This is a genomic window from Pseudoalteromonas aquimarina (genome assembly GCF_049257255.1).
GTDB lineage: Bacteria > Pseudomonadota > Gammaproteobacteria > Enterobacterales > Alteromonadaceae > Pseudoalteromonas.
Window position 1 is genome coordinate 8805 of record NZ_JBMMUG010000009.1, and the last position, 57671, is coordinate 66475.

59 protein-coding genes (1 of these 59 only partly in view) are annotated in these 57671 nt (G+C 40.7%); 48 read left to right on the plus strand and 11 right to left on the minus strand.

The genetic code is table 11. The features are described from left to right. Positions 1-373: 373 nt before the first annotated feature. From rpsJ to AAEU29_RS19005, 13 genes are all read left to right on the plus strand, one after another. The gene (rpsJ, locus tag AAEU29_RS18945) at positions 374-685 is read left to right on the plus strand and encodes a 30S ribosomal protein S10 (protein ID WP_421974776.1); all 312 of its coding nucleotides are present in this window, start codon (positions 374-376) and stop codon (positions 683-685) included. Between the two features lie 27 nt (positions 686-712). Then, positions 713-1348, plus strand: a complete 636-nt coding sequence (gene rplC, locus AAEU29_RS18950) for a 50S ribosomal protein L3 (RefSeq protein ID WP_421974777.1) — start codon at positions 713-715, stop codon at positions 1346-1348. Between the two features lie 17 nt (positions 1349-1365). Further along, on the plus strand, positions 1366-1971 hold the full coding sequence (gene rplD / locus AAEU29_RS18955; RefSeq protein ID WP_421974778.1) for a 50S ribosomal protein L4: 606 nt from the start codon (positions 1366-1368) through the stop codon (positions 1969-1971). Continuing rightward, positions 1968-2270 (plus strand): 50S ribosomal protein L23, encoded by a 303-nt coding sequence (rplW, locus tag AAEU29_RS18960; protein WP_421974779.1) that lies wholly within the window; start codon positions 1968-1970, stop codon positions 2268-2270. The genes rplD and rplW overlap by 4 nt, the downstream gene beginning before the upstream one ends. A gap of 17 nt (positions 2271-2287) precedes the next feature. Continuing rightward, positions 2288-3112 carry a 50S ribosomal protein L2 gene (gene rplB / locus AAEU29_RS18965; protein ID WP_421974780.1) on the plus strand — a complete coding sequence of 275 codons (825 nt, stop codon included), beginning with the start codon at positions 2288-2290 and terminating at the stop codon, positions 3110-3112. Positions 3113-3128: 16 nt separating this feature from the next. Then, positions 3129-3407: a 30S ribosomal protein S19 gene (gene rpsS / locus AAEU29_RS18970; RefSeq protein ID WP_010367084.1), complete on the plus strand. Its 279-nt coding sequence runs from the start codon at positions 3129-3131 to the stop codon at positions 3405-3407. Between the two features lie 12 nt (positions 3408-3419). Then, entirely contained in the window at positions 3420-3752 is a 333-nt protein-coding gene (gene rplV / locus AAEU29_RS18975) for a 50S ribosomal protein L22 (RefSeq protein ID WP_421974781.1), read from the plus strand. An 11-nt stretch (positions 3753-3763) separates the two neighbouring features. Beyond that, a complete protein-coding gene (gene rpsC, locus AAEU29_RS18980) occupies positions 3764-4462 on the plus strand; it encodes a 30S ribosomal protein S3 (protein WP_038639200.1) in 699 nt (232 codons plus the stop codon). A 13-nt stretch (positions 4463-4475) separates the two neighbouring features. Further along, positions 4476-4889, plus strand: coding sequence for a 50S ribosomal protein L16 (gene rplP, locus AAEU29_RS18985; RefSeq protein WP_010561266.1), 414 nt, complete (start codon positions 4476-4478; stop codon positions 4887-4889). Then, complete coding sequence (gene rpmC / locus AAEU29_RS18990) at positions 4889-5080, plus strand: 50S ribosomal protein L29 (protein ID WP_421974782.1); 192 nt, start codon at positions 4889-4891, stop codon at positions 5078-5080. The genes rplP and rpmC overlap by 1 nt, the downstream gene beginning before the upstream one ends. Continuing rightward, entirely contained in the window at positions 5080-5325 is a 246-nt protein-coding gene (rpsQ, locus tag AAEU29_RS18995; protein WP_421974783.1) for a 30S ribosomal protein S17, read from the plus strand. The genes rpmC and rpsQ overlap by 1 nt, the downstream gene beginning before the upstream one ends. A 399-nt stretch (positions 5326-5724) precedes the next feature. After that, positions 5725-6426 carry a hypothetical protein gene (locus AAEU29_RS19000; RefSeq protein ID WP_421974784.1) on the plus strand — a complete coding sequence of 234 codons (702 nt, stop codon included), beginning with the start codon at positions 5725-5727 and terminating at the stop codon, positions 6424-6426. Positions 6427-6435: 9 nt separating this feature from the next. Then, positions 6436-6690 carry a hypothetical protein gene (locus AAEU29_RS19005; protein ID WP_421974785.1) on the plus strand — a complete coding sequence of 85 codons (255 nt, stop codon included), beginning with the start codon at positions 6436-6438 and terminating at the stop codon, positions 6688-6690. A gap of 135 nt (positions 6691-6825) precedes the next feature. On the opposite strand, the gene pckA is transcribed toward AAEU29_RS19005, so the two are convergent. The 3 genes from pckA to hslR form a co-directional block, all read right to left on the minus strand. Continuing rightward, positions 6826-8436 (minus strand): phosphoenolpyruvate carboxykinase (ATP), encoded by a 1611-nt coding sequence (gene pckA / locus AAEU29_RS19010; RefSeq protein ID WP_010561255.1) that lies wholly within the window; start codon positions 8434-8436, stop codon positions 6826-6828. Positions 8437-8779: 343 nt separating this feature from the next. Further along, positions 8780-9616, minus strand: a complete 837-nt coding sequence (hslO, locus tag AAEU29_RS19015; protein WP_421974786.1) for an Hsp33 family molecular chaperone HslO — start codon at positions 9614-9616, stop codon at positions 8780-8782. Between the two features lie 40 nt (positions 9617-9656). Continuing rightward, on the minus strand, positions 9657-10079 hold the full coding sequence (hslR, locus tag AAEU29_RS19020) for a ribosome-associated heat shock protein Hsp15 (RefSeq protein WP_421974903.1): 423 nt from the start codon (positions 10077-10079) through the stop codon (positions 9657-9659). A 232-nt stretch (positions 10080-10311) separates the two neighbouring features. Here hslR and gspC point away from each other — a divergent pair, with 232 nt between their 5' ends. The 13 genes from gspC to AAEU29_RS19085 are packed head-to-tail and all read left to right on the plus strand — an operon-like array spanning position 10312 to position 22100. Beyond that, complete coding sequence (gene gspC / locus AAEU29_RS19025) at positions 10312-11241, plus strand: type II secretion system protein GspC (protein WP_421974787.1); 930 nt, start codon at positions 10312-10314, stop codon at positions 11239-11241. Between the two features lie 22 nt (positions 11242-11263). Further along, positions 11264-13330, plus strand: coding sequence for a type II secretion system secretin GspD (gspD, locus tag AAEU29_RS19030; RefSeq protein WP_421974788.1), 2067 nt, complete (start codon positions 11264-11266; stop codon positions 13328-13330). Continuing rightward, the gene (gene gspE, locus AAEU29_RS19035; RefSeq protein WP_421974789.1) at positions 13323-14831 is read left to right on the plus strand and encodes a type II secretion system ATPase GspE; all 1509 of its coding nucleotides are present in this window, start codon (positions 13323-13325) and stop codon (positions 14829-14831) included. The genes gspD and gspE overlap by 8 nt, the downstream gene beginning before the upstream one ends. Next, positions 14831-16051, plus strand: coding sequence for a type II secretion system inner membrane protein GspF (gene gspF / locus AAEU29_RS19040; RefSeq protein WP_421974790.1), 1221 nt, complete (start codon positions 14831-14833; stop codon positions 16049-16051). Before gspE ends, gspF begins: the two co-directional genes overlap by 1 nt. Before the next feature lie 24 nt (positions 16052-16075). Beyond that, positions 16076-16501, plus strand: a complete 426-nt coding sequence (gene gspG, locus AAEU29_RS19045) for a type II secretion system major pseudopilin GspG (protein ID WP_372768955.1) — start codon at positions 16076-16078, stop codon at positions 16499-16501. Between the two features lie 21 nt (positions 16502-16522). After that, positions 16523-17107 (plus strand): type II secretion system minor pseudopilin GspH, encoded by a 585-nt coding sequence (gene gspH / locus AAEU29_RS19050; protein ID WP_274761830.1) that lies wholly within the window; start codon positions 16523-16525, stop codon positions 17105-17107. Then, positions 17097-17474 carry a type II secretion system minor pseudopilin GspI gene (gene gspI, locus AAEU29_RS19055; protein WP_421974791.1) on the plus strand — a complete coding sequence of 126 codons (378 nt, stop codon included), beginning with the start codon at positions 17097-17099 and terminating at the stop codon, positions 17472-17474. Before gspH ends, gspI begins: the two co-directional genes overlap by 11 nt. A gap of 6 nt (positions 17475-17480) precedes the next feature. Next, on the plus strand, positions 17481-18098 hold the full coding sequence (gspJ, locus tag AAEU29_RS19060; RefSeq protein WP_421974792.1) for a type II secretion system minor pseudopilin GspJ: 618 nt from the start codon (positions 17481-17483) through the stop codon (positions 18096-18098). After that, positions 18095-19078, plus strand: a complete 984-nt coding sequence (gspK, locus tag AAEU29_RS19065) for a type II secretion system minor pseudopilin GspK (RefSeq protein ID WP_421974793.1) — start codon at positions 18095-18097, stop codon at positions 19076-19078. The genes gspJ and gspK overlap by 4 nt, the downstream gene beginning before the upstream one ends. Continuing rightward, positions 19075-20271 (plus strand): type II secretion system protein GspL, encoded by a 1197-nt coding sequence (gspL, locus tag AAEU29_RS19070; protein WP_421974794.1) that lies wholly within the window; start codon positions 19075-19077, stop codon positions 20269-20271. Before gspK ends, gspL begins: the two co-directional genes overlap by 4 nt. Beyond that, the gene (locus tag AAEU29_RS19075; RefSeq protein WP_421974795.1) at positions 20268-20738 is read left to right on the plus strand and encodes a type II secretion system protein M; all 471 of its coding nucleotides are present in this window, start codon (positions 20268-20270) and stop codon (positions 20736-20738) included. The genes gspL and AAEU29_RS19075 overlap by 4 nt, the downstream gene beginning before the upstream one ends. 1 nt (position 20739) lies before the next feature. Then, complete coding sequence (locus tag AAEU29_RS19080) at positions 20740-21507, plus strand: type II secretion system protein N (protein ID WP_421974796.1); 768 nt, start codon at positions 20740-20742, stop codon at positions 21505-21507. Between the two features lie 2 nt (positions 21508-21509). Next, positions 21510-22100, plus strand: a complete 591-nt coding sequence (locus tag AAEU29_RS19085; RefSeq protein ID WP_421974797.1) for a UPF0149 family protein — start codon at positions 21510-21512, stop codon at positions 22098-22100. Between the two features lie 51 nt (positions 22101-22151). Here the strand turns inward: AAEU29_RS19085 and AAEU29_RS19090 are convergent, their stop codons facing one another. Together AAEU29_RS19090 and AAEU29_RS19095 are read right to left on the minus strand one after the other, a co-directional pair. Then, the gene (locus tag AAEU29_RS19090) at positions 22152-22355 is read right to left on the minus strand and encodes a hypothetical protein (protein ID WP_421974798.1); all 204 of its coding nucleotides are present in this window, start codon (positions 22353-22355) and stop codon (positions 22152-22154) included. Then, on the minus strand, positions 22355-22702 hold the full coding sequence (locus AAEU29_RS19095) for a hypothetical protein (protein WP_421974799.1): 348 nt from the start codon (positions 22700-22702) through the stop codon (positions 22355-22357). The genes AAEU29_RS19090 and AAEU29_RS19095 overlap by 1 nt, the downstream gene beginning before the upstream one ends. 126 nt (positions 22703-22828) lie before the next feature. Here AAEU29_RS19095 and ccoG point away from each other — a divergent pair, with 126 nt between their 5' ends. The 13 genes from ccoG (at position 22829) to AAEU29_RS19160 (ending at position 37283) form a co-directional block, all read left to right on the plus strand. Then, on the plus strand, positions 22829-24253 hold the full coding sequence (gene ccoG, locus AAEU29_RS19100; RefSeq protein WP_421974800.1) for a cytochrome c oxidase accessory protein CcoG: 1425 nt from the start codon (positions 22829-22831) through the stop codon (positions 24251-24253). Next, the gene (locus tag AAEU29_RS19105) at positions 24254-25228 is read left to right on the plus strand and encodes a serine/threonine protein kinase (protein WP_421974801.1); all 975 of its coding nucleotides are present in this window, start codon (positions 24254-24256) and stop codon (positions 25226-25228) included. A 9-nt stretch (positions 25229-25237) separates the two neighbouring features. Beyond that, positions 25238-25864 carry a thiol:disulfide interchange protein DsbA/DsbL gene (locus AAEU29_RS19110; protein WP_274761841.1) on the plus strand — a complete coding sequence of 209 codons (627 nt, stop codon included), beginning with the start codon at positions 25238-25240 and terminating at the stop codon, positions 25862-25864. Positions 25865-25875: 11 nt separating this feature from the next. After that, on the plus strand, positions 25876-26508 hold the full coding sequence (locus AAEU29_RS19115; protein WP_421974802.1) for a thiol:disulfide interchange protein DsbA/DsbL: 633 nt from the start codon (positions 25876-25878) through the stop codon (positions 26506-26508). 145 nt (positions 26509-26653) lie between these two features. Next, the gene (locus AAEU29_RS19120; RefSeq protein ID WP_421974803.1) at positions 26654-27763 is read left to right on the plus strand and encodes an EAL domain-containing protein; all 1110 of its coding nucleotides are present in this window, start codon (positions 26654-26656) and stop codon (positions 27761-27763) included. 361 nt (positions 27764-28124) lie between these two features. Continuing rightward, a complete protein-coding gene (gene leuA, locus AAEU29_RS19125) occupies positions 28125-29672 on the plus strand; it encodes a 2-isopropylmalate synthase (RefSeq protein WP_421974804.1) in 1548 nt (515 codons plus the stop codon). Beyond that, complete coding sequence (leuB, locus tag AAEU29_RS19130; protein WP_372768923.1) at positions 29669-30748, plus strand: 3-isopropylmalate dehydrogenase; 1080 nt, start codon at positions 29669-29671, stop codon at positions 30746-30748. Before leuA ends, leuB begins: the two co-directional genes overlap by 4 nt. A gap of 56 nt (positions 30749-30804) precedes the next feature. Next, on the plus strand, positions 30805-32205 hold the full coding sequence (gene leuC / locus AAEU29_RS19135; protein WP_421974805.1) for a 3-isopropylmalate dehydratase large subunit: 1401 nt from the start codon (positions 30805-30807) through the stop codon (positions 32203-32205). After that, positions 32205-32804, plus strand: a complete 600-nt coding sequence (gene leuD, locus AAEU29_RS19140) for a 3-isopropylmalate dehydratase small subunit (protein WP_421974806.1) — start codon at positions 32205-32207, stop codon at positions 32802-32804. The genes leuC and leuD overlap by 1 nt, the downstream gene beginning before the upstream one ends. A 67-nt stretch (positions 32805-32871) precedes the next feature. After that, positions 32872-33267 (plus strand): ACT domain-containing protein, encoded by a 396-nt coding sequence (locus tag AAEU29_RS19145; RefSeq protein WP_421974807.1) that lies wholly within the window; start codon positions 32872-32874, stop codon positions 33265-33267. Between the two features lie 8 nt (positions 33268-33275). Continuing rightward, entirely contained in the window at positions 33276-33899 is a 624-nt protein-coding gene (locus tag AAEU29_RS19150; protein ID WP_421974808.1) for a trimeric intracellular cation channel family protein, read from the plus strand. Positions 33900-33957: 58 nt separating this feature from the next. Then, a complete protein-coding gene (locus AAEU29_RS19155) occupies positions 33958-35472 on the plus strand; it encodes a YifB family Mg chelatase-like AAA ATPase (protein WP_421974809.1) in 1515 nt (504 codons plus the stop codon). Between the two features lie 98 nt (positions 35473-35570). Beyond that, on the plus strand, positions 35571-37283 hold the full coding sequence (locus AAEU29_RS19160) for an energy transducer TonB (protein ID WP_421974810.1): 1713 nt from the start codon (positions 35571-35573) through the stop codon (positions 37281-37283). A gap of 101 nt (positions 37284-37384) precedes the next feature. Here AAEU29_RS19160 and AAEU29_RS19165 read toward each other — a convergent pair whose 3' ends face one another. Both AAEU29_RS19165 and AAEU29_RS19170 read right to left on the minus strand, forming a co-directional pair. Further along, positions 37385-38071, minus strand: coding sequence for a response regulator transcription factor (locus tag AAEU29_RS19165; protein ID WP_421974811.1), 687 nt, complete (start codon positions 38069-38071; stop codon positions 37385-37387). Between the two features lie 148 nt (positions 38072-38219). Next, positions 38220-40685 carry an alpha/beta hydrolase family protein gene (locus tag AAEU29_RS19170; protein WP_421974812.1) on the minus strand — a complete coding sequence of 822 codons (2466 nt, stop codon included), beginning with the start codon at positions 40683-40685 and terminating at the stop codon, positions 38220-38222. 255 nt (positions 40686-40940) lie between these two features. Between AAEU29_RS19170 and AAEU29_RS19175 the strand changes: the two genes are divergently transcribed. The 6 genes from AAEU29_RS19175 (at position 40941) to AAEU29_RS19200 (ending at position 47881) form a co-directional block, all read left to right on the plus strand. Next, positions 40941-42056 carry a CNNM domain-containing protein gene (locus AAEU29_RS19175; protein ID WP_421974813.1) on the plus strand — a complete coding sequence of 372 codons (1116 nt, stop codon included), beginning with the start codon at positions 40941-40943 and terminating at the stop codon, positions 42054-42056. Positions 42057-42564: 508 nt separating this feature from the next. After that, positions 42565-43197 carry a 2OG-Fe dioxygenase family protein gene (locus AAEU29_RS19180; protein ID WP_421974814.1) on the plus strand — a complete coding sequence of 211 codons (633 nt, stop codon included), beginning with the start codon at positions 42565-42567 and terminating at the stop codon, positions 43195-43197. Between the two features lie 9 nt (positions 43198-43206). Then, positions 43207-44442 (plus strand): cysteine desulfurase-like protein, encoded by a 1236-nt coding sequence (locus tag AAEU29_RS19185; RefSeq protein WP_421974815.1) that lies wholly within the window; start codon positions 43207-43209, stop codon positions 44440-44442. A gap of 89 nt (positions 44443-44531) precedes the next feature. Further along, positions 44532-45323, plus strand: a complete 792-nt coding sequence (locus tag AAEU29_RS19190; RefSeq protein WP_421974816.1) for a CLCA_X family protein — start codon at positions 44532-44534, stop codon at positions 45321-45323. Between the two features lie 990 nt (positions 45324-46313). After that, positions 46314-46901 carry a hypothetical protein gene (locus AAEU29_RS19195; RefSeq protein WP_421974817.1) on the plus strand — a complete coding sequence of 196 codons (588 nt, stop codon included), beginning with the start codon at positions 46314-46316 and terminating at the stop codon, positions 46899-46901. 8 nt (positions 46902-46909) lie between these two features. Continuing rightward, positions 46910-47881 (plus strand): hypothetical protein, encoded by a 972-nt coding sequence (locus tag AAEU29_RS19200; protein WP_421974818.1) that lies wholly within the window; start codon positions 46910-46912, stop codon positions 47879-47881. A 383-nt stretch (positions 47882-48264) separates the two neighbouring features. On the opposite strand, the gene AAEU29_RS19205 is transcribed toward AAEU29_RS19200, so the two are convergent. The 3 genes from AAEU29_RS19205 to sbcD are packed head-to-tail and all read right to left on the minus strand — an operon-like array spanning position 48265 to position 53611. Beyond that, complete coding sequence (locus tag AAEU29_RS19205) at positions 48265-48720, minus strand: RNA-binding S4 domain-containing protein (RefSeq protein WP_421974819.1); 456 nt, start codon at positions 48718-48720, stop codon at positions 48265-48267. 11 nt (positions 48721-48731) lie between these two features. Further along, positions 48732-52403, minus strand: a complete 3672-nt coding sequence (locus AAEU29_RS19210) for an AAA family ATPase (RefSeq protein WP_421974820.1) — start codon at positions 52401-52403, stop codon at positions 48732-48734. Next, positions 52400-53611 carry an exonuclease subunit SbcD gene (gene sbcD, locus AAEU29_RS19215; RefSeq protein WP_421974821.1) on the minus strand — a complete coding sequence of 404 codons (1212 nt, stop codon included), beginning with the start codon at positions 53609-53611 and terminating at the stop codon, positions 52400-52402. The genes AAEU29_RS19210 and sbcD overlap by 4 nt, the downstream gene beginning before the upstream one ends. A 206-nt stretch (positions 53612-53817) precedes the next feature. Here sbcD and AAEU29_RS19220 point away from each other — a divergent pair, with 206 nt between their 5' ends. Then, positions 53818-54627 carry an ion transporter gene (locus tag AAEU29_RS19220; RefSeq protein ID WP_421974822.1) on the plus strand — a complete coding sequence of 270 codons (810 nt, stop codon included), beginning with the start codon at positions 53818-53820 and terminating at the stop codon, positions 54625-54627. Positions 54628-54702: 75 nt separating this feature from the next. After that, entirely contained in the window at positions 54703-56025 is a 1323-nt protein-coding gene (locus AAEU29_RS19225) for an EAL domain-containing protein (RefSeq protein ID WP_421974823.1), read from the plus strand. Between the two features lie 15 nt (positions 56026-56040). On the opposite strand, the gene AAEU29_RS19230 is transcribed toward AAEU29_RS19225, so the two are convergent. Beyond that, positions 56041-56946, minus strand: coding sequence for a 1-aminocyclopropane-1-carboxylate deaminase/D-cysteine desulfhydrase (locus tag AAEU29_RS19230; protein WP_421974824.1), 906 nt, complete (start codon positions 56944-56946; stop codon positions 56041-56043). Positions 56947-57034: 88 nt separating this feature from the next. Here AAEU29_RS19230 and AAEU29_RS19235 point away from each other — a divergent pair, with 88 nt between their 5' ends. Further along, positions 57035-57671: the 5' portion of a hypothetical protein gene (locus AAEU29_RS19235; protein WP_421974825.1), read on the plus strand. 305 nt of this gene lie beyond the right edge of the window; the window shows 637 of its 942 coding nt (coding positions 1-637); it begins with the start codon at positions 57035-57037; its stop codon lies off the right edge, out of view.

Below are 57671 nucleotides of genomic sequence, written 5' to 3' on the forward strand. Positions count from 1 at the left end.
TAAACCCTAAACCCTAAACCCTAAACCCTAAACCCTAAACCCTAAACCCTAAACCCTAAACCCTAAACCCTAAACCCTAAACCCTAAACCCTAAACCCTAAACCCTAAACCCTAAACCCTAAACCCTAAATCGGTATCTAAAAAAACTGTTGCATTTATCACCAGTATCACTATAATACGCAAACTTTCAAAATTGTAAGTTCGCTTACACGCTTTGAAAGACTATAGAGGCTTGGATTTCAAGCCCATGAACAGGAACTCCGATTTGGAGTTCAAAGGTAAGATATAAGAAGATTGTCGCTCTCCAATTTGGATGGGTTGACGGTTTTTTTATGCTCTTTTTAAAATGCTCTTTTTATTGAGGTTTAATTGAATGTCTAATCAACGCATTCGTATTCGCCTAAAAGCTTTTGACCATCGTTTGATTGACCAATCAACGTTGGAAATCGTGGAAACTGCTAAGCGCACTGGTGCTCAGGTTCGTGGTCCAATCCCACTACCTACACGCAAAGAGCGTTTCACTGTACTTATTTCTCCGCACGTTAACAAAGACGCGCGTGATCAGTACGAAATCCGCACCCACAAACGTCTGATCGACATCGTAGAGCCAACTGACAAGACTGTAGACGCACTTATGCGTTTAGACCTTGCTGCTGGTGTTGATGTTCAAATCAGCCTGGGTTAATCGGAAGATTAGAGAGGTTTTAGGAAAATGGCATTAGGTCTAATCGGTCGTAAAGTGGGCATGACTCGCATCTTCACTGAAGATGGCGTTTCAATCCCAGTAACCGTAATCGAAGCGACGCCAAACCGTGTAACTCAGGTTAAAACTGAAGCTACTGACGGTTATAACGCGCTTCAAGTGACTGCAGGCGAGAAAAAAGCTAGCCGTGTAAACAAACCAGAAGCGGGTCACTTCGCTAAAGCTGGTGTTGAGGCTGGTCGTGGTCTGTGGGAATTCCGTCTATCTGGCGACGAAGGTGACTTCGAAGTTGGTAACGAAATTACTGTTGAAGTATTCAACGACGTTGCAAAAGTTGACGTAACTGGTACTTCTAAAGGTAAAGGCTTCCAAGGTGGTGTTAAGCGCTGGAACTTCAGCATGCAAGACGCTACTCACGGTAACTCATTATCTCACCGTGCTCCTGGTTCAATTGGTCAAAACCAATCACCTGGTAAAGTATTTAAAGGTAAGAAAATGGCCGGTCACATGGGTGCTGAGCGTGTAACGACTCAAAACCTAGAAGTTGTTCGTGTTGACGCTGAACGTGGTCTATTACTTGTTAAAGGTGCAGTACCTGGCGCAGTAAACGGCGACGTAATCGTTAAACCAGCTGTTAAAGCTTAAGTCCTGGAGATTTAGTGATGGAATTAACGTTAAAAGACGCATCAGGCGCTCTTGAGGTTTCCGAAGCTACTTTTGGTCGTGAGTTTAACGAAGCATTAGTACACCAAGTAGTTGTTGCTTACGCAGCAGGTGCTCGTCAAGGTACTCGTGCTCAGAAGACACGTTCTGAAGTAAGTGGTGGCGGTAAGAAACCATTTCGTCAAAAAGGTACTGGCCGTGCACGTGCTGGTACAATCCGTAGCCCAATTTGGCGCTCGGGTGGTGTGAGCTTTGCTGCTAAGCCGCAAGATCACAGCCAAAAAGTAAACCGTAAGATGTATCGCGGTGCGATTCAAAGCATCCTTTCTGAACTAGTTCGTCAAGAGCGTCTAGTAGTTGTTGAAAACTTTGGTCTTGAAGCACCAAAGACTAAAGAACTAGTAGCTAAGCTTAAAGAACTTGAGCTTAAAGATGTTCTAATCGTAACTGAAGAAGTTGATGAGAACCTATTCTTATCTGCACGTAACCTATACAAAGTAGACGTACGTGACGTTGCGGGCATTGACCCAGTAAGCTTAATTGCTTTCGATAAGGTTCTTATTACAGCTGCTGCTGTTAAGCAACTTGAGGAGTCGTTAGCATGATCCGTGAAGAACGTTTATTAAAAGTTCTACGTGCTCCGCACATTTCTGAGAAAAGTACTATCAATGCTGAAGCGAACAACACTATCGTGTTCAAAGTAGCTAAAGATGCAACTAAAGCTGAAATTAAAGCAGCTGTAGAAAAACTTTTCGAAGTAGAAGTAACGGGTGTTCGTTCGCTTGTTGTTAAGGGTAAGAAAAAACGTACAGGTATGCGTTTCGGTCAGCGTTCTGATTGGAAAAAAGCGTACGTTACTCTTAAAGAAGGCAGCGAATTAGACTTTGTCGGCGGCGCCGAGTAATTTAAGGAGTTAGCATTATGGCACTTCAAAAGTGTAAACCAACTTCTGCGGGTCGTCGTCACGTCGTTAAAGTGGTTAACCCTGATCTACACAAGGGTAAGCCGTACGCTCCGCTACTAGAGAAAAACTCTAAATCAGGTGGTCGTAACAACAACGGTCGTATCACGGTTCGTCACATCGGTGGTGGTCATAAGCATCATTACCGTGTAATCGATTTCAAACGCACTAAAGACGGTATTCCGGCTAAAGTTGAGCGTTTAGAATACGATCCAAACCGTAGCGCAAACATCGCTCTTGTATTATATGCAGACGGTGAGCGTCGTTACATCATCGCACCTAAAGGCCTTAAAGCTGGTGATGCAATCCAATCTGGTGTTGATGCACCAATCAAGGTTGGTAACACATTACCGATGCGTAACATGCCTGTAGGTTCTACTGTTCACAACGTTGAGCTTAAGCCTGGTAAAGGTGCTCAAATCGCTCGTTCAGCGGGTGCATACGTTCAGATCCTTGCTCGCGATGGTCAGTACGTAACACTTCGTCTACGTTCTGGCGAGATGCGTAAAGTTGAAGCGGATTGTCGCGCAACTTTAGGTGAAGTAGGTAACGCAGAACACATGCTTCGTTCACTAGGTAAAGCTGGTGCTAACCGTTGGCGTGGTGTTCGTCCTACAGTTCGTGGTGTTGCCATGAACCCAGTAGACCACCCACACGGTGGTGGTGAAGGTCGTACTTCTGGTGGTCGTCATCCTGTGTCTCCATGGGGTAAGCCTACCAAAGGTGCTAAGACACGTAAGAACAAGCGTACTGATAAATTTATCGTACGTCGTCGTACTAAGTAATAGTTGAGGAATTGCCATGCCACGTTCTCTCAAGAAGGGTCCATTCATTGACCTACACTTGCTGAAGAAGGTAGAGAAGGCGTTGGAAAGCGGTGACAAGAAGCCTATCAAGACTTGGAGCCGTCGTTCAATGATCATCCCTAACATGATCGGATTGACCATCGCTGTCCATAATGGTCGTCAGCACGTACCTGTATTCGTTACAGACGAAATGATCGGTCACAAACTAGGTGAATTTGCACCTACACGTACTTACCGCGGTCACGCTGCGGATAAGAAAGCTAAGAAACGCTAATTGGAGGTTATGATGGAAGCTATTGCTAAACACAAATTCGCCTCTGGTTCTGCGCAAAAAGCACGTTTAGTTGCAGATCAAGTCCGTGGACTACCAGTTGATCGCGCGTTAGAAATCCTGGCGTACAGCCCTAAATCAGCGGCTGTTTTAGTTAAGAAAGTACTTGAGTCTGCTATTGCGAATGCAGAGCATAACGAAGGTGCTGACATTGATGAGCTTAAAGTGGCGAAAGTTTTTGTAGACGAAGGTCCTACAATGAAACGTATTCGTCCACGTGCTAAAGGTCGTGCGGATCGCATCCTTAAGCGTACTAGCCACATCACTGTTGTGGTTTCAGATAACTAGGAGATTAACTAATGGGACAAAAAGTACATCCTACTGGTATTCGCCTAGGTATCTCAAAACCTTGGGTATCTACTTGGTACGCGAATACTAAAGACTACTCTGAGACGCTATTTGGCGATCACAAAGTTCGCGCTTTCCTTACTAAGGAATTAAAAGCAGCTTCTGTGTCTAAAATCGTTATTGAACGTCCAGCAAAATCAATCCGTGTAACAATTCACACAGCTCGTCCTGGTGTTGTTATCGGTAAGAAAGGCGAAGACGTTGAGAAGCTACGTCAAGAAGTGACTAAACTTGCAGGTGTTCCGGCTCAGATCAATATTTCTGAAGTTCGTAAGCCTGAGTTAGATGCACAACTTGTAGCTGACAGCATCTCTTCACAGCTTGAGCGCCGTGTAATGTTCCGTCGTGCTATGAAGCGCGCGGTACAAAACGCAATGCGTCTAGGCGCTAAAGGTATTAAGGTTGAAGTTAGCGGTCGTTTAGGCGGCGCTGAAATCGCACGTTCTGAGTGGTACCGTGAAGGTCGTGTACCTCTACACACTCTACGTGCTGATATCGATTACGCAACTTCAGAAGCTTTAACTACTTACGGCATCATCGGTGTTAAAGTTTGGATCTTCAAAGGCGAAGTTATCGGTGGTCTTCCACTGAAACAAGAAGCTGAGAAGCCAGCTAAACGTGCACCGAAAAAAGCTCGTAAAGCTAAGTAAGGGGTAGCGATTAATGTTACAGCCAAAACGTACAAAATTCCGTAAAATGCACAAAGGCCGCAACCGCGGTTTAGCGCAAAACGGTAACAAAGTTAGCTTCGGCTCATTCGGCCTTAAAGCGACTGGCCGTGGCCGTATGACTGCTCGTCAAATCGAAGCAGCTCGTCGTGCTATGACTCGTCACATCAAGCGTCAAGGTAAAATCTGGATCCGTGTGTTCCCAGATAAGCCAATTACAAACAAGCCGCTTGAAGTTCGTATGGGTAAAGGTAAAGGTAGCGTAGAATACTGGGTTGCTGAAATCCAACCTGGTAAAGTACTTTACGAAATGGAAGGTGTTTCTGAAGAGCTTGCTCGTGAAGCATTCGACCTTGCTGCTCGTAAACTACCATTCAAGACAACATTCGTAACTCGGACGGTAATGTAATGAAAGCTAGCGAATTAAAAGACAAGAGCACAGAAGAGCTAAACACTGAACTTCTAGAGCTTCTTCGTGAGCAGTTTAACCTGCGCATGCAAGCGAGCACTGGTCAGCTAGCTCAGTCTCATTTACTACGTAAAGTACGTCGCGATATCGCGCGTGTTAAAACGGTTATCAACCAGAAGGCAGGTGCATAATGAGCGATAAAATCCGTACTCTACAAGGTCGTGTTGTTAGTGACAAAATGGATAAAACCATTGTTGTTGCGATTGAACGTCAGGTGAAGCACCCAATCTACGGTAAATTCATCAAGCGTACTACTAAGCTACACGCACACGATGAGAACAACACTGCTAAAGAAGGCAACACAGTTACTATTCGTGAATGTGCTCCTATCTCTAAGAACAAATCTTGGACTTTAGTTGACGTTGTTTCTGCTTAATTTTTATTAATTAAGCGAACGCTAAAAACCCCGGCCTTGGCTGGGGTTTTTTACGTTTAGAGCAAGGTGAATTTGATAACTGGTGGAGCACCATTCTCAATGCTAACCGGTAAATTCATTTAGCGTACTACTAAACTACACGCAAATGATGAGAAGACTACTTCTAAAGAAGGTAACACAGTTACTATTCGTGAGTGTTTAATATTAGATGACGTTTTGGGTAAGTTTTTGGCTAAAATTACTGCTTACTGCTTACTGCTTACTGCTTACTGCTTACTGCTTACTGCTTACTGCTTACTTACGATTTTTTACATTGTTCAGATTTCTATCACTGAACTTTACGCACCTTTAAGACTCCTAACATATTAATAATAATCATAAATTTTTAAAGGTGTTGCTGTGCGTTCTAAGCAAATGGCATTGCTGACGTCTATTACTGTGCACTTTGTTCTAGGTTATTTACTGGTAACTCAAACATTCAAACAACCAAGTTCAAAACAGGACGCGTCTCTTAAAACGTACATTATTTCGGTAGCACAGCAGCGAGAAATACTTGCTAAAATGGCGAAGCCTAAAGCTGAATTAAACCCTGAACCTAAACAACAAGAAGTACCTGAAAAAATTTCAAAAAAAGCAGAAGTAGAGAAGGTAAATAAAACTCCAAAAGTAGCAGAATCACCAGTACCAAAACGGGCAGAAAAACCGTTGAAAATCGTTTCTGAAACTCAGGAAAAGTCGGCCGAGACTAAAGTTATAAAGTTTAATCGCTATAAGAGCCTTGAGAGTGTAATTGAAAAAGAGCAGCAAGCTTATTTTAAATCGCAACAATTCAATAATCAGGTAAGCCAGCCGAAAGTCAAAATTAAGCCGACGCAGAAATATCAAGATCTAGTCAAAGAACAAGCTGAAGTTGTTGTTGGTAGTGTAACCTCGCCACGTAAGACCCTAAAATATAAAGGTAAGTGTTATCTTGTCGATAGCAGTTCTGAAATGAGCAGTATGGATATGCCGTCATCATCGGGTTTTCCATGTCCTGGTGAAAAATCAGATAACGAAATATTGCTGAAAAATTCGTTAGATAAATATCTAAAGAAAAAATAAGGGAAGCGCATGAAACATTGTGTATGTATTTTCTTGCTGCTAATAAGTGCTGGTTGTTCAACTGGATTGCAGCAGCGTGACATAAGAGAATGTAGAGAAAATGCGTTTCAAAACCAAGCGCTTCCTAAGGCTGTGATAGAAGCGCAATATAATGATTGTCTAAGCGAGAAAAGAGAAATACAAGAGACAGAGCGGCAAGTAATACTAATTGAAAATGTACTTGAGATTTTGCTAACTATATTTGGTGTAAAAGACCCAGATTAGTTTTAGCGGTAGTTCGTTCAATTTCGCTCTTAATATTGAATAGCCATTCATTTTAATTAGCTTATAAAAATATCTTTTTCATAAAACAAAAAGCCAGCTAAATGCTGGCTTTTTTAATTAAGGAGAATGACTTAATTAAAGTTTTGGGCCTGCCGCTACAAGCGCCTTGCCGTTTTCTGTGTCAGTAAACTTGTCAAAGTTATCAACAAAACGCTTAGCTAGGTCTGTTGCTTTGTCAGTCCATACGCTTGCATCTTCGTAAGTGTTACGAGGATCAAGAATATCACCTTCTACACCTTCAAGTGACTTAGGTACTTCAAGGTTAAATAGTGGCACAATTTCAGTTTCAGCGTTATCGATAGAGCCATCTAAGATAGCGTCAATGATTGCACGCGTTGCTTTAATTGAAATACGTTTGCCTGTGCCGTTCCAACCTGTGTTTACTAGGTAAGCTTCAGCGCCAGCAGCTTCCATACGCTTTTGAAGTACTTCAGCGTACTGTGTTGGGTGAAGTGATAAGAACGCAGCACCAAAACAGCTTGAGAACGTAGGTGTAGGTTCAGTAATACCACGCTCAGTACCTGCTAATTTCGCAGTGAAACCCGATAAGAAGTAGTACTGTGTTTGCTCTGGCGTTAATTTTGCAACTGGTGGTAGTACACCAAATGCGTCAGCAGTTAAGAAGATAACTTTCTTCGCGTGACCTGCTTTAGACACTGGCTTAACAATGTTATCAATGTGGTGAATTGGGTAAGAAACACGCGTGTTTTCAGTTGTTGAGTTATCGTCAAAATCAATTTTGCCGTTTTCATCAACTGATACGTTTTCTAATAATGCATCACGACGGATTGCATTGTAGATGTCTGGTTCATTTTCTTTGCTAAGGTTAATTGTTTTTGCGTAACAACCACCTTCAAAGTTAAATACGCCGTTGTCATCCCAACCGTGCTCGTCATCACCAATAAGCTCGCGCTTAGGGTCGGTTGAAAGTGTTGTTTTACCAGTACCAGAAAGACCGAAGAAAATAGCAACGTCGCCATCTTTACCTACGTTAGCACTACAGTGCATTGATGCAATGCCTTTAAGTGGTAGGTAGTAGTTCATCATTGAGAACATACCCTTTTTCATTTCACCGCCGTACCAAGTACCACCAATTAATTGGATTTTCTCAGTTAGGTTAAATGCAACGAAGTTTTCAGAGTTAAGACCCTGTTCTTGCCACTTGTCATTCGTGGTTTTTGCACCATTCATTACGATGAAGTCAGGCTCGTAATCTTTTAGCTCTTCTTCAGAAGGGCGAATGAACATGTTTTTAACGAAATGTGCTTGCCATGCTACTTCAGTAACAAAACGCACCTTAAGGCGTGTGTCTTCGTTCGCACCACAGAATGTGTCAACTACGAAAAGACGCTTGCCTGATAGTTGCTTAGTCACTAAACCTTTTAGGTGTGACCAAGTTTCAGGAGTCATTGGTTTGTTGTCGTTTTTACCTTGATCAGACCACCACACAGTGTCAGCTGAGGTTTCATCACGTACGATGTACTTATCTTTTGGTGAACGACCGGTAAAGATACCAGTTTTCACGTTAACTGCGCCTAATTCAGTTTCGACACCTTTGTCATAACCTTCAAGGCCCGCTTTAGTTTCTTCCGCAAAAAGTAACTCGTAAGATGGATTGTGAACAATTTCTGAAACATCGTGAATGCCATATTGCGACAAATCAATCGAGTTTTCTAAAGCTGACATAGTTTAAACACTCCTAGGGGTTTTGAACGGGTAGTAAAATAAAATCGAATAAAATTCGAGCGTCAATTCTATCGTAATAGTAGAGTAAAACCAAAGCTGAAACCCCCGATTTTTCTAGGATTTATGTATTTTTTTTCATGATACCGGTGTCATTTTTAAATACCCATTATGCATTTAAAAAATGACATCGCTGTCATTTTTGTGGCGGGATTTTTAATCACTTCTATATAAGCAATTGTCTGACGATATTTATCTATTTTGATTAGTTTGAAGTAAAGAAAGCAGGAGACGGTTTTTAGGTAATAAAAAAGCAGGTATAAAACCTGCTTTTAAGATATTTAGCTTAGTTAAATATATTTTCAATATCGCGCTTATTGAATTGATATTCTTTTAAACAGTATTGGCAGTTAATTTTAATTGCACCTTGTTTTTTTGCATCTTCAAGCAAGGCATCTTTACCAACGTTAACAATCGCATTCGCGATTTTGTCGCGGCTACAGCCACAACGGAAGCTAACCGGTTGAGGATCAAATAAGCGCGGGTTATCTTCATGATAAAGTCGAGTTAATACCGTATGGCCATCAAGCTCTAATAACTCTTCATCTTTAATGGTATTTGTTAAAGCTTCTAAATGCGTAAAGTCTTCTTCAGCTTTTTCTTTATTTACTGGCAATACTTGTAGCAACATACCTGAGCACTTTTCAGCTGCAGTATCTGTGCTAATCCACATGCGAGTACGAAGCTGTTCCGACTGGTGAAAATACTGTTCTAAGCATTCGGCTAGGCTGTTAGATACCAAAGGTACAATGCCTTGGTAACGTTCACCTTTGAGTGGTGTGATGGTAATTACCATATGGCCTTTGCCAATCAGGTTTAGTACGCCAGCTTCGGTAATATCACCTTGAATACGTGCTATTCCACGCATATTTTGTTGGTGGTCACCGTTAATTACAGCGTATTTTACCGGACCATCACCTTGCAGTTGAACGGCAATATCACCTTCAAACTTTAGCGTTGCTGTAAGTAAACAGGTTGCTACTAAAAGTTCACCGATCAACTGCTTAACCTCGGTTGGGTAGTTGTGGTTCTCGATAATTTCCGAATAGGTTTTGTCTAATTGAACTAACTCACCACGTACATCATGGTTTTCAAAAATATATCTGTGTAATAAATCTTGCATTGGTCAAATACCTTGTTTCAAGCTTTACGCTTGAGAAATACTAACTGTGTTTAAACTTAATAAGTTCGCGACGCTGTTTTTTATCCGGGCGATGTTCTGGGCTCGGAGAGAAAAAGGCGTTGTTTTTGCGCGCCCATGCGTTTTCTTCACGCTTACTAACACTTTCTTGTGTTTCTTTATATAAGGTCTGAGCAACGGGAGCACCACGCCTTTGGTCACTTATTTTTTCAATAGTGACAATTTTCTCATCAAATCCTTGCGAGAATTTAACGCTAGCACCTAATTCAACAATTTTACTGGGTTTACATCGTTGACCATTATAGTGCACTTTGCCACCCAATATCATTTCTCTTGCAATGGCACGTGTTTTGTAAAAGCGTGCAGCCCAAAGCCATTTGTCTAACCTAACGGCTGACGTTGAGTCTTGATTTGAAGTGTCTGTTGAATTTTGCTTTTTACTCATGGAGTGAGTGAATAACTGCATTGAAAAGTGCGTGAAATATACCATAAATGCAACTATAGACAAAATTGATACATTTATTTACCAAAATTAGAGACACTGAGAAATGCAGCCAGTGACACAGAATTGTCATCTTTACAGTGTAAATTCCAGCCACTTTCCAGTTTACCTGCTTGTTGTCGCAAAGCTGACAGGTTAAGATGGGCGTTCAAAAACAATCAAACACATAATAATAATGCAGTTAAACCAAGCGCAAATTGAACAAGTAGTAGCAAAATTCCCACACAAAAGAGCAAGTAATATTGCACTTGTGCTTGTGGTTATTTATGTGGCTTATTTAGCAGCTCAATTAACTTGGATGCTCTGGCCAAAACCACAGCAACATACCATTCTTGTGTCAGCTAATAGCGGAACTAAGCCCTCTTTTAATTACGACAGTAAAAACTTGGTTGCGCAAAATATTTTTGGCAGTGCAGAGCAAAAAGCTGAAGAAAAAAATCAAGAAATCATCAGTGATGCCCCTGAAACTACGTTAAATATTAAGTTAACGGGTGTTGTTGCAATACCTGGTAATGAAAAAGCCGGTCATGCCATTATCGAAAGTCAAAGCACGCAAGAAACTTATGCTGTTGGTGACTTAGTAAAGGGTACACGTGCACAAATTGAAACTATTTTTGCAGATCGCGTTATTATCAAGGTTAGTGGTCGATTTGAAACCTTAATGCTTGATGGTATCGATTACTCTCAAACAGTAAAACAGCCTGCCAAAAAACAAGGTAAGACATTTAATCAATTACGTGCAGTTGAAGAATCCCCCGTAAAAGCGATTAATGCGACCAGCAACGAAGGCGTTAAAGAAGAGCTAAAAGAAACGCGTAAAGAATTACTTGAAGAGCCAGGGAAACTTTTTGATTACATTCGTATCTCACCTAAGCGTGTGGACGGAGAAATTGTTGGCTACAACTTAAGCCCTGGCAAAGACCCAAAATTATTCGAACAAATGGGTTTGAAAAATGGTGACCTAGCAACTGCGATAAATGGTTACCAGCTAACAGATATGAAACAGGCTATGGCGGCGATTGGGGAGCTTAGAGAGGCATCATCAGCCACGATAGTGATCGAGCGCGATGGGCAAACATTAGATGTCCTATTTAGCCTAGAATAAGAATACGACTCGGAGTAACTAAATGAAAAGCTTGTTAAACCTCACTAAGGTTTGCAAAGGATTAAGTAAATATGCAGCAGTATTAGTTGCTGCAGGTGTTTCCTATTCAGCACTTGCTGTGGAGTATTCCCCAAGTTTTAAAAATACTGAAATCACTGAATTTATTAATGTTGTTGGTAAAGACCTGAAAAAAACCATCATTATTAATCCAAATGTACGCGGTAAAATAAACGTTCGTAGCTACGAGTCTATGAATGAAGAGCTGTATTATGAGTTCTTCTTAAATGTACTTGAAGTGTATGGTTACACGGCGATTGAAATGGAAACGGGCTTTATCAAAATTGATAAAAGCGCGGACGGTCGCAAAAAGAATGTCCCGGTACTTGATGACGGTGAAGAAGTCACAGGGGACATGATGATCACTCGTGTTGTACGTGTAAAAAATGTGAGCGTACAAGAGCTAGGCCCGGTGGTGCGTCAGTTTAGTGACCAGAAAGGCGGCAGCCATGTGGCGCAATACACTGCATCAAACGTAATGATGTTAACCGGTCATGCTGCGACAGTTAATCGCTTAGTACAAGTAATTAAACAAGTTGACCGCGCAGGTGATCAGTCAGTTGATATTGTAAAACTGAACTATGCAACGGCCACTGATGTGGTGTCTGTGGTTGAAACGATTTACAAGCCAGCCAGTGGCAAAAATGATATTCCCGCATTTTTAATTCCAAAAGTGGTTGCCGATGAGCGCACTAATAGTGTGATTGTTAGTGGTGAAGGCGAAGCTCGTGAACGCGCTATCGAACTAATTAAACGCTTAGATAATGAGCTTGAAACGCAAGGCAATACCAAGGTTTATTACTTAAATTACGCTAAAGCAGAAGACTTAGTAAAAGTCCTGCAAGGTGTCAGCAAGTCAATTAATGATGAACAAAACCAAGGTAAAGCAAATACCCGTTCATCACGCAAAGATGACATCAGCATTGAAGCGCACGAAGATACTAACTCGTTAGTAATCACCGCAAATCCTGATGTGATGCGTTCACTAGAAAAAGTGATTAAAGACTTAGATGTGCGCCGTGCACAAGTACTAGTTGAAGCAATTATTGTCGAAGTGCTAGAAGGTGATGGCGTTAACTTTGGTCTGCAATGGATTTCAGAGCAAGGCGGCATGGTACAGTTTAACAACGGCAGCAGCGCACCAATTGGTTCTATTGCCGCAGCAGCAGAAGTAGCGCGTGACAAAACTGTTAAGAAAAATGTCATTGGCTCTGAAACAGGCACCGGAACCGAATATGAAGAAACAGTTGAAGGTAACCTTGAGCCTCTAGCTGGTCTACTTAGCAGTATTAGTGGTTTAGCTGTTGGTATCGCGAAAAACGACTGGGCTGCAATTGTGCAGGCAGTATCATCTGATACCAACTCGAATATTCTTGCTACGCCTTCTGTAACCACTATGGATAATGAAGAAGCGTCAATGCTAGTAGGTCAAGAAGTACCAATTCTGACTGGTTCTACTTCGAGCAGCACTAATACGAACCCATTCCAAACAGTTGAGCGTAAAGAGGTGGGTGTTAAATTAAAAGTAACGCCACAAATTAACGAAGGTACAGCGGTTCAATTAAAAATCGAACAAGAAGTATCAAGTGTATCAGGTGCAACTGCGGTTGATATTTCAATTAATAAGCGTTCAATTAGTAACACTGTTCTTGCTGATGATGGCAGCATGGTTATTCTTGGTGGCCTAATTGACGAAAACGTACAAGAAAGTGTGCAAAAAGTACCTTTACTGGGTGATATTCCAGTACTTGGTCACTTATTTAAATCAACCTCATCGACTAAGCAAAAACGTAACTTATTGGTATTTATTCGCCCAACGATTCTACGTGATAGCGTGAGTATGAATAAGCTGAGCCATGGTAAATACAATTTTATTCGTGGTGAGCAAGTTAAACGTAAAGAAGACGGTATTAATTTAATGCCTAATGAAGTGCCGCCAGTACTGCCTGAGTGGAATGATGCGTTAGTATTACCGCCAACGTATCAAGAGTTCTTACACGACGAAAATAAAAAGAACCAGAAAGATGACTGAGATAGTTTCTGAGCTTAGTTCGGCACCTGTAGCACAAGTTAAACGTTTACCGTTTAACTTTGCTAAGCGTTTTAACATCTTAATGCAAACCATTAGTAATGAGTTGGTGGTGAGTTATGCTGGCGATTTAAACCAACAAGCGCTGCTTGAGGTAAGACGTGTTGCGGCAAATAGTTTTACGCTTAAACAAGTTAGTAAAACTGAGTTTGAATTATTACTAGAAGCGGCATATCAGCGTGATAGCTCTGAAACCCAGCAAATTATGGAAGATATCGGCAACGAAGTTGATTTATTCTCGCTTGCTGAAGAGTTACCGCAAACGGAAGACTTACTTGCATCAGAAGATGACGCGCCAATTATCAAATTGATCAATGCCATGTTAGGGGAGGCGATCAAAGAAGGTGCATCAGATATTCATATCGAAACCTTTGAGCAAAACTTAGTGATTCGTTTCCGTGTTGATGGTGTTTTAAAAGAAGTATTAGAGCCAAACCGAAAACTTGCGTCACTGCTTGTCTCACGTATCAAAGTAATGGCGAAACTCGATATCGCAGAAAAGCGTGTACCGCAGGATGGCCGTATCAGCCTTCGCATTGCAGGTCGTGCAGTTGATGTACGTGTTTCAACTATGCCATCAAGCTTTGGCGAGCGTGTCGTATTGCGTCTTCTGGATAAAAATAATGCCCGTTTAGATCTTGAAGATCTTGGTATGTCAGAGCCTAACCGCAAAACATTTGCTGAATTAATTCGTAAACCGCACGGCATTATTTTGGTCACTGGTCCAACAGGTTCGGGTAAAAGTACCACCTTATATGCGGGTATGACCGAAATTAACACTCGCGACCGCAATATTTTAACGGTTGAAGATCCGATTGAATATGAAATTCCTGGTATAGGTCAAACACAGGTTAATCCTAAAGTGGATATGACCTTTGCCCGTGGCTTACGTGCCATCTTACGTCAAGACCCTGATGTAGTAATGGTAGGTGAAATACGTGACTTAGAAACGGCTCAAATCGGTGTGCAAGCCTCGTTAACCGGTCACTTAGTGTTATCAACACTGCATACAAACACTGCAGCAGGTGCAATCACTCGTATGGAAGATATGGGGGTTGAGCCATTCTTACTTTCTTCATCATTACTTGGCGTATTATCACAGCGCTTAGTTCGTACCTTGTGTGATTGTAAAGAATCACATGTAGCAGATGAAAGGGAGTGCGAACTGCTCGGTGTTGAATTTGGCAAAGGGATTGAGATTTGCCGTCCAGTTGGCTGTAGCGAATGTAATCATAATGGTTATAAAGGGCGTACAGGTATTCATGAGTTGCTGGTGGTTGATGAAGCCGTGCGCGAGCTCATTCACGATGGTAAAGGTGAGCAAGCGGTTGAGAAATACGTTCGCAAAACCACCCCAAGTATTCGTCAAGATGGCTGCAACCGTGTACTTGCAGGTCAAACGTCACTTGAAGAAGTGCTTCGAGTTACGCGCGAGGAAAGCTAGTGGCTGCGTTTGAGTACAAGGCGCTAGACAGCCGCGGTAAAAACAAAAAAGGCTTGCTTGAAGCAGATACGGCTAAGCAAGTACGCCAAATGCTGCGTGAGCAAGGACTTACTCCACTTGAAGTAAGTCAAGCAGCAGATAAAGAAAAGCAACAAGCAAAATCGGGCGGAGGTTTGTTTAAAACCAAAATCTCAGCCCATGAGTTATCGCTAATTACACGTCAGCTTGCCACCTTAGTACAATCAGCACTACCGGTTGAAGCTGCTGTACTTGCCGTTGCTGAACAATGCGAAAAGCCGCGCTTAAAAAGCATGCTAATGTCAGTGCGAGCAAAAGTAGTTGAAGGTTATAGCTTGGCTGAAGGTTTGGCTGAATTTCCGCATATTTTTGATCATTTATACCGTGCAATGGTTGCGGCAGGTGAAAAGTCGGGCCACCTTGACCAAGTACTGGTGCGCCTTGCGGACTACACTGAACAAAGACAACATATGCGCAGTCAAATTACACAGGCAATGGTTTACCCAATTATCCTTGTGGTGTTTGCCGTAGCAATTGTGTCAATTTTGCTTGGTACGGTAGTACCAACCATCGTTAAGTCTTTCCAAAGCTCGAAGCTAGCACTGCCTTGGACTACCGAAACGGTAATTGCGGCCAGTAACTTTATACAAAACTACTGGTTGTTCTCATTAATTGCAATTTTTGCCAGTATTTTTGCCATCAAAAATGCACTTAAAAAGCCTAAGGTTCGTTTTTGGTTTGATTCACGTGTTTTGCAGTTGCCATTTATTGGCAAGGTAGCGCGAGGCTTAAATACCGCCCGATTTGCCAGAACATTAAGTATTTTATCTTCCAGTTCGGTACCGTTATTAGAAGGTATGCGTATTTCGGGTGAAGTACTGGCGAATGAAAAAATGAAAGCCGCGGTTGCAGAAGCCGCAGTAAAAGTCAGTGAAGGTGCAAGCTTAAAAGCGTCCCTTGACCAAACAAAATTATTTCCACCTATGATGCTGCATATGATTGCCAGTGGTGAAAAATCAGGAGAGCTTGAGCAAATGCTTGAGCGCTCAGCAGATAACCAAGATAAAGAGTTTGAAGCCTTAGTGAATGTGTCACTAAAGCTACTAGAGCCATTAATGATTGCGCTTATGGCAGTCATTGTCATGTTTATTGTAATGGCAATTTTACAGCCAATTATGGCGATGAATAACGCGATTGGATAAGCGTTAAGTTTATAGAGGTGTTAAATGAAAAAGCAAAGTGGATTTTCATTACTTGAAATAATGGTAGTTCTGGTAATTATTGGCATGATTATGGCCATAGTTGCGCCGAACATTATGGGTCAACAAGAAGAAGCAAAAATTGACAAAGCGCGTATTGATATCAGTGCATTAGAAGATGCAATGAATATGTACAAGCTTCGCAATAACCGTTACCCAACAACGGAGCAGGGCTTAGAAGCGTTAGTTGAAGAAACGACGATTGAGCCGTTACCAAAGCGTTTTCCTGAAGGTGGTTTTATTGAGAAACTGCCAGTTGATCCATGGGAAAACCCATACCAGCTAGTAAGCCCAGGTGAATTTAGCAAAATTGATATCTTCTCAATGGGACCAGACGGTGTTGCTGGTACAGAAGATGATATTGGTAACTGGGACGAAGAAGACGAGCGCTAATCACTGGCGTGAGTTTATATTATGAAAAAGTGGCAAAGCGGATTTAGTTTACTCGAAATTTTAGCGGTATTAGTAATTATCGGCTTTGCCATGAACCTTGTTGTGCTTTCGCTCAACGATCAAGATGAAGAACAACTCGAAGTGGAAGCATTAAAGCTTCACACCATGATAAATCTAGCTTCCGAATACGCTGTGATGAACCAGTTTGAGCTCGGTTTTCATATTGATAGAAATACAAACACATTTGAATTACTCGCATTTAACGGTGAAAAATGGGTGGTAATTTCAGAGCAAGATGTTTTGAAACCTCATCAGTTCAGTGAATTTATTAATGTTGAGTTGGAATTAGAAGATCTTCCTTGGGGTGAAGAAAACCTGTTGCAACAGGTAGATTGGCGACAGTTGCTAAATAGTGAAGATGAAGAAAGCCTGCTGGAATTAGACAAAATGAAAATTCCACAGGTATTGTTGCTGTCCTCCGGTGAGGTGAGCCCGTTCCAATTAATATTAGAGTTAAAAGAAAACGAGAAAGCTAAGCCTTATTTTATTAAAGGCGAGTTAATGGCGCCGGTTGAGCTATCACAGGAGCCGAATGATGATGTTTAATAATCGCGGATTTACTTTGCTAGAAGTCATGGTAGCAATGGCGATTTGTGCCCTTGCGGGTATTGCGGCGATGAAAGCGGTTGGTGACCATATAAATCACTTATCGAATATTGAAGAGCAGCAATTAGCCAGTTGGGTTGCCGAAAACCAATTGGCCGAATTAACGCTCACTACTAACTGGCCACCAAGTGATGGCAAAACAGGTGATGAAGAGCAAGCTGGTGTTAAATTTTACTGGCGCCACAAAATTACGAAAACAGAAAGCAATGACTTGCTGGAAGCGCGGGTTATCGTGTTTTCAGATGAAGCACGCAAGCATGATGTATATGAGCTCATCACTTATATTACAAAAAATGAGGTCAACTAAATGCTAATGCGAAACTCTAAAGCATTTGGTTTTACTCTAATTGAAGTGCTGGTGGCGCTTGCAGTTTTGGCGATGATCACCTTAGCCAGCCATCAAATATTATCGACTGCAATTAATGCCAACCAAAACTCAAAAGAAAAAGTAGCAGAAATTGGCGCGCTTAATACTGCATTTCGTATGATGCAACAAGACTTCACTCAGCTTGCATTGCGTAATACACGCAATGAAGCTGGCGACAGTTTAGAGCAGTTTTTAGTTGCAGACCGCTTTTTGTTTGATAGCCAATACCACGGTATTGCAGGTGTGCGAGATGGTTGGAGTAATCCGGTTAATTTATTACCGCGCAGCGAACTGCAACTATTTAGTTATGTGGTCGAAGAAGATAGCTTAGTTCGCAAGTACCGTATTTATGTTGATTCGCTTGATGGTACTGAACCCAAAAGCCAAACTCTGCTTGAAAATATTAAAGACTTTACCATTCGCTTTCGTGGCAATGACGAAAAGTGGGAAGAAAATTGGACACTACCAGTTTTACCTAAAGCGATTAAAGTTGAAGTTTCGCTGGCGGATGATATAACAGTAAGCCGCATTTTTTTGCTGCCAGAACAGGAGTCTAAATCATGATATTTAGGCAATCAGGTGCAGCGTTAATTATTGTTTTATTTGTGGTGGCATTGGCGGCCTCTTTAGCCGTAAAAATGAATGCGCGTTTAATGGTTGAGGTGCAGCGCTCAAGTAATTTAGTGTTACAGCAACAAGCACGTTGGTATGCCATGGCTGGTGAAGCTCTGGCTAAACGAGTGCTTATTGAAGTAAAAAAACAAAATAAAGATCGTATCGACTTATCGCAAAAATGGGCAATTGAAACACCACCATATCCTGTTGAAGATGGCACTATTGCAGGTAAAATAATCGATTTGCAAGCGTGTTTAAACCTTAATGCTCTGCGCTTTGTGGACCCAAATAATGCGAGTACACAAAACTTTAATGAGGGGCATAAAACATTAGAGGCGTTGCTTGATCTTATTCCTGATTTGCCAATGGAAGAATCAAAAGAAGCGTTAGCGGATAGCGTTTTTGATTGGCTTGATGCTGATAGCATGCCAAAAAGACAAGGTGTCGAAGAAGGGGAATATATGTCTTACAGTATTCCATATATGACAGCGAATAACTTTTTCGCGAGCGTTTCAGAATTAAGACTAGTGCGAGGTTTTAACCCGCTAATGGTCGAAAAGTTAAAACCGTATGTTTGCGTTATTCCGCAATATGACGAATTCAAGTTGAACGTAAACACGCTGCAAGCGGAACAAAGTTTATTATTGGCTGCAATGCTGAACATTTCAGAAAGCCAAGCTGAGACGATAATAAGCCAACGTCCTGATGAAGGGTGGGACGAGTTAAGTAAATTTATAGCTGATGCAAAGCAAAATGGCGCTAATACCTTAGATGACAAAGATAAGCGCTTTGTATTAAACAGTAATTATTTTGAAGCACAAATCAAAGCAAGCTTCTTTGAAACGAATTTTGCGATGAAATCCATAATACATATAACAGATAATCAAAAAGTTAGTGTACTGGCGCGTAGATTTGGAGGCGTACAGTGAAAGAAACCTTAATTATTCGCTTAGGGCATAGTGTTAATGAACCAATCCACTGGCTTATTAGCAACGCGGATGAGACCATAGCGAGTGGTCAATTAGACAACAGCTTAGCGCTTGAAGAGTTAAGTGAAAAAGGCAAAAGCCGAGAGATAATCGCATTATTGCCAGCAACTAAAGTACAGCTTAAAACGGTAATTTTGCCGACAAAGTTTAACCGTAAGTTGGAAGCAGCCTTGCCATTTATGCTGGAAGAGGAGCTTGCGTGTGAATTGGATGATGTATTAATTACTATTGGTGAACCTTGCATGCTTGGCGAAAAACATGCACTGCAGGTAGCGATATGTCAGCGCTCTTGGTTTGAAAATTGGCTGCAAGTATTAAAAACTGCAGAACTATCACCTACGAGAGCATTACCAGATGCGTTATTGCTACCGCAGTTTGATGATGCTGAAATAACGGTAACATCGCTCAGTGGTAACTGGCTATTTAAATTAAATGCTTGGTGTATTGCTGAGGTTGAAAGCAGTTGGGTTAACGAATTCCTTGTAACGCTTGAAGAAAAAGCGCTAGTGCATTTAAGTGATATTGATTTTGACTACCCAAATGCAGTTAAAAAGTTAGAAAATTACGATTTACCGCTCGCCATTTTTGCTAAGCAATTACCGCTTCATAAATTTAATATGTTGCAAGGCGCATTCCAGGTTAAAAAACAAAGCACTGGTATTTGGTCGCTTTGGCAAGTGCCAGCAATTGCTGCAAGCGTTGCATTGCTGTTTGGCTTAATTCTAAAAGCGGTCACTGCATATCAATTAGAGCAACAAGTTGCGATTGCTAAAAATGATGCAATTGAGGCATATCAACAGGCATTTCCGGGTACAAAAGTGCGCCCTAACTTAATTCGCCGTCAAATTCAGGGCAAATTAGATCAAATGTCGTCGGGTGGTGAAACGGGTTTCTTATTTTTATTACACCATTTAACACCAATTTTTAAAGACGTTGATGGGTTTACACCGGAAACTTTACGCTTTGATAGCAAACGCGGTGAATTACGTTTGCGTGCAAGTGCAAAAGATTTTCAGAGTTTTAATTTAGTAAAACAACGCTTAGAACAAGCTGCATTGGAAGTTGAGCAAGGCTCATTAAGTAATTCGGGCAACCTTGTGGTAGGTGAGATAAAAATTAAGGCGGGTTCATGAAAGAATTAGAAACCTACTGGCAAAATTTAAAGCCGAATGAACAGTTGTTACTTAAATGTGCTGCTGTCATTTTTACGCTTTTTGTGATTGTGATGCTGATCATACGACCGCTTAACAATAAAATTGAAAAGGCTGAGAAAGCACTTGTTCAACAACAAGAATTGGCACACTTTGTAAAACAAAGTGCAGCAAAAATTAAAGGCAGTGGGCAAGGTAAAGTCGCTGCAAGTGGTAGCTTAAGCCAAATTATCAATGCGTCGAGCCGCCGCGCGCAAATCAACATCAGTAAAATGCAGCCAAAAGATGACACCTTACGTTTAACGATTGAATCGGTTGAATTTAATAAATTATTACCTTGGCTCGAGTCTTTGGTGGAGCAAAGTGGTTTAACGATTTCTGCAATCGATATAAACCGTGGTGCAGAGCCAGGTATGGTAAGTATTAGTCGTTTGGTGGTTGAAAAATAATATGAAAAAAACGCTATCTCTTATCTTTTTATTTATTTTTGCATTGATTGCATTTCTACTCTATTTGGCGCCTGCATCAGTAGTATTTAGTTTTGCTGAAGGTTACTTACCTAAAAATATAAAAGTTGCGGGTGTTTCTGGCACAATTTGGCAAGGGCGTGTTGCACAAGCGCAGTTAAACCATCAGTTGATTGATAAGCTAGAGTGGCAACTAAAACCACTTAGTTTGCTCACTGGCAAGCTTAATGCTGACATTAGTTTTGGTAGTTTACGTGGCTTCGATACACCTTTTGGTAAAGCTTCAATTAGTGTGCCGTTATCAGCTGAGTCACTAAAATTAGCGCGAACTAATGTCCGTCTTCCAACAAGCATGCTGTTAGAGAATGTGAAGTTACCGATGGCCTTACCCACTAAAGGCAATCTTAAAATTAAACTTACTGATGCTGAATTTCCACTGAAGGAACAAAAGCAGTTATGTAATGCCTTAGCAGGACAGGCAGAGACGCATAACTTATCAGTGCAAGGCCTTCAAGGTTGGATAGAGTTTGACACAATCAAAGGCAAGTTGAGTTGTGATAATGGTGCGCTAAGTTTAAATATTAGTGAAGAGAATCAGTTAGGGCTTCAGCTTGAAGCACAATATGGTATACAAATCATGAAAGTGAGTGGGTTTGTAAAACCTGATGCAAGTATGCCTAAACAAGTGCATGAAGCAGTTAAATTCTTAGGTAAACCTGATAACAATGGTCGTTATTCGTTTAAGTTTTAAGCATGATTGAATTTACGAAAGAAGATAAAATAGCACTGGCTAGTTGGATTGAGAGCGATGAAAACAAAGCGCATGCAATGCCAATTGCGCAGCTTGAAGGTTTTTTATTTGCGTTGATTGCTGCTCCCTCGCCAATTGTTGAAGATGTTTGGGTAAAACAAGCGCTTGGCGAAAAAAGCGAGCACTTGGCAGATGATAAGCTGTTCGCTTTAATGGCATTCCATAATGATGTGAGCGATGAGGTTTTTGAAAAAGGATACGATCTCGCTTCTCGTATTCAAATTTTATCACCAAGTAAGGCAAATCTAACAGACACCGCTGAGCTTCATTTGTGGGCTCATGGTTTTGCTTTAGGTATAAATCATTACATTGAGCCAATCGTCACAAGCGAAAGTCTAAATGCAGAGCTACAAGAAGCGATAGCAATGACGTTAGGCTATTTATGCTTTTTTGCTGACTTAGCTAATGATGCAAGCTTATCTGACGATGTACTCGAATTAGTACAGCCTTTTGCGCAAGGCTTTGCTGAACTTATCGAGGCATGTGTTTTGGATGCAGGCTTAGTGGTTGAGGAAGATGATGATCTCGATTGAGATCATCACTTGAATAAATGGGGCTTGATTAAAAGCGAGTAAAATAAAGCTTTAATCAATTTCTAATCTAAGCTCTGTACAACCCGATTTACAACCGATTTTAAATTCACCTTCTTGCTCGTTAATTGTCACAGTTAAAGGTGTGTTACAGCTATCACAGTTAACGGTTTTTCCCTGTAATAGTTTTTTCAAAAGCGCTTTCTGATCATTGAAGTTTTTAGCAAATTTTTTATTCAGTTGCGAAAAATCGATCATTATCTCTTTCTTTCTTCACTGATAATCTTACAAATCTGCCTTAAATCATCACCGTAAAAATAAGAGTTAAGCTCATTATTACGGCAATATCGAGTATTGAACGCATCCATTTTGTGATTAGTGGCTAATTGTTTGCTTAAATAATCATCTGCAGTTTCTGATAATCGAAGTTTTTCTTTAGCACGTGCAAGAGAGCGAACTGCTTCTTGGTCAGTTTTAACTTTGCTTGAGTCACTTAACACACCCATTACTTTATCAAAAAGTTCTTGGCGAGGCTTTGCAATTGTTGGGTGATCAACACTTGCTAAGATAAGAATGACCAATACAAATAAGAAGTAATTTTTCATAATATTTTCTTTTTTTTGATTTAGCGCCTATTTGCTGTTCATTTAGTTTAATAAAATGCATCGCACTAGCAAAGACAATTGTTATAATTAGGCAACTTATAAGAAGTTTGCACACCTAGGGGCGCCATGGACAAGCAAATTAAAGTAAAAAATATACCTACAGAAGTAAAAGTTCATAAACCTGATGCGGAGAAATTTGACCGCTTTAATCCGCGCAATCGCATTTATGTGCGAGCGGTAAAAGGGTTGCATCAAAAATTGCGCAAATACCTAGGGCTTGTTGCTATGCTGAGCTTTATGTTGCTGCCATGGATTAGCTTTAATGGGCATCAAGCGGTTCTTTTCGATATTTTCAATCAGAAATTCAATATTTTTGGCATGACCTTGTGGCCGCAAGACCTTACCATTCTTGCTTGGATTTTTATGATTGGTGCTTTTGCGCTGTTTTTAGTAACGACTTTTTATGGTCGCGTATGGTGCGGCTATATGTGCCCGCAAACAGTATGGACCTTTATTTTCATTTGGTTTGAAGAAAAAATAGAAGGCAGCGCGAATCAGCGTAAAAAGCTCGACCAGCGTAAAATGGATTTTGACAAATTCTGGCGAAAATCAGCCAAGCATTTAAGTTGGGTAGGCTTCTCTCTTTTCACATCACTAACCTTTGTTGGTTACTTCACGCCTATCAGGGATTTGATGGTCGACTTCTTTACTTTTGAAGCAACCTCTTATGCTGTTGGTGGGGTGTTATTTTTTACTTTTTGTACTTATGGTAACGCCGGTTGGATGCGCGAAATTATGTGTTTGCATATGTGTCCATATTCGCGTTTCCAATCAGCGATGTTTGATCAAGATACGTTTACTGTTACCTATGATGAAAAGCGCGGTGAAAACCGTGGTCCACGTGGCAGAAAGCAAGATCCTAAAGAGTTAGGCTTAGGGGATTGCATTGATTGTAAGATGTGTGTACACGTGTGCCCAACCGGTATCGATATTCGAAACGGCTTACAATATGAGTGTATAAACTGTGGTGCCTGTATCGACGCTTGTGATGAAGTTATGGACAAGATGAACTATGACAAAGGACTGATTTCATATACCACAGAGCGCAACTTAACATCTGACAAGAAAACACATGCGCTGCGTCCAAAAATCATTGGTTACTTGATCGTAATGCTGGTGATTTGTGGTATTTTTGTGGCGGATGTGATGACCCGAATCCCGATGGATTTAGATATTATTCGTGATAGAAATCAGCTATACCGTATGAATAATGAAGGTTTAGTTGAAAACACATATACCTTGAAAATTCTCAATAAATCACAGCAAGATCATGCATATACCATTTCAGTTGAAGGCTTAGATAATTTCACTATTTTAGGTAAAACTGAGGTGCATATTCGCTCTGGTGAGTCTTACAGTCTGCCACTATCAATTGCGATTGATCCGTATGATTTAAAAGCGTCAATCAGCGAGTTTAACTTTGTATTAAAACGTGCTGATGAACCAAATACGCAACTTGCACAACCAAGCAAGTTCTTTAAAGGACGTTAAATGTCGGCATTTGATTTTAGTGATTTAACACCAGATCGTATTTTAGATGCGATTGAAAGTATTGGGGTTTATCCAATATCTGGACTGTTAGCACTTAATAGTTATGAAAACCGCGTTTACCAGTTTTTAGCTGAAGATAATAAACGTTATGTTGTGAAGTTTTATCGTCCAGAGCGTTGGCGCACTGAGCAAATACTGGAAGAGCATGACTTTAGTTTTGAATTGCTTGACGGCGAGGTGCCTGTTGTTGCACCAATAAAGCGTGATAATACAAGCTTGTTTGATTATCAAGGCTACCGCTTTGCATTGTTTCCAAGTGTCGGTGGCAGAACGTTCGAAGCAGATAATTATGATCATTTGGAAGTTTTAGGGCGTTTTATCGGTCGTCTCCATAACGTATCAAAAACAAAACCTTTTGCTGTTAGGCCAACAATTAGCTGCCAAGAGTTTTTACACGATGCAACACGCTCTTTAGTTGACAGTAATTTAATAACGTCCAGTCTAGAAACGCCTTTTATGACAGTGTTAGAACAAGTTATCGCGTTAACTGAGAAGAAATATCAGCCAAATAACGTGATCCGCTTGCATGGTGATTGTCATATTGGCAATATTCTGTGGACCGGCAATGAACTGACGTTTGTCGATTTAGATGATGCGCGTCAGGGGCCAGCGGTTCAAGATTTATGGATGATGTTAAGTGGTGATGAAAACGAGCAGCGTATGCAGATGGATACTTTGCTGTGTGCCTATGACGAGTTTTCTTCATTTGACTTAAAAGAGCTGCACCTGATAGAACCTTTACGCGCCCTGCGTATGATCAATTACATGGGGTGGCTCGCTAAGCGTTGGAAAGATTTAGCATTTCAACGGAACTTTTCGTGGTTTGCATCAGACAAATACTGGGAACAACAAATATTAAGTTTAAAGGAGCAATTGGCTGCGTTGCATGAAGCACCGTTAAAGCTTTTGCCATAAGAGAACCCTATGACTAAGAAGTTATTTTTTATTGTTGCACTATTTTTTCCGCTTGCACTGTTTGCATCGGACTTCAAATTTGAAGAGGGAGAGCATTTCTCTCTAATTAAAACAGATAAATCAGAAAAACCTCAGGTTACTGAGTTCTTTTCTTACTACTGCCCACATTGCTATAACTTCGAAATGATTGCACAGCGATTAAGCAAAGAGTTGCCAGCAGATACTTTTGTAAAAAGCCATGTTAACTTTTTAAGAGGTATTGAACCTAAAACCCAATCATTACTATCGACAGCTTATTTAATCGCGAAGCAAGCTGGTAAAGCGAACGAAGCAAGTGATGCTATCTTCTCGTTTATTCACCGTAATCGCGGTAGTTTCTCAACAATGGACGATGTACGCCGTTTATTTGTGTTAAACGATGTTATGACAGAAGAGAAATTCAAACAGCTTTCAGGCAATATGGCGATTGCTGCGCAAGAGCAGTATATGGTTGAACAGCAAGACCGCTTTGCTGAATTAAACGCATTAACAGGTGTACCAACGTTTATTGTTAATGATATTTACCGCATTGAACTAACCAGCATTAAATCATACGACGAGTTAAAAGCGCTGGTTGAATACTTATTAAAAAAATAACGGAGTAATAAATGAAAGCATTTTTTAAAGCTGCTCTTTTAGCTTTAGCATTGCCAGTTGTTGCAATTGCAAATCAATATGAAGAAGGCGTGCATTACGATGTAATTTCAGATCGCGCTACAAAAACCCCAGAAGTAACAGAGTTTTTCTCATTTTACTGCCCTGCATGTAACAACATGGAAAACGTTATTTACGACTTAAAACCGATGCTTGATAAAAACGTAACGTTTAAAAAAGCACACGTAAATTTCATGGGTGGCAGATCAAAAGAAAACCAAGAAATGTTATCGCAAGCATTAGCAGCGGCTGAAGCATTACCGCAAAAAGACCAGATTATTGCCGGTATTTTTAACCATGTTCATGGCGAGCGTAAAAACTTTAATGAAGTTGCAGATGTAAAAGATGTGTTTGTAGCAAAAGGCGTTGAAGCATCAACTTTTGAAAAATATTACAAAAGCTTTGCGGTTCGCACTAAAGCGAAGAAAATGAGCAAAGAACAAGAGTTTTATAAATCGAAAGGTGCACTTGGTTCTGTGCCTACTTTTATTGTGAATGGTAAATACAAAGTTAACTTTGGCCGTAAGTCCGGCATTTCGAGTGCTGAAGATATGGCTAAACTAATTAACTACCTAGCTCAAAAGTAGTTTTTGCTTATCAAAAAAAGGCGCTTATAAAGCGCTTTTTTTATGCCCATAATTTCGATTTTAAGACTAAATAATAGTGCCAATATACTGGTAATTATAAGGTTCTATGCTTGACTTATAGAATGCAACAAAACAGGACGTTGACATGGATTCGAAAGAGCAAACCGTCTTTATATTTGATTTAAGCGAAGAGCAACGCACTACAACGCAAAAGTGCATTGAATACCTTTGGGCTGGACGTATTTTCACAACTGGTGATCTAGCTAGCTTACAAAGTGAAGTGGTGCAAGGTACTAATGAAGACACCTTAGTTATCTCTGCAAATTCTTTCGGTGATGTAGATATGGCAAGCTGGTTATTAGGTACAGGCTTTAAAGGTCGCTTAGTCTTATTGCTTACTGAAGATGATGCTGTCCCCTTATTTTTGCCTTGTGAATTAATAGCGCAAATCCATAAACCGGTTAAGCTCAGTGACTTTAATCAAGTTTTCAGTCAACGTTCGGTTACAGAGCACATAATCGATAAAGAAAAATTAACTACTATTCTTTCACGTAGAGATTGTGTAAACCTTGATTTTCAACCTGAATTTCGCAGTCAAAACGAGAAGCTATCTGGTTTTGAATGTTTAGTTCGCTTTCAAGAAAATGGTATTAAGTTAAGTACTAAGCAGGTTATGGATGCGATTGAAAAACATCAATTAATCGATGTGTTTAGTGATATGTTTTTCAAACGTGTTGCAGAAGTTTTACCTGCATTTAGCAGCGTTCGCTTATCAATTAACTTATCGTTAATCGATTTAGGGCAATATGATTTACTGCAAGTAATGAGCTCGCATTTAAACATTGCAGGTATAAATCCTGATCAAATTATTTTTGAGTTTCCTCTTGATGCGTTTTACAGCTCTAACAGTAAAGTTATTGGGTTGTTAGCTGGGTTAAAAGAGCTAGGCTTTAGCCTTGCGATTGATGGCGAAGAAGGTATTTTGACACGGCTTGAAAAACTACCATTAGTGATTGATGAAGTGAAAATTCCGGTAGAGCAACTACAACAACTCGATAAAGAGCAAACAGACAAGGTTGCTAAGTTCTACCATCATAACAGTGTTGATTTTGTCTTTGTTAAAATTGAAAGTTATCAACAGCAGAAGCTAGTGCAAAACAATTTCACACGAAGCCATATGCAAGGCTATTACCTTGCACCACCTATTCCTGTAAACCAGGTATTTGAGATGCTAAAAAATAACTGTGTGAATTAAAAAAATTTCATTATTTTTTTTATGCAGACCATTTAATCTAATTGGCTAATAAATTATGTCACAAACTTATTTTGGTTAATTTATTCATTAAGTGCGTTATTTTTGCTTTTTTGTTTTTTATTTTTGATGTTAATTGCGGTTTTGTTGGTTTTTTTATGCTTGTTTTGCGTTGCTTCTAATGGTTAAATTGCTTCAGTCAATGATGGAAACCATATAAATATGTCTTACAACACGATTAGCCTACTTCTAAACAACCTCTTACTGCTTAGCGGCAGAAGCGGGGCTTAGTGTGTTTGACTGAAAAGTTTGCAAAAACCCCGCTAAATGCGGGGTTTTTTTATGTTAGGGCAAAGGTGCAGGTATGAGCGATAAAATTTGGATATTTGATACAACGTTACGAGATGGCGAACAAGCATTAAAAGCAAGTCTTACTGAAGATGATAAGATTCAGCTAGCGCATGCTATTAGTCGTCTGAATGTTGATGTTATGGAAGTCGGATTTCCTGTTTCAAGCCCTGCCGACTTTAGAGCAGTAGAGCGTATAGCACGTGAAGTAAGAGGCCCTGCAATTTGTGGCTTAGCACGTGCGGTAGAAAAGGATATTGAAGCCTGTGGACTTGCTTTAAGACCTGCTGAAAATCGCCGTATTCATACCTTTATTGCAACCAGCCCTTTACATTTAGAACATAAATTACGTATGAGCTTAGATGATGCAACTGCGATGGCAGTGCGTTCAATCAAACAAGCGCGCAATTACACTGATGACGTAGAATTTTCATGCGAAGACGCGGGGCGTACACCGCATAGTGATTTATGCCGCATTGTAGAAGCAGCAATAAATGCGGGCGCATCGACAATCAACTTACCTGATACCGTTGGTTATGTTACCCCTGACGAGTATGCTGCGATGATCACGCATTTAATGAACAACGTCCCAAATATTGATAAAGCGCGTTTAAGTGTTCATTGCCATAACGATTTAGGTTTAGCGGTAGCTAATTCGATTGCTGCGGTACAAGCAGGGGCACGTCAGATCGAGTGTACTGTCAACGGGATTGGTGAACGTGCTGGTAACTGTTCACTTGAAGAAGTGTCGATGATCTTAAAGATGCGTGAAGATCACCTTAAATTACGCACTGATATCGTAAGCGAAGAAATTTACCGTGCTTCACGTCAAGTCAGCCAAATCTGTAATATGCCTGTGCAACCGAATAAAGCGATTGTCGGTGAAAATGCTTTCGCACATAGCTCAGGTATTCACCAAGATGGTGTGCTTAAAGCGCAAAACACTTACGAAATTATGGCACCAGAAACCGTTGGAGTGCCAAATAATCAGCTAAATATGACCTCGCGTTCAGGTCGTCATGTTATTCAGCACCGTTTAAGTGAATTAGGTTATCAGCCTGATGATTATGACATGGATTCGCTATATCAGAGCTTTTTAGCTTTGGCTGACCAAAAAGGCACGGTCTACGACTATGACCTAGAGGCGATGATTTACTTCAATAATCAATCAAGTGAGAGTGATTTTTACCAGTTGTCATTTGTCCATTCAACGTCAAATTCTCAGTCAGTGGCGAGCAGTAGTGTAGGCATGACAATTGGTGGCAAAGAAGTTACTGAAGCCGCAACGGGTAACGGCCCTGTTGAAGCGTCATTCAAAGCAATTAAACGTATGACTAATATGGATATTGAAATTATTGAATATAATTTAGACGCAACAGGACAAGGTGAAGCATCCCTTGGCCAAGTAGACATTATCGCTAAGTTTGATGGACGCCAATACCACGGTGCAGGCTTAGCAGCAGATATCGTGGAAGCGTCGGTGCGCGCTTTAATTCGAGTTCACAATTTAATTTATCGGGCACAGCAAGTATCCGATTTAAAACTACAAAGGAAAGCAGTATGAGCAGCCAAGCAAATTACGACATCGCAGTGTTAGCGGGTGACGGTATTGGACCGGAAGTAATGACCGCCGCTATCGACGTGCTAAACGCCGTAAGTGATAAATTTAATTTTTCATTAAGCTTAAATCACCATGCAATTGGTGGTGCGGCAATCGACCAATTTGGTAAAGCACTGCCAGATACAACCTTGGCTGCGTGTGAACAAGCGGATGCAATTCTATTTGGTTCAGTTGGTGGACCAAAATGGGAAGGATTGCCGCCAGCAGAGCAACCTGAGCGCGCATCATTATTACCGTTACGTAAACACTTTGGCCTATTTTGTAACTTACGCCCAGCACAGCTATTACCAGCATTAAGTGCGGCATCACCGTTACGTGCAGATATCAGTTCAAAAGGCTTTGATATTTTATGTGTTCGCGAGCTGACAGGTGGTATCTATTTCGGTGAAAAAGGCCGAAGTGGTGAAGGTGCTGAAGAATATGCATTCGACACGCAAACCTATTCGCGTAAAGAAATCGAACGTATCGCCCGCTTTGCTTTTGAAGCAGCAAAATTGCGCGCTAATAAAGTAACGTCTGTTGATAAAGCAAACGTACTTGCATCAAGCGTGTTATGGCGAGAAGTTGTTACAGAAGTAAGTAAAGATTACCCAGATGTAGCACTTGATTATATCTACATTGATAACGCAACAATGCAGCTAGTAAAAGAGCCAAGCCAGTTTGATGTGCTTTTATGCGACAACTTGTTTGGTGACATTCTTTCTGATGAATGTGCAATGATCACAGGCTCCATGGGCTTATTACCTTCAGCAAGCTTAAACCAAACGGGTTTTGGCTTGTATGAACCCGCTGGTGGTTCAGCACCTGATATTGCAGGCAAAGGTATTGCAAATCCAATCGCACAAATTTTAAGTGCAGCATTAATGCTACGTTATTCATTAAAACAAGATGAAGCAGCGCGCACTATTGAAAAAGCGGTTGCAGAAGCTGTAGCTGCAGGTGTTGGTACACCAGATATCTACCCAACGGCAGGCTACACCACACTTGATGTTGCAAAAGAAATCATTGCACGCATTTAATTTTTATATGGCCTGAAATTCAGGCCACCGTCACCGAAATTAGCAAGGGGAATGACGTGGCTCAGACCTTATACGACAAAATTTGGCAGGCACATAAAGTGACTGCAATTAACGATGAAAGTGATTTGCTTTACATCGATAGACACTTAGTACACGAAGTGACATCACCACAGGCTTTTGCTGGTTTACGCGAAGCAAACCGCAAAGTACGTTGTCCTGAAAAAACATTTGCGACCATGGATCACAATGTTTCAACTAAGAGCCGCTCTTTGGATGCAGCAAGTGAAGTGTCTAAAAATCAGTTAGTTGCTCTAAAAGAAAACTGTGAAGAGTTTGGCATAGTACTTTACGATTTAAATTCAATTAACCAAGGTATCGTGCATGTAATGGGACCTGAACAAGGCATTACATTACCAGGCACAACTATTGTGTGTGGTGATAGCCATACATCTACTCATGGTGCTTTTGGTGCGTTGGCTCATGGTATTGGTACCTCTGAAGTAGAGCATGTATTAGCAACACAAACATTACAGCAGAAAAAAGCAAAGAGCTTAAAAATCCAAATTGATGGCAAAATCAACCTTGGTGTGACCGCAAAAGACATTATTTTAGCTGTCATTGGTAAGTTAGGTACCGCGGGTGGTACAGGTTATGTTGCAGAGTTTTGCGGCGAAGCAATCAGTGCGCTTTCAATGGAAGCGCGTATGACACTTTGTAATATGAGCATTGAAATGGGTGCTAAAGCAGGCTTAATTGCACCGGACCAAGCAACTTATGACTATCTTGAAGGGCGCCCATTTGCACCAAAAGGTAAAGATTGGCAGCAAGCGGTAGCGTATTGGCAAACCTTAAAGAGTGATGAAGATGCAGTGTTTGACCACACAGTCGTGTTAAATGCTGCGGATATTCAGCCACAAGTAACTTGGGGTACTAGTCCTGAGCAGGTAATTGGTATTGATCAGGTAATCCCAGATCCCGACACACAAAGTGATCTAATTAAAGCAGACGCGATTCGTCGCGCACTGGCTTATATGGATTTACAGCCGGGACAAAAAATCGCAGATGTAGCGGTAGACACTGTATTTATTGGCAGCTGTACCAATAGTCGCATTGAAGATTTACGCGCTGCCGCCTCTTTAGTGAAAGGTAAAAAAGTGGCTGACGGTGTTGAAGCGTTGGTGGTACCGGGTTCTGGTCTTGTTAAAAAACAAGCGGAAGAAGAAGGGCTCGCTGACATATTCAAGCAAGCTGGTTTTGAATGGCGTGAACCAGGTTGTTCAATGTGCCTAGCAATGAATGACGACCGCCTAGGCGCGGGTAAACGTTGTGCGTCTACTTCAAATCGTAATTTTGAAGGTCGCCAAGGTCGTGGTGGGCGTACTCATTTAGTCAGTCCTGCAATGGCTGCTGCGGCGGCAATTCATGGTCGATTTGTTGATATTCGAGGAGGTATCTAATGGCTATTTTTCACAGCGGTTTAATGGCGCCACTTGATAAAAACAATGTCGACACAGACCAAATTATTCCTAAGCAGTTTTTAACATCAACCAGCCGTGATGGTTTTGATAAAGCGTTATTTTACGATTGGCGCTATTTGGAAAATGGTGACGCAAATCCAGACTTCATTTTAAATGAAGCACGTTACCAAGGTGCCAGTGTATTGCTTACTCGCGATAATTTTGGTTGTGGCTCATCGCGTGAACATGCGCCTTGGGCATTAAAACAATATGGTTTTACGGTGATTTTAGCCGAGAGTTTTGCTGATATTTTCTTTAATAACTGTATGAACAATCAAATGCTTGCAATTGCGTTACCGAGTACGACTCTGGATAAGTTATTTGCGGTAACTGAGCAAATTGAGCAAGTAAATGTTGTGATAAATTTGGAAAACCAAGTAATTAAAAGTGAGCAGTTTGATGATATTGGTTTTGATATCCGTCCTGATATCAAACAACGTTTATTATCAGGACTTGATTTTATCGGCGTAACTGAAACGCTAAACGATAAAATTGATGCCTTTGAACAACAACTTGCGAGCCAAAGAGCTTGGCAATAATGTCCATATCAAATTAGAATTCTAAAAGGCTGTGTTAACAGCCTTTTTTATTTTATAAGGAAGAAAAATGAGTGGTGAAACGAATCTACAACAGTTAATAAAACATATGCAGCCCATGTTGCACCCTGAAAGCTATGTGTTTGTCTGTTCAGAAACAGTTGATTCTTTGGATATGAGCAAGGTGTTTTCGCGTATTAATGAGCCTGAAGGTATAACGCTGATTTTAACTAAAGCTCAGGCAGTCGAATGGCAACTGACATACAGTTCAGAGTTTTCATTAATCACTTTACAGATCCACTCAAGTCTTGATGCTGTTGGTTTAACTGCTGCTTTTTCAACAGCCTTGGCAAAATATGATATTAGCGCTAATGTGGTTGCAGGGTTTTACCATGATCATATTTTGGTTGCTAAGAAAGACGCTTCAAAAGCAGTTGAAGTGCTTCAAGCGCTAACCAAGCAATAAGGGTAAAAATGGATTCATTGTTCCACTGGATTGATTTAGTTGGTGTTGCAGTATTTGCGATATCAGGTGCGCTGGTCGCTTATAAAAAGAAATTAGATGGCTTTGGTGTCATTGTACTCGCGTCAGTTACCGCAATTGGCGGTGGTACCACACGAGATGTAATTTTAGATGTACCGGTTTTTTGGTTAAAAGATCCCACTTATTTAATTTCGATTTTCTTTGCGAGTATCATCACCATTATTTGGCTAAATAAACAACGTGGCTTTCCCCAAATATTACTCGAAATTGCCGATGCGCTCGGCCTTGCATTTTTTGTTGTAATGGGTGTGCAAAAAGCCTTAAGCCTTGGCATGCCTGATTTAACCGCCATTGTAATGGGCACTATTACAGGTTGCTTTGGTGGCATGATCCGCGATGTGCTCGCGCGTACTACCCCGATGGTATTAAAGAGTGAGCTCTATGCCACAACCTGTATTTTTGGTGGTATTTTATATACGCAAAGCCTTAATTTAGGACTATCAACAAATTTCGCAATGATTTTAGGTATGCTGGGTACACTGGGCTTACGTGCTGGGGCGATAAAGTGGGGATGGAGCCTACACGTATTTAAATACAGTAAAATAGATAAGTAGCTGGGCGCTTAAATTCAGCTACACTAAAGGTAAGAGCTTATATTGTAAGGACAACGGAATGTCTTTTGCCTGTGTTTATTCCCGCGCGCAAGTGGCTATGGATGCGCCTTTAGTAACGATTGAAATTCATATCACCTCTGGCTTACCCAAGTTTACCATCGTCGGATTACCCGAAACTTCTGTAAAAGAAGCTAAAGACCGTGTGCGTAGCGCTATAATTAATAGCCAATTTAAATTTCCGCAAGAGCGCATAACTGTAAACCTAGCCCCCGCTGATTTACCCAAAGAAGGGGGGCGCTTTGATTTAGCTATTGCGATTGGCATTTTGGTCGCATCAAATCAATTGGGTCAGTTGAATTTAAGCAAACACGAGTTTTATGGTGAGCTGTCTTTAAGTGGCGAGATCAGGCCAATTCATGGTCTGCTGGCATCGCTGATAGCGAATATTAATAGCGATAAACAAATTTATATTTCAGCCCATAATGCCAACGAAGCTAGGCTTGTATCACATTGTCAGATTAAATTAGCAACAAGTTTAAATGAGCTCTGCCAAGATTTGACGGGGCAACAAGCACTTAACTTCTTGGTAGCTGAACCTCAAGCAAATAAAGCCATGCCACATTACTTAATTGATATGGCTGAAGTAAAAGGGCAGGGGCAAGCCAAGCGCGCGCTCGAAATTGCCGCGGCAGGAAAGCACAATGTAATGTTTCTTGGTCCACCCGGTACAGGCAAGTCCATGTTAGCGGCAAGAATGGCGACTATAATGCCGCCATTAACTGAATCTGAAGCACTAGAAACAGCAACACTTTACTCAATTATTGGCAAGTCGGTAGATCAGCAGCAATGGCAAATACGACCATTTCGCTCGCCGCATCATACCTGCTCAGCGGTTGCTTTAGTTGGCGGTTCTTCAAACCCTAAACCAGGTGAAATTAGTCTCGCGCATAATGGGGTGTTATTTCTGGATGAACTTACCGAGTTTGAACGAAAAGTACTTGATAGTCTTCGCGAGCCATTAGAAACCCGTAAAGTAACAATATCACGAGCTGCACGGCAATCAGAGTTCCCTGCCAACTTTCAGTTAATTTGTGCACTTAATCCAAGCCCAACTGGGTGTCATAGAGATAATCGTGCATCACCAGAGCAAATTTTAAAATACTTAAGCCGTGTCTCTGGGCCCTTTTTAGATAGAATTGATTTGCAAGTTGAGTTACCAAAATTGAAAACCCATGAGCTGCAATCGAATCAATTAGGCGAAAGCTCAGAGCAAATACGCGATAGAGTCGTGAATGCACAAAAATTACAATATCAACGTCAGGGTAAGCTTAATGCGTTACTGTCAAATCGAGAACTTGAGCAAGTGGTGAAACTTGATAATGAAAGTGTGACATTTATGGCATTAGTAACAGAAAAGCTCGATTTATCACCGCGCTCATATCATCGCGTATTAAAAGTGGCACGTACCATTGCCGATTTAGCGGGCAAGCAAACTGTTGATTTAATGCACATTAAAGAGGCAATCAGCTACCGTGCATTTGAGCGATTAATTAATACCTTAACACGAGTTTAAAAACATAATAAAAAATGCGCTAGCTTAGGCGTTTCCTGAGTTGCACCACTATTAACCAGCTGTTAACATGAGCTTTGGTGCAATTGACAGGAGTTGAAATGATAAAGTTAGCGAGTGTAATAGCTGGTATATTGTTAGCGGGTCAAAGTGTAAGTGCGATGGCTAATGCCGACCGCGCCATGGATCTTTATCTCAATCAAGATTATGCCCAAGCCTTTAAACTTTTTCAGAAAACAGCTCACCTCGGTCATGGCAAAAGCCAATTTAATTTAGGGGTGCAATATCTTCGTGGCCAAGGCGTTGCGCAAGACCCAATCCTAGCTTACGCCTACTTAGCTGTTGCTATCGAAAATGGCTTTTTAACAGCAAGACAAGCACTTAAAACAGTTGAGCGCCGATTAACTCCTGCACAAATGAAAAATGCACAAGCGAAAGCCAATGAACTAATAGGTTTGTATGGCAAAGCAGGCAGTGAAAATATTCGTTATGCACTCCCTTTTGGTCGTGACTACAACCCAACTCCTAAGCGTACTGAAAACCCAGAAGCAAAATATCCTAGCAGCCTTTTTAATAAAGGTATTCCGGGCATGGCGCGCTATTTATTTGATATTGACCGCAACGGTATTGTGCGTGATGTGCAGTTATTACAAAGTTATCCAAGCGATGAATTTGCAGAAAGCGTATTAGAAAAATTAGAAAATTCACGTTATCAAATTCTAAAAGTGGGCGGCAGTTTACGAAAGTTTAGTCAGGCACAATTTGGTGGTGTATTTAAGCGTACAGATATTCCAGAAGAAACGCTTAAACAACTCGAGGCTAAACATAAAAAATTATTAGCTCAGGCAAAACGTGGCAACACTAAATCCCAAGCTGAACTTGCTGATATGTTAGAGCTGATGAGTGAAGACGATATGCTGAAAGTAGCGTATTTGCCAAAAGATACCGTGACAAGCTCAAATGGCGAAGCAAATTTACTGGCAAGTAACGCAGATGAGTTCACTGAAAACCCAGCGCTTAGCGAAGATTTTTATAACTTCAATTACCTTGTATGGCTAGATAAGCAAGGTAATACCATTCGTTATGAAGCAACAGGTGACTATAAAGCACCTAAAGAATTAGACAAACTCGCTGTTAAAACCATGCAAAACTGGCAAGTGCTAGTCAGTGGTGATGAGCAATCAGAGTATGGGCCATTTTTAGCAGAGTTTTTCTACAATAATGAAGCGCGAAATAATACATACTCAAACTACATCAACCGCCAAAATGTAAGATTAAAACAGATTATTGCAAAACCGCGCGAAGAGATGCCAAGTTACTGGCGTTTAAAAGCAGCACAAGGCGGTGACTTTGCTTCTTTAATGTTGCTTGGTGCGGGCTGTAATTTACATATTCTTGGTACCGCGGCAGATCTTGGCTATACACCAGCACAAACACTGGCTGCTAAATGTATTTTACAAAAAGCAGATGCCAGCAAAGAGTTACTTAGCCAAGCGCGCGAATGGCTTGGCGATGCCGCTGAACAAGGCGATTATATTGCGATGCGAGAGCTTGCTGGCATATACGCACGTGAGTCGCATAACCAAGGCGAGTTGAACTATGCCATTGAACTAACAAAGTTAGTGGTTGATGAAAAAGACGACCCTTGGGCATATGAATATATGGCAGCCGCCTATGCAAAATTAGGTCAGTTTGACGAAGCCGTAGATATGCAAGAGAAAGCCGTAAAAGAAGCGTGGGACAAAGACTATTTTGTTGATGCTGCGAAAGCGCGATTAGCGGCCTATGAAAATTCCAAACTGGGCACTTGGTAAAAACGTAAAATTATTTAAATAGAAAAGGCCGCAAATGCGGCCTTTTTTATGTTTATTAGCTAGTTAACCCGAGTTCAGGCTGGTTAAGTGAATTTTTATTATTAACCTAGCGCAATCATGTAACCTTTGCCGCGCACGGTTACAATGCGTTTTTGTTCTTTTTCGTCACCGAGTTTTTTACGCAAGCGGCCAACTAATACATCAACGGTTCTATCTGAAGGGCTCCAATCAGATTGGCCAATTTCTTCTGAAAGTTTTTCACGGCTAGTGGGTTTACCGGCATTACCAATTAATGAAATTAACACTTTATGTTCAGCTTCGGTTAGCCTAATTTCTTCGCCATTGGCTACAATTAAAGTACGGTGCTCTGGGTGCACTTTAATATCTGAGTATTCAATGTATTCATCATTGGTTTGGAACAGATTAAGGCGTTTTGCTAAGGCTTTTAATCGCAGCTCTAGCTCTAATAAATCTACTGGCTTACAAATATAATCATCAGCACCTTGAGCTAACCCTAAAATTCGGTCGGCCTGAGAATCTCGGCTCGACAGCACGACAACACCAATATCTGAAATTAAGTTAATTTCTTTTGCGAGCACTAAGCCATCTACTTGGGGTAGTACAATATCGACAACCGCCAGCTTTATGTCATGATTTGTGCGCACAATATCAACCGCATTAGCGCCTGTTTCGTCAACAACAAAACTAAACTCACTATTGCTAAAATGTGATTGAATGCGCCTTACTAGCAAGGAATCATCTTCAACCAGAAGAACTTGTATTGTCATAATGTTCGTTATTCGATTATCTGCCCGAAGCGATATTATCACCAATTTTGCACTGAATGAAAAATAGAAAGATAAGTATGTTAAGTATAGGTGTACAAAAAAAATAACGGCTTAAAAAAAGCCGTTATTTTTACTTAGCGTTTTATGGTTATTTTTGTGGGTATAAGTCCTGCCACCACTGTGGTTGCTCTTTCAAGTGCTTATCAAAATAAGCCAGCATAGTGTTCCACCAATGGAAGCGCTTATCGCGTGCAAAAATTTGGTGATCTGCACCTTTATATTCAACTAATTCAACATCTTGGCCTAGTAGCTTTAATGCTGTGTACATAGTGTGGCTTTCACCTACTGGTACGTTAGTATCAGCATCACCATGAATAAGTAATAACGGTGTTTTTACTTTATCTGCGTTAAATACTGGGCTGTGCTCTGAATAAAGCTTTGCGTTATTCCAAGGGAAACTGTTTTTAGAGGCTTCACCTGAATATAAATAACCCCACCAACCTTGGCCCCAGTAAGAGGTAATATTTGAAATACCCGCATGAGAAATAGACGCGCTAAACATATCTGTTTTAGTTGCTAATAACATGGTCATAAAGCCACCATACGACGCACCTAAGTTACCTACTTTGTTTTTATCAACAAAGGTGTACTTATCTAGGAATGCCTGAGTGCCTTTGATAATGTCATTAGCTGTGTATTCGCCCCATGCATTAACGTGCTTTGCCGAAAAATCTTGGCCAAAGCCTGTTGCACCGGTTGGTTGTAATACATACACCACGTAGCCATTTTCAGCCCATAAATTAAATGGGTAACGACCTGTAAATGCACGATTTACTGGTGACGTACCACCATAGTAATACACCAGCGCTGGGTATTGCTTTTGTTTATCTAAATTACTTGGTAAATAAACGCGGCCTTTAATTTCAGTACCTTGGTCATTTACAAAGTTAAACTCTTCAAGGCTCGGCAACTGTGTATTAGCATAGTAGGCTTCTTTCGCATTCCACAGGGTGCGAGTTTTATCACTGCTTGGTTTACTCTTAAGTTGTACTTGTTGTGGTAGTTGCGCGCCAGTACCAGCGTAAACTAAGGTTGGTGATTTATCATCAGAAACACTAAAACGTTCAATCACATCTAGGTTAGTTTTTACTTTATTAAAGCGTTTTTTACTTTCATCAAATAAATACAGTTGGCGCTTGTCTTCTTCGCCTACATTTAAAATCACATCATCATTGTTTAAAACCGTGAACTGGCCAATGCTAGGTTTGAATGATTTTGATAATGCTGTGATTTTTTTGCCGTCATAACTTACTGAATACAGTTGTGAATCGTAGTTATTACTAAGCTGTGATGCGGCAACGTTTTTACCAACGTTATCACCAAACTCAGGGCCCGCAGTAATATATAAACCATCACTTGCGTATTGTGCGCTATTAAATGTGCGGTAACTGCCAATAGTTGATTGGCTGTTGTCTGCTAATTTGTACTCAAGCAGCTCAGTTAGCATATGCGGTGGTGCAGCATAATCAGAAATAGAGCGGCTTAATAACAGTGTGCCACGCTTGGCATCAGAATCTTCTAGGTTTACGCTAAATTCAGCAGGGCTTACTTGGCGCATTAAACCTGAATTTACATCGTATAAATATACGCTAGTTTTATTGCGTGCATACGACCAACGATCTTCTAAGCCTTGGTAATACTTGGTTAGTGACGTCGATTTTTCAGGGCGTTTAACCCAAGTAAAAATAAGCGTGTCGTTATCATAAAAATCAACATTGCTAATGCCCGATAACTCTTCACTTAATGCGCTGGTGGTTAACGTTTTAAGATTTAACTTAAAGAGGGTATTACCACTTGTGTATACAAGATGTTTATTGTCGCTTGACCAAGCAAAATTACTTGCGTTTTCAGGTAATGCGAAAACAATTTCATTGCTTTTAACCGACTTAATATAAGTTTCTTTGAGTGCTTTATTACCGTTTTTATCGTTGTAACTGCGCGTTTGCCAAATCAAGAGTTGAGCGTTTGGAGAAATACTTAGGTTCCTAACCGTTTTACTATCAAATAATTGTTTGGCGCTTAGTGTATTTGGCGCGTCACTAGAAACGTTAATGTTGGCACCTTCAAGGTCGCTAGTTAAATCAAGCGCAACCTTGCCCCAGTCTTCAACGCTTTCAGTAATAATGATTACTTGGTGTTGGCCTGTGCTTAGCGGTAGCTTATAAGCATCACCAATTTTAGAAAGTAGCTCGCCATTTAGGTAAAAACTGGCTTCTTTAACACCCTCTAATTTAAGCGTTGCAGGTGTAAAGCGTGAGGTGCTGAGGGTGAATTTTAATGCTTGTAAACCCGGTTCAGTGAGTGCGTTTAATTTATTTAGGCTCTGCCATTTAACTGTATTACCAAACAGGCTTACTGATGCTTGGTCTGCCGCTAAACTCTGTTTTAGGTTGTTTAAAATGGCATTTTTGCGATTAGTTTCAAATGGCTTAAGGGCATTTTGCGGTGCGATTGGGCCTAAATAATTGATCTTACTTGTATCAATGGCTTCGGCATTGGCGATTGGAGAAATAAAATAAGCGCCGAGCATTGCTGCTAAAAGAGACTTTTTCATTGTCTGTCCTTATCAAAATAGATTGCAGAATCATAACTAAAAAAATTCCTTCTGTATGCTTGAACTCGGTAAGTTGCAGCCCAATTATGTTGAACAACGAAAACAAGTGTGAATGAACTTTGCACGGGTGATCGTAATCAAATTAGCTTTGCCGTTTATAAATTCATACAATTTTACGACGGTTATTGTACGCAGTGCTTAGTTTATTGGGTAAACTAGGCTTGATAAATTTACGCCATGATTCGAGAGGTTACTGTGGCTTTGTTAATTACCTATATGCTGTTAGCTATAGGCATTTCATTTTTATGTTCAATTATGGAAGCGGTATTACTAAGTATTACCCCAAGCTATGTCGCCAGTTTAAAAAAGCAAAAACCAAAGTTAGCTGAGCGCATTAACTCATTAAAAGAAAAAGTAGATCAGCCACTTGCGGCAATTTTAACGTTAAATACTGTAGCGCACACAGCAGGTGCAGCAGGTGTAGGTGCACAAGCTGCAGCGGTATTTGGTGATGCGGCAATTGGTATTGCATCAGCAGTAATGACGTTACTCGTTCTAGTACTTTCAGAAATTATTCCTAAAACATTAGGTGCTAATTATTGGCGCCAATTAACGCCAATCGTATCGTCATCATTGGTGGTGATGGTGCGCATATTAAAGCCGTTTATTTGGCTTTCAGACATGATTACGAAAATGCTTGGCAGCAAGCAAAGCGAAAGCCACTTTATTCGTGCTGAAATTGAAGCAATGGCAGAAATGGGTAGCGAAGCAGGGGCACTTCATCAAGAAGAAAGCGAGCTTATTCGCAGTCTTTTAAAGTTCCGTCATTTAAAGCTGGATACCTTATTAACTCCGCGTACTGTGCTGTTTAGGGTACATAAAGATCTCACTGTAGATGAGTATTTAAAACAACATGGTAGCGTAGCGTTTTCACGGGTACTGGTGTTTGACCAAGACTCTGATGACATTATTGGCTTTGTGCATAAAAACGACATCATGCTGGCATATCACCGCCTTGGTGAAGACTACAAAATTGCCAAATTAGTTAAGCCGATTTATACCGTACCAGAAACATTGCATGTGCATACGTTATTTCAAACACTGTTAGAAAAACGCATTCATATTTGTTTGATTGTTGATGAATATGGTGATGTACAAGGAATTGTGACGTTAGAAGACATGATTGAAAGCCTAATGGGTATGGAAATCGTGGATGAGCGTGACCAAACCTTAAACATGCAATTAATGGCCAAAGAAAAATGGCAGCAGCGTGTGGAAAATCACGAAAATTTAATTAAAAACGATGAACACGGTGTAGAAACAAAAACACCTGAAGCTTTGAAAAAGTCGCTCAGTGATGAGTGTAACTAAGCTGCAATCTCGTTTTATTAACCTCGCCAAGCGTCTTAACGCTTGGCGAGGTGTTATGTTGCTAGCTGCCTTTGTTGCATTCGCTTTACTGATAACATCACTGGTGCTAAATACGCCATTTTTAAATTCGTTGCAGGCAGGTTTCTTATTACTGTTTTGCTGGAGTTTATTGGGATATTTCTTTATTGCGTGTTTTAGTTTATGCGATCAAAACCAGCCAGCTAACGCTTCTTGGTTTATACGTTTAAAGCATAAATTAGTTAATATATTCATTAGAGTTATTACTCTAATTTTTGTTGTTTTAACAGCAATAACCCTCTATTTAACGCTTCGGCTAATTACTGTATTTAACGGTTAAAATTTAAATTGAATGTAATATTTAATTTTTAACATAAAATTGCATTTTTTAATCTATAACCATCTTTATTGCCACAATTTAAACCACAAAAAACCCATTAAAAGCGTCTAAGATCTCCGCGATTTATAATTCATCATCTGCGAGCGTGTTATGACGAAAGTAAACAACCAGAATCTGCTGCAATTGCGTTTTATCGAGCAAGCATTTATCGAGCAGCTTAAGCCTTCTTTTGATAACTTACCGGCAAATCCATATGCCGACGGTGCATTTCGTTTACGCCGTTACTCTGTAATTAAATTTGTTGATGGCAAATTAAGCCTGCAACCTACTAAAGCATTTGTCCAAGATGACTCAATTAACCAATTCCAAGGTAATATTGAGCGTACTTACGAAAACCTTGAAGAATCGCTGTTAGCGACTGACGGTATGACGCATTTAGTAGAGCAGTTTATTGAAATGTCAGGCATTGCTAGCGATACCGATATTGAAATCCACCAGTTCCGCATGTTAGCGATTGATGCAGACACGCCGCCAGCACCAGAGGGCGTGCACCAAGATGGTTTTGACCATGTTTGTGTTGCAGGTGTGTCGCACAGCAATATTGAAGGTGGTGAGCTACTAGTTTACGAATCACGCGATGCAGAGCCATGTTTCAAAATGGAAATTAAAGACGGCATGTTTGCTATGGTGAATGACCGTCAGGTATGGCACAACGCAACACCAATGAACAAAATCGACAACGATAAAGTAGGCTATTTAGACTGCTTTGTATTAACAGCGTAGGAACTGATAATGCAATTAACTAAAATCCGTAAGCAGTTTCCAGCGTTAATGCAGGAAGTAGCAGGTAAATCACCGGTATTTTTAGATGGTCCAGGTGGCTCACAAGTACCGCAAAGTGTTTTAACTGCCATGTCAGCTTATTTAGGTCGTTATAATTCAAACTTAGGTGGCGCATTTTTCTCAAGCCACCAAACGGTTGACCTAGTAAATAAAGCACGTGAAAGTGCGGCAACATTGTTAAATGCACCAAGCAAAGAGCAAATTGTGTTTGGTCCGAATATGACCAGCCTTACCTTTAGCTTTAGCCGTGCAATTAGCCGTGATTGGCAAGCGGGCGACGAAATTATCGTAACTAATGCAGATCACTTCTCAAACGTATCTAGCTGGCAGCAAGCGGCAGACGATAAAGGCGTAAAAGTTCACGCATTAGAAGTGGATACTGCAGACTGTAGCCTTGATTTAGTGCAGTTAAAATCATTACTCAATGAAAACACTAAACTTGTTGCCGTTACTTACGCATCAAACACTACAGGTACTATCAACGACATTAAAGCGATTGTTGATATGGCACACCAAGTAGGTGCACTAGTGTATGTAGATGCTGTGCATTATGCGCCGCACATGCTGGTGGATGTACAAGCACTTGATTGTGACTTTTTAGCGTGTTCTGCGTATAAATTCTTTGGCCCACACTTAGGCATGGTTTACGGTAAACGTGAACACCTAGAAGGTTTTACGCCATATAAAGTAGAGCCAGCGACCGATTTAATTCCAGGTCGTTGGGAAACGGGTACGCAAAGCTTTGAAGCAATGGCAGGTTTTATTCAAGCCGTTGAATATATTGCAAGCTTAAGCGAACTCGATGAAAGCGAGCCATTGCGCACGCGATTAGAGGTGGCTTTTGCCAATGCTAAACAGCATGAAGATGCGCTTTCTAAGTATTTCCTTGAACGCATCGCAAAGTATAAATCAGTAACCTTATACGGTATTTCTGATCTGTCGCGTTTAGCCGAGCGTACACCTACCTTTGCAATTACTGTTGCGGGTGTAACACCACGCCAAGTATCTGAGCACTTAGGCAAAGAGCATATTTGTGTGTGGGACGGTAACTTCTACGCCAAAGGGTTATGCCAACAGCTTAACGTGTTAGACAATGGCGGTGTTATTCGCATTGGTTGTATGCACTACAACACAATCGAAGAGCTAGAGCGCTTTTTTGATGTATTAGAGCCGCTACTTGCATAAGCTCGCAATACATAAACGTGAAAAAGGGTAACTGAGTTACCCTTTTTTATTGGATAATGACAGCATCAACTAAACCTAATTGAGCTAACTTGAAGTTAACCAGCTTTAAATACAAAACCCGCAAAGGGCCAGACTATCGCCATGGCGAACAAGTGTCGTTTTTAGATATAAAACAAACCTTTGGCATGGGGAATATTCGTGTGGGTAGCTGGGTAACACGCGAAGAAAGAGATCTTGCCGCTAATTTAGTATTCGATGCACTGGCTGATTTAGCCTACATCTTGGCATTACCGCCGCAAGCTATGGGGCTGCGTGGAAACTTAAACCTTGCCTTTGGTAGTGGCGGGCGAAAGGGCGTGCAAGCACATTATGCGCCTCATTATCGCGAGCTGGCACTGGCTAAAAACGCGGGAGCAGGGGCACTTGCTCATGAGTTTTGGCATGCCTTTGATCATTACATCGCCGACAAAGCCTTTAATATTAATGATTCGGAGATCTTGCCAAACCGCATTCTATTCGCCAGCGACTGCTGGCTGAAAAACAAAACACAAATTGCTCACCCGTTAAATGATCGCCTCATTAATATTTTTAGCGCCATGCTATTAAGCGACGACGGCCAAGATAAAAACGACTTTGTTGCACGCAGTGTAAAAGCTGATTTAGCTTTATCAAGAAATTACTTTTCACTACCCACCGAAATGATGGCGCGCGCTTTTGAAGCGGCAGTAGAGACTTGCCCTGATATTGAAAACAGCTATTTAGTCGCGGGCACAACCAACCCTGATGTTATGCCGGTATTTCCTGACTTAACGCATAGGCAAAGGATTTATGACGCGTTGTTAGCGTATTTTAAGCCGCTTGGAATGGCATTGAGTAAGTGAGTTGGTTTTTATTTGGCTGGTTTTTTAATCTTAACATTTGAGTTAATTGATAGTTGGTTTGACGTTGCTTTCGACAGCGGCCTTTTAGGAATTAGCTTTGCCTCCCTGCATTTATCTTACGCCATCCATGGCGCACTCGTTCATTCTTTTTAAAACGGCCAAAAAGAACGAACCAAGAAAAAGCCGCCCCGAAATCAAACTGAATCCTCAAAGAATAAATCGAAATGAACGCAAACAGTATGCAATCGCCATCCATGGCTCAAGCATACTTTTGCCAGCATCCATGCTGGCAATTGCTCTTCAATTTAATCTTTTCGGGTTTGATTTAAGGGGTGACGAAAGACCGAAGCGAAGCTTCGCAGCTTGAGGAAGTGAGGTCATGGATGACCGATGGAACCAAGCTTCAAGGATGAATTGTTAATTAAGGAAATAGTTTGTGGAAACTTTAAATTCATTGGCCGTATTGGTTGTTTACAATCTAAGCATTTAAGTTGATTGATACTTGGTTTGTCGCGCTGGCGACGGCAGCCAAAGGGAGGCTAACGCCGGCCTCCCTTTGGAATCCCTCGGCGCCCCGAAATCAAACTGACCCCTCAAAGAATAAATTTAAATGAACGCAACCAGTATGCAATCGCCATCCATGGCTCAAGCATACTTTTGCCAGCATCCATGCTAGCAATTGCTCTTCAATTTATTATTTTCAGGTTTGATTTAGGGGGGAGTGCGTGAAACTAACGATGTATTTCAAAGAAAGGAAATCTTCTTGTTATTTCAACATCTCTGATCCCGTTGATTCCCAGATTTTCAATATAATCTAATTTGTAGAGTTAAATTTTCAGGATGTTCACTACAACTTTTATCTTAGCTTTCAAATACAATAACTTATTGTAAATTTGTCAACATTTACACTGATTTACTGAAAACAAAACAAAACAAAACAAAACAAAACAATGGTAGTGTATTTTTCGAACTTAACTAAAAGGAATTAAGATGAAAAAAGTAATCAGTACATTAGCTGCTCTTAGTGCATGTATTTTAGTAACTGCATGTCAATCAAAGTTTAATGCGAGTGTAATTAAGCAAACGACAATTATTTATCCGCCAGACCTTGCGAACGGCGGTGTTTTCCAAAAGCATGAATCTAAAGTGGAAGCTGAATTAGAGGTATGCAGTGGCACTCGCGAGTTCTGTTCAAATAATGAGCTCAAACCAGAGTTAGAAAAACTAAGGCTGATAAATGAATCCTCTGGACCGATTTTGAGGTACAACAGAAGCGCGACAATGTCTTTGTATAATCAAGGTTCTTTGAGCGGTTCTTTCTCGGTTGAATTAGAACCGACAGCATCTGGGTATAAAATCGCTTCTCCACAGAATGTTGCAAATTTTATGGTGCAATCACCTGATTGGACAAAGTTTGAGTTTGTTTTGTTTGCTGATGTAACAGGGGGGAGCTCAGGTTCATCTAGTGTTAAAATTTATAAAGGCTATGAGTTACTTTCTAGCTCCGGCATTTATATCAATGTAGATTGTGGAGAAGCTGGCGAGCCACAGTCAGATTGTAGCTTAGTACCAAATTAATTTTAGAAATGAACTCAACTCTTACAAAGTTAATTGTATTAGTATTTGTTCTAAATATTGGCGGGTGTGTTGCACCTGCCAATATGTATGAATATATTGAAATTCAATACCAAGAACAACGAATCCCGAATTTAGCTATTATAGCTCAGCTTGAAGATGGTCAGCAGACAAATATGTTTTTTGTTAGCTTTTCAACTGATAAGGATCTCAATCGTCCAAAAAAAAGAATGGAGCAACTTGATGTATCACAGTTTAATAGCCTTGCTACACTTGAAGCTGACAACATTACCTTAACCGTCTTTGCGAAAGACTCCTTAAAGTGTGCTGACGACGCAAAAGCACTTTTAACAAACGTTTTTAATATCATGGAGTCCGAAGTGCGAAGCTCGGGCTTTAATGTGCATCAGACGCATAACACATTCCTGACTGATGACGAGGTTTTTTTGTATATCGATACAATCGGGGATAGTTTAGATGATTTAAGCAGCAAACCTATTCAGTCATTGCAATACCTAGAATGTGGAAAAAGCTTACTTAGTTCGGTTTTAAAGAAAGTTCAAGGTGTTGTGCATGAAGCCACGCATATAGAAGTGGCTCTACAGCATAAAGCGATATTGAAAGATACCCCGCTTGATAGATTGACAGATGAGTTTATAGCGGTTAAATCTGAGAAATGCTTTACGCATTACCCACCAAAGTTCCATCATAAAATCACGTCGGAGGGTATTTCAAATAAACAAGAACAAAAAGAATATTTATTAAATTTAGAAGAATCACTTTTTAACTATGCGAATAACAAGTCGTCGTATCAATCAATGTTTGCTGCCCATATTTTTAATGAATGGCACTATTCTATACAACAACAGGGAAAAGCGCTTCAGGAATTTTGTGATTTTGACCTATCTTCAAGGGAATATATAGAAAATCAACGTGAGTTAGTAAAATCCATTATTGATGAATATGAAATACCGCTTCGATAGGGAACAGTTGGGGCTGTTCTTGCCGGATCCGAGCGACAGCCGTCCTTTCAGATATCTTACTGCCTATAATAAAAAGCGATGATTAGATCCCCTTTTAATCAAACCTGAAAAAGGGATTTAAATGAATAATGCGAGACAGGGAGCGAAGCGGTCGAGCAAGCCATGTACAACAGGGATGTTGCTTCATGGCGTTTATGTTCATATTTAAATATCTTTTGAAGATTAGTTTGATTTAGGGGCACGTTTTTTGGTTCGTTTTTGTCGTGTAACAAAAATGAACAAGAGGACGCCATGGATGGCGTCAGTTATTCAAATGGAAGAGTTGAAGTTGCTTAAAACGCTGTGGTTGAGGCAAGAGTTAAAAGTTAGCTAACCCCAACCCTTTAACCAAACGATATCGGTTTTCTACCCGTTTTTTTATCTTTGGCTTTTGCGCTTTTAGCGGCTGGTTTTTTATCTGCTTTTTTAGCTTTTGCAGATGACTGATTATTCGCAGGTGTTGCTACTTTTGGCTCTTCAATCACCTCTGGTACTGGCTGATATTCAGCTGCATCATCGTCTTGATAATCATCTTCAAATGACTCGTTATCTTGGTAGTCACTCTCAGCGCTTTCGCCAGAAAATTCGGCAACTTGGAACAGTTGGCCGTCGAATTCTACCGTGTCACCTGCGTATACTTTTTTGCGTTTTAGTAGGCAAATTTCACCATTGAGGGCAACATAGCCGTCGGCAATTAGCATTTTTGCTTGGCCGCCAGACTCAACAAGGTCGAGTAGCTTTAATAAGTTACATAATTCAATAGGTTGCTCTTCAAGTTCAACAACAAAAGCTTGTGACATGGATAAATCTCTTAACTGGTTTCGCTGGCTATTGTATCAAACTTATAGGTGCGGTCGAGTTCGCTGATGCCTAAACCTGACTTTTTACGCACTTTAATTTGCACTGGTATACGCTCTTTCATCGCATCGATATGACTTATTACGCCAATGGTTTTGCCGCTGGCATGCAGGTTATCGAGCGCATCAAGGGCGATATCGAGAGTTTCTTTATCAAGTGTGCCAAAACCTTCATCTAGAAACAGTGAGTCAATACTCACTTTATGACTAACCAAATCAGAAAGCGCGAGTGCCAAAGCAAGGCTCACTAAAAAGCTTTCACCGCCAGATAGGGTGTTGGTATCGCGGACTTGCTCGCCCTGCCAAAGGTCGATAATTTGCATTTCTAACGACTGATCTTCTTTGCGTTTTAATAGGTAGCGGCCAGTGAGCTTTTCAAGTTGTCGATTGGCAAGGTAAATCAAATTATCAAGCGTAAGGCCTTGGGCAAATTTTCTAAATTTATCGCCTTTTTGTGAGCCAATTAAACCGTGTAAATAATGCCAATCTTGATACTCGCGGTTAAGTAAATCGAGTTCGTGTTTTAAATCTTTAAGTTTTTCATGTCGCGCTGCATTTTCATTTATTTGATTGCTTAGTAACCCTAATTGCTGGTTGGTTTGACCAAGGGTTTCATTTAGTTCGTCAAAGGCGCTTTGCAGTTGTTGGCTATTTAGGTTTAACGCATTAAATTCGTGTGCTTGCTGAGTTTTTAACTCATTTTCAACAGTATTTATTTGCTCGCTATTGAGTGTAAGTGCAGCATCTAATTGGCGTTTAAGCTCGGCTAATTTATCAAACTCATCTGCTGGTAAACGTGCTTGCTGCGCCTCTTCAATGGTCGCAAAAGGGGTTTGCTCCAGTAGTTTTGTCAGTTTGGTTTGCACCTCGTTTAGTTGCACATTGGTATCATTAAGTTGATCTTGTTTTTCGCTTAGCTGACCGTTGAGCTTGGTGAGCGCAAAATTAATTTGTTGGGCGTGTGTTTCAGCGGCTTTTACTTCAGTGTGAAGCGCCTCTAAGTGTGCTTGTGATTGTTGCTTTTCAGTTAAGGTCGATTTATCGCCAAACAGTTGCTGGCGTGTGTGTGCTTGCTCTGAAATCTTCTGCTGTGTGGTTTCGTGTTGATTTTTTAATTCACTTTGTTGCTTGGCAACATCCATTTGCTGCTGTGTTAAATGGTTGCGTGCCTGCTGTGCTAGAGCGAGCTGCTGTTGCACCTGTTGGTATTTCTTATGCTGCGTTTTAAGTGTATTTAATTGTTGTTTCTGTTCGTTAAACCAGTTGGCTAAATTGCCTTCTTGGCAGGAATAGCCATACTTATCAATTGTATATACAAGCTCTGCAAGTACTGAGCCGTAAGCCTTTTGCTGCTCATCAAAGGTTGTTAATAGCTTTTGCTCTTTAGCCGTTACGTTTTGTAATTGCTCAGTCGCGCTATTAAGTTTTTCAGCCAGTAATTGTATTTGATGGCTTAACTCGCGTTCTGCTTGTTGCGTCTCAGTTAACTGAGTATTTATTGCTTTAACTTGTTCATGGTTTTGTAACGCGGTTGCAAGGTGTTGCTTCGTTTTCTCAATAAACGTCAGCAAAGCGGTTTCATCGCTAATCGCAATCTGTTCAATCGCCCAAGTTGTGACGATTGAATCTAGTCGCTGGGTTTTATTCGTGATTGCGGTATTTAATGCATCAATTTGTTGGGTGTTGCTGCTAAGCGTTGCTGAAAGCTCAATTACGTTTTGTTGTAAGTCACTTATCTCTTGTTTAAGCGTTGCGATGTGTGTGTTTTCATCACCTGCCGTGTTACCAGCCTCAAAATGACTTAAGTCATGCTCAGCACTACCGCAAAGCGGGCAGGGGGTATCTTCTTCTAAATCTTGTCGTAGCAGTGCTAATTGGGCTTCTGCATCTTGTAAGCGAAGTGAGGTATCTAAACTTTGTTGTTGAGCTTTCAGGAGCGCATTTTGTGAATCAAGCTGTGCTTCTAATTCAGGTTGGGCATTTTGTAATGTTTGAATCTGAGTTTTATCCGCAAAGATTTCATTTGTTATTTGTTGCCATTGAGTTTGCTGCTGTTTTGCAGTTTTGGCTTTATCTAGCACCTGTTTTAGCGATTCAATTGTGTTTTCACAAACATCAATATCACTGTTATCACAAAATTCACTTAACTGTGTTTGTAACTGCGTAACTTGTAGCTGATGCTGTTCACGCTTTGTTTGCTCTTTTGCGATGCCTGTTTGTAGCTCGCCAATTGCTTGGTTTAAGGTGGTTTTGCTCTCGGCTAACTCGGTTAGCTGGTTTTGTTGCTGCTGCAAAGACTGTGCGTTTAGTTGCAGTTTTGCGTGCTCATCAAGCCACTCTGCAAGCTGGTGTTCAAATTGCTCTATATTTATGGTTGGATCAAAACTAGCGGCAAGTTGCTGCTTTTCAGTTTCAAGGCTCTGAATGTTACTTTCACTTTGTTGCAGCGCTTCAGTCAATTCTTTTTCTTGTATATACAAGCTCTCTAACTGCTGATTTAACTCGCTGAATTTGCTTTTGCTATGCGCAAGTTGGTTATCGAGTGGGGTTACTTGGTTATCAATAAGCTCAAATAACTCTTTTTGCGCTTGCTTGGCAGTATCGAGTTTAGTGGCTAGGGAATAATTTAACTCAACTACCTTTGCTTGCTCGCTAGCACGCAAGTTTGCTTGTTGTTGATAACTTTCAATGCTGGCAATTTGGTTTTGCTTTGCAGTGTTTAACGATGCGAGTTTATCCAAATCAACCGCGAGTTTTTGTGCGGGCTGGGCAGTTTCAAGGCGCGTTAGCTCTGGCTGTTTTGCAGCAAGTTCATTTTCAAGCTGAATTTTTTGCTGTTGCAGCTTTTCTAAACGCTGTTGGTTTTGTGTAAGTTGGTTATGCCAATCGCGTTTTGCTTGCAGGCTGGTAAGCTTGCTTTTTAAATTAGCTTGCTGTGTTTGTAGTTCACTAATTTGCTGGTTTATTTCATTTATGCGCTCTTCAGGTAACAGTTCGAGCGACTCAGTTTTGGCGCTTATTACATTAAGTGCATCGCGCGCTTCACCAAAGCGTTGGTGTACTAATTGTGAAATTTGCCCATAAATTTCGGTGCCGGTGAGTTCTTCTAATAACTCGGCGCGGTCGGCTTCTTTGGCTTGTAAAAATGCTGCGAATTGCCCCTGTGACAACATCATGGATTTTGTGAAGCGGGCAAAGTTAAGGCCTGTGAGTGATTCTATTAGCTGATCTTTCTTTTTAATTTGCGCGGCAATAGGTTTATTACTCGCCACTTCAACCAGCTCTACTTCTGCTGGTTGTAAGTTACCGTCTGGCTTATTGCGGGCTCGGCGCATTGACCAAAAGGCACGATACACACCTTGGTTTACGGCAAATTCAACTTCAGCTAAACAGTAACTGGTGCCACGGGTCATTATTTCATTATTACTTGCGCTGATTGCACCAAGCCTTGGTGTGCTGTTGTAAAGTGCTAAGCAAATGGCATCTAAAATGGTGGTTTTACCGGCGCCAGTTGGCCCAGTGATAGCAAAAATACCGCTTTCGGCAAATGGCGCCTTGTAAAATTCGATTTTCCACTCGCCTTTTAGCGAGTTTAAATTGGCAAAACGCAGTGACAATATTTTCATGACTGTGCTCCTTTTGCCGTATTCAGCAGTGAAATAAAGTGCCGGGTTAGGCGCTCTTTTCGGGCAAGATCGTCATCTGTTGTAAACTCTTCAAGTGCAATACGTTTCTCAAAAACCTCTAAAGGGGTTATTTCAGACAGATTTTCTTGCTTTTGTTGGCTAAGTTTAGCCACATGTTTGCGCGCACGTTTTAGTTGCAATACTTCAACTGGTAGGTCTTTGGTGAGTTCTAACACGGTATTTTGCAGGTCACTAATATAGTCGTCGGTGGTAACTTCAATGCTCAGCCAGGTTGTTTCAGTTTGCTCTGCAAATACGGTCAGTGCGTTTTTAATTTCGGCGAGGTTGCCTTTTATGGTTTGCATTGCTTGAAAGCGCGGGATTTCAAGTTGGCTTATTTGCGACACATTTTGCCCTTCAAATTCAACCAAGTTGACCGATTTTGCGTGTTTTAATTCATCAAAGCTAAGGGCGATTGGCGAGCCGCTATAAAACACATTACCTTCTTTGCCAACCTTTTGAGCGCCATGAATATGACCAAGGGCGATGTAATCGGCTTTTGGCAGTTGATGGGCGTTTATACCTGACAAGTGGCCGATATAAATATCGCGCACTGACTCTGAGCTAGATGCGCCTACCGCAGTTAAATGTCCCGTCATAATAATTGGTATATCTTGATCAGCTTTTAATGTTTGCGCGGCTTGAAACGTGTTTTCAAAGTACTCGTAAATGCCTTTGGCAAGGTTGTCTTGTTTTTCTTTTATGCTTTCGTCGGCGCGGCTGGTGATAATGTCTTTACTGCGTAAAAACGGAATGGCACAAACGTAGCCTAATGTTTTTTCCGCTTTAGTGATAGCGACGATTTGCTCTGCTACATTTTCACTGGCTTGCGATACCACATGGCAGTTAAGCGCTTTTACTAAGCTTTTAATCTCGTTAAGGGTGGCAACTGAATCGTGATTGCCAGCGGTTACAATCAACTGACAGTTTGCTGCTTGCATCGCCAAAATAAGTTCGCTGTAGAGGCTGCGCGCATAACTTGGTGGCGTGCCAGTATCAAAAATATCTCCTGCGATGATCACCGCATCCACTTGCTGCGCTTTAACTTGCTCAGCTAGCCATTTGATTAATAAATGGTGCTCTTTTTGCCGAGACTGATTAAAAAAGCTCTGGCCAAGATGCCAGTCAGATGTGTGAATAATGCGCATAAGAGTTCTTGATAGCAAAAAAACTCACTTTATCACTTTTTAATAAAACCCATAAAGGGCAACGAGCTGCATAAAGCATAATTTTTTAACTGCTACTTTTAGCGCATAACATGTTGTTGCAGTGCGTTAATTTATCCGTTAGATCTTCGCTTAATGGATGGTTATAATGCGTTTTTTATTTTGCTAACCAGTAAGAGAAATTCAGTATGTTCACGGCCATACAAAGCCAGTTTCAACGAATCGACGACAGTAAAGCGTTTCAAGCCTTTGTTATTTTTGTCATTGTGGTATCGGCACTGAGTGTTGGTGCGCATACGTATGCCTTGCCTGTGTGGATGGAAAATCTCTTACTGCTGTTAGATAAAGGCATTACAGTATTTTTTGCTGTAGAAATTGCAATTCGTTTTATTGCTTCAAAAGGGCCAAAAGCGTTTTTCTCAAAGGGCTGGAATATTTTCGACACCATTATTGTGATTGGTAGCTTATTACCTGTTGCAGGCTCTACGGTGTTTATTGCGCGTTTACTGCGTATCTTCCGTGTGCTGCGTTTGGTTTCTATGGTACCTGAGCTACGTATGCTGGTGAATGCGCTGATTAAAGCAATTCCGCGCATGGGTTACATCGCACTGTTAATGTTTGTAATTTTCTACATTTATGCCGCTGTTGGTAGCATGATGTTCAGTGAAATTAACCCAACCCTTTGGCGCGATGTATCGATTTCAATGCTGACGCTCTTCCGTGTGGCAACTTTTGAAGATTGGACAGATGTAATGTACGAAACCATGGCGGTGCACCCGCTAAGTTGGATTTACTATTTGTCGTTTATCTTTTTAACCGCGTTTATTTTCTTAAATATGATGGTAGGTGTAGTGCTTGAAGTGATGACCCAAGAGCACGATAACTTTGTTAAAGAAAATACTGACGAATTAGATGAGCCTGCCACCAAAGGTGAAGTGCTTGAGTTAAAAGCGCAAATTGTTGAGCTTAATAAATTACTCAGCGAACGGCTGAAGTAACCGTCATTCGGCACTTGCGCATCTCGCTAACCTCGTCAACACTTACTAAGAGTTGGCAGGTTATGTGGGTGTGCAATGCAGAACAAACAAAAACGTATTCTTCAAATACTCTATTTTGTTTGTGGCATTACATTGTGTGCATTAGCGTATTGGCTGTTTGGTGAGCTTTTAGGTGTAATTGTCACTGTAGCTGTTATTTTACTTTTTTTATTATTTGTTTTTATTCAATCTCCACCCTTAATCTTAACTAAACCTTCCCTTAAGTTATTACCTGAACCTGAAAAGCCACCGCTTTCGGTGCTTACTCACAATGCCTATCATGTGTTTTCACTGTTATGTGGTGCAGTTAATATTGATGAAGCGAAACTCACTAGCGCACTACAGCAGGCGTTTGTAAGCGAAAAGGTTTCTTGCAAGCAATTAAAAGCAGGGCGTTTAAGTGTGACCATTTTATGCCCGCAAATTTGTGATGAAGCAGAATTTAATAAACTCTTCTCAGAGGTGTTTAAAACACATATTAATGATTGTGAATTTGGTGCTTGCTTGTATCGTGAGCCTTGTCAGCAGTTAAATGTGTATCAGTTAGCTGAGCTTGCTTTGGCAATTGCAAAAACCAAGCAACAAAGTAAATCGCATGTATTAAAACTAAATCAAACCAACTTAGCTCTGTTGCAATATTCGTTGCCAGAAATGATTAACGATATTTTGAACCGCCAATTTTTGTTGTTATTTGAGCCTGTGTTTAGTGTACATGGCGAGGCGTTGTTGTTTCATCAAGTAGGGATCACTATTCGTCACCAAAAAGTGGGGTTATGTGATGCTAAGCAGTTTCTGCTTGGCTGTTTAGACAGTGATAAATTGTTAGCGTTGGATGAGCATTTACTAAAACAATTAATTAAAACCTTGGCACAAGACAGCAGTAACGATCCTGTATTACTGAGTATTGACGCCGCTTCTTGGCATAGCGCTCAAGCTATCGACACATTAATAACCATGGTTGAAACCGCTGGTTTTAGCCAAATTATACGTTTTTCCATTTCTGAGGGTGTGTTAGTTAATGATTATAAAGTTATTAAACAACAACTTACCAAGGTAAAGCAGCGTGGCATTAGTATTGTGGCTGAGCGTTGTCATGGTGCATTAATGAAAATACAAAGTGATTTGTCATTTTTAACAGGCGCTTATATTGATGCCGATATTTTCCAATTGTCGGAAGTGCAACAAAGGGCACTTATGAATGCGTTTAGTGAATTTGCGAAGGAGCAACATTTACAGCTCTATGGTGCAGGTATTGAAGCGGTTAACCAGCTTTCATTACTTGTTGAATACCAGTTTGTAGGTGCAAGTGGTCGTTTTTTTCAGCAAGGGGAGCACAATATTGCGTTAGGGCTTAATTAAATAAGCGTTGGGCACTTAAATAAGTTTTCGATACTTTAATCCACTAAGCCCCTGCAACCCTCCTGTATGAATTGCCATAATTTTAGTGCCTGGGGCAAAATGCCCTTGCTCAATCAGCTTAAACAAGGTGAAAAAAAGTTTGCCTGTGTAGATGGGCTCAAGTGGTAGTTGGTAGCGAAGGCTTTGGCAAAAGTGCCAAAGTTCTTCACTAAACTTACCGTATCCGCCGTAATGAAAGTTGGTTAACAATTGCCAATTTGTTTGGTGTTGTGCTTTAGGGCTAAGCTGCTTTATCGTTTCATTTAAGTAGTCTGCTTGCTTGAGCACCGCAACACTCCGTATTTGGGTTTTTTCAGGCAAACCTTCGATTAGCCCTGCTAAGGTACCGCCACTACCTGTAGCGCACCATACTTCGTCTACTTTCGGTAAACTTTTCGCCAACTCAATCATGCCTTTTAACGCAAGTTGATTGCTACCGCCTTCAGGAATAATCAGGCACTTTGCTTTGCTCTGTTGTAATTCAGCCAAATAATCTGGATCATAACGTCTTTTGTAAGTTAGCCGATTAACAGGAGTTAACTTTACGCCACACGCCGCTGCGAATTTTAAACAGGGATTATTAGCATCTAGTTCAGGTCCGCGCACAATCACTTCGGTATCAAAATTAAATAAGCGAGATGCGCCAGCAAGTGCATATAGGTGGTTTGAAAATGCGCCTGAAAAGCTTATCAATTGATTGATGTTGTTTTGCTTTGCATAGATAAGATTATGCTTAAGCTTTCGCCACTTATTGCCGCTAATAAGAGGGTGGGTTAAATCATCGCGCTTAACAAATAAACTAATGTTTTTTTCAACTAATACTGGGTGGATAATTTTCTGAACTGGTGTTTCATCAATATTTAGTTTTAAATCAATGCTCAAAGCACGAAACTCCTTGCTTAGGTTGGTTTGCTTGCTACACTAAGAACATTAGCGCGTTAGACAGTTAACATATTAAATAATAACAAATATGAAAAGTTTATTGGCACGGATCCCTTGGATAAATAGTAAAAATAGTGGCTCGCTTTTAGCTGGTATATACATTGCGAGCGACAAAGTTGTGGCTGTTGTTTTGCACCGTGTCGATGAAGAGTGGGAAATTAACACGAGTTTTGTTGAACCATTCCAACAAGAAACTGAAAAGTTACCTGCACTTACTAGCGTAATTGCAAAGCTGCCCTCTGAAAGCTCGCTATGCTTAGTTATGCCCGAGAATGCTTACCAATGGGTGCAAATTGAAAAACCAAACCTGTCTCAACAAGAGATCATTACGTCATTACCTTGGACGATTAAAGAGTTAGTGAGTTTAGAGCCTGCAGATATCATCGCAGATTATTATGATTCATCTTTAAAGCAAGGTGGTTTGGAGAAAATCAATGTCGTCGTAACAAGTCGTACATTATTTCAGCCAGTGTTAAACATTATCCATGATGGTGATGCAGAGCTTGAAACTGTTACCACCGCTGAAATGATATTGTGCGATATGGTTGCAAAAGATGATGGTGCACATATGTTGGTGTCGCAGCAATTTGGCTCTGAACCGAGCTTACACATCATTCGTAATGGAGATTTGCTGTTGTCACGTAAATTACGAGGATTAATGGCAC

Bases quoted from the DNA above. Each gene is read 5' to 3' on its own strand.
- rpsJ (WP_421974776.1), top strand. From the start codon at position 374: ATGTCTAATCAACGCATTCGTATTCGCCTAAAAGCTTTTGACCATCGT.
- rplC (WP_421974777.1), top strand. From the start codon at position 713: ATGGCATTAGGTCTAATCGGTCGTAAAGTGGGCATGACTCGCATCTTC.
- rplD (WP_421974778.1), top strand. From the start codon at position 1,366: ATGGAATTAACGTTAAAAGACGCATCAGGCGCTCTTGAGGTTTCCGAA.
- rplW (WP_421974779.1), top strand. From the start codon at position 1,968: ATGATCCGTGAAGAACGTTTATTAAAAGTTCTACGTGCTCCGCACATT.
- rplB (WP_421974780.1), top strand. From the start codon at position 2,288: ATGGCACTTCAAAAGTGTAAACCAACTTCTGCGGGTCGTCGTCACGTC.
- rpsS (WP_010367084.1), top strand. From the start codon at position 3,129: ATGCCACGTTCTCTCAAGAAGGGTCCATTCATTGACCTACACTTGCTG.
- rplV (WP_421974781.1), top strand. From the start codon at position 3,420: ATGGAAGCTATTGCTAAACACAAATTCGCCTCTGGTTCTGCGCAAAAA.
- rpsC (WP_038639200.1), top strand. From the start codon at position 3,764: ATGGGACAAAAAGTACATCCTACTGGTATTCGCCTAGGTATCTCAAAA.
- rplP (WP_010561266.1), top strand. From the start codon at position 4,476: ATGTTACAGCCAAAACGTACAAAATTCCGTAAAATGCACAAAGGCCGC.
- rpmC (WP_421974782.1), top strand. From the start codon at position 4,889: ATGAAAGCTAGCGAATTAAAAGACAAGAGCACAGAAGAGCTAAACACT.
- rpsQ (WP_421974783.1), top strand. From the start codon at position 5,080: ATGAGCGATAAAATCCGTACTCTACAAGGTCGTGTTGTTAGTGACAAA.
- AAEU29_RS19005 (WP_421974785.1), top strand. From the start codon at position 6,436: ATGAAACATTGTGTATGTATTTTCTTGCTGCTAATAAGTGCTGGTTGT.
- pckA (WP_010561255.1), bottom strand. From the start codon at position 8,436: ATGTCAGCTTTAGAAAACTCGATTGATTTGTCGCAATATGGCATTCAC.
- hslO (WP_421974786.1), bottom strand. From the start codon at position 9,616: ATGCAAGATTTATTACACAGATATATTTTTGAAAACCATGATGTACGT.
- hslR (WP_421974903.1), bottom strand. From the start codon at position 10,079: ATGAGTAAAAAGCAAAATTCAACAGACACTTCAAATCAAGACTCAACG.
- gspC (WP_421974787.1), top strand. From the start codon at position 10,312: ATGCAGTTAAACCAAGCGCAAATTGAACAAGTAGTAGCAAAATTCCCA.
- gspD (WP_421974788.1), top strand. From the start codon at position 11,264: ATGAAAAGCTTGTTAAACCTCACTAAGGTTTGCAAAGGATTAAGTAAA.
- gspE (WP_421974789.1), top strand. From the start codon at position 13,323: ATGACTGAGATAGTTTCTGAGCTTAGTTCGGCACCTGTAGCACAAGTT.
- gspG (WP_372768955.1), top strand. From the start codon at position 16,076: ATGAAAAAGCAAAGTGGATTTTCATTACTTGAAATAATGGTAGTTCTG.
- gspH (WP_274761830.1), top strand. From the start codon at position 16,523: ATGAAAAAGTGGCAAAGCGGATTTAGTTTACTCGAAATTTTAGCGGTA.
- gspI (WP_421974791.1), top strand. From the start codon at position 17,097: ATGATGTTTAATAATCGCGGATTTACTTTGCTAGAAGTCATGGTAGCA.
- gspJ (WP_421974792.1), top strand. From the start codon at position 17,481: ATGCGAAACTCTAAAGCATTTGGTTTTACTCTAATTGAAGTGCTGGTG.
- gspK (WP_421974793.1), top strand. From the start codon at position 18,095: ATGATATTTAGGCAATCAGGTGCAGCGTTAATTATTGTTTTATTTGTG.
- AAEU29_RS19075 (WP_421974795.1), top strand. From the start codon at position 20,268: ATGAAAGAATTAGAAACCTACTGGCAAAATTTAAAGCCGAATGAACAG.
- AAEU29_RS19080 (WP_421974796.1), top strand. From the start codon at position 20,740: ATGAAAAAAACGCTATCTCTTATCTTTTTATTTATTTTTGCATTGATT.
- AAEU29_RS19085 (WP_421974797.1), top strand. From the start codon at position 21,510: ATGATTGAATTTACGAAAGAAGATAAAATAGCACTGGCTAGTTGGATT.
- AAEU29_RS19090 (WP_421974798.1), bottom strand. From the start codon at position 22,355: ATGATCGATTTTTCGCAACTGAATAAAAAATTTGCTAAAAACTTCAAT.
- AAEU29_RS19095 (WP_421974799.1), bottom strand. From the start codon at position 22,702: ATGAAAAATTACTTCTTATTTGTATTGGTCATTCTTATCTTAGCAAGT.
- ccoG (WP_421974800.1), top strand. From the start codon at position 22,829: ATGGACAAGCAAATTAAAGTAAAAAATATACCTACAGAAGTAAAAGTT.
- AAEU29_RS19105 (WP_421974801.1), top strand. From the start codon at position 24,254: ATGTCGGCATTTGATTTTAGTGATTTAACACCAGATCGTATTTTAGAT.
- AAEU29_RS19110 (WP_274761841.1), top strand. From the start codon at position 25,238: ATGACTAAGAAGTTATTTTTTATTGTTGCACTATTTTTTCCGCTTGCA.
- AAEU29_RS19115 (WP_421974802.1), top strand. From the start codon at position 25,876: ATGAAAGCATTTTTTAAAGCTGCTCTTTTAGCTTTAGCATTGCCAGTT.
- AAEU29_RS19120 (WP_421974803.1), top strand. From the start codon at position 26,654: ATGGATTCGAAAGAGCAAACCGTCTTTATATTTGATTTAAGCGAAGAG.
- leuA (WP_421974804.1), top strand. From the start codon at position 28,125: ATGAGCGATAAAATTTGGATATTTGATACAACGTTACGAGATGGCGAA.
- leuB (WP_372768923.1), top strand. From the start codon at position 29,669: ATGAGCAGCCAAGCAAATTACGACATCGCAGTGTTAGCGGGTGACGGT.
- leuD (WP_421974806.1), top strand. From the start codon at position 32,205: ATGGCTATTTTTCACAGCGGTTTAATGGCGCCACTTGATAAAAACAAT.
- AAEU29_RS19145 (WP_421974807.1), top strand. From the start codon at position 32,872: ATGAGTGGTGAAACGAATCTACAACAGTTAATAAAACATATGCAGCCC.
- AAEU29_RS19150 (WP_421974808.1), top strand. From the start codon at position 33,276: ATGGATTCATTGTTCCACTGGATTGATTTAGTTGGTGTTGCAGTATTT.
- AAEU29_RS19155 (WP_421974809.1), top strand. From the start codon at position 33,958: ATGTCTTTTGCCTGTGTTTATTCCCGCGCGCAAGTGGCTATGGATGCG.
- AAEU29_RS19160 (WP_421974810.1), top strand. From the start codon at position 35,571: ATGATAAAGTTAGCGAGTGTAATAGCTGGTATATTGTTAGCGGGTCAA.
- AAEU29_RS19165 (WP_421974811.1), bottom strand. From the start codon at position 38,071: ATGACAATACAAGTTCTTCTGGTTGAAGATGATTCCTTGCTAGTAAGG.
- AAEU29_RS19170 (WP_421974812.1), bottom strand. From the start codon at position 40,685: ATGAAAAAGTCTCTTTTAGCAGCAATGCTCGGCGCTTATTTTATTTCT.
- AAEU29_RS19180 (WP_421974814.1), top strand. From the start codon at position 42,565: ATGACGAAAGTAAACAACCAGAATCTGCTGCAATTGCGTTTTATCGAG.
- AAEU29_RS19185 (WP_421974815.1), top strand. From the start codon at position 43,207: ATGCAATTAACTAAAATCCGTAAGCAGTTTCCAGCGTTAATGCAGGAA.
- AAEU29_RS19195 (WP_421974817.1), top strand. From the start codon at position 46,314: ATGAAAAAAGTAATCAGTACATTAGCTGCTCTTAGTGCATGTATTTTA.
- AAEU29_RS19200 (WP_421974818.1), top strand. From the start codon at position 46,910: ATGAACTCAACTCTTACAAAGTTAATTGTATTAGTATTTGTTCTAAAT.
- AAEU29_RS19205 (WP_421974819.1), bottom strand. From the start codon at position 48,720: ATGTCACAAGCTTTTGTTGTTGAACTTGAAGAGCAACCTATTGAATTA.
- AAEU29_RS19210 (WP_421974820.1), bottom strand. From the start codon at position 52,403: ATGAAAATATTGTCACTGCGTTTTGCCAATTTAAACTCGCTAAAAGGC.
- sbcD (WP_421974821.1), bottom strand. From the start codon at position 53,611: ATGCGCATTATTCACACATCTGACTGGCATCTTGGCCAGAGCTTTTTT.
- AAEU29_RS19220 (WP_421974822.1), top strand. From the start codon at position 53,818: ATGTTCACGGCCATACAAAGCCAGTTTCAACGAATCGACGACAGTAAA.
- AAEU29_RS19225 (WP_421974823.1), top strand. From the start codon at position 54,703: ATGCAGAACAAACAAAAACGTATTCTTCAAATACTCTATTTTGTTTGT.